This window comes from Massilia cellulosiltytica, from assembly GCF_047325105.1.
Lineage (GTDB): Bacteria > Pseudomonadota > Gammaproteobacteria > Burkholderiales > Burkholderiaceae_D > Telluria > Telluria orientalis.
In genome coordinates this window covers 5,090,593-5,148,263 of the sequence record NZ_CP168562.1, presented here as the reverse complement: position 1 = coordinate 5,148,263, position 57,671 = coordinate 5,090,593, and the positions used below count along the sequence as shown (strand labels likewise).

The following is a 57,671-nucleotide window of genomic DNA, read 5'->3' as shown; positions in this document are numbered from 1 at the left end:
GCGGCGGGACGCCGCTCTTTGCCGCGCTCGACTGCAGGGCGCACTGCGTTTCCAGGCGCGCCAGGCCGTCCCAATCCCCTTCGCGCGCAGCGACAGCCATGCGGCTGCTGAGGGCGGCGATGTTTTCATACATTGCGAGGACTTCGTTGGACGTCATGACTGCGCTCCACCATTGAGGCAAACTCCGGCCGGATTGCCGGTTGTCTGCCTTTTACGGCAGCGTTTTGGAGAACTTTAGGGTTTTCGAAAGATTTTTTGAATTTTTTTTAGGAGAGGCACCATGAACATCAGCTGGACTCCGATCAGGGCCGCCATCGTCGTCGCGATGTGCGGTACCGCGCTCGTTACCACGGGCGCGGCGGCATCCGGGCAGACCCCGCCCGCGGCCAGGGAGGACGTCAACGCGGCCGGGACCGCCCAGGCCACGTTGCGGCCGGGCGACGATTTCTTCGCCTGGGCCAACAAGGACTGGCTTGCCAAAGCGACCATTCCCGAGGACCGCAGCCGCTGGGGCGCGATGGACAACCTGGCGGAAGACACCAACCAGCGCATCGTCAAGCTGATCGAAGGCGTCGACTCCAACAAGAAAGCGGGACCGGAAGCGCGCAAGGTCGCCGGTTACTACAACGCCTACATGGACGAATCCGCGATCGAGGCGCGCGGCATCGCGCCGCTGAAGCCGCTGCTGGCGCAGATCGGCGCCATCAAGGACAAAGCGGGCCTCGTGCGCGCGCTGGGCGCGTCCGTGCGCGCGGACGTCGACCCGCTGAACAATACGCATTTTGCGACCGAGAACATCTTCGGTGTCTGGATCTCGCCCGGCCTGCACGATCCCGCCCACAACTGGCCTTACCTGCTGCAGGGCGGCCTGGGCATGCCGGACCGCGCCTATTATCTGGACAACAACGAACGGATGGCCGGCCTGCGCACGCAGTACCAGAAACACATCGCGGCAATGCTCAAGCTCGCCGGCTACGCCGCTACGGATGAGGACGCCGACGCCCGCGCCGCGAAAATCTTCGCGCTCGAAGTCGACATCGCCAACACCCACGGCACCCGCGCCGACTCGGCCGACGTGCTGAAGGCCGACAACACGTGGACCCGCAAGGACTTCGCCGCCAACGCGCCGGGCCTCGACTGGGATGCGTTCTTCAAGGCCGCGCGGCTGGGCGACCAGGACAAGTTCATCGTCTGGCATCCGTCCGCCGTGAAAGGCGAGGCGGCGCTGGTCGACAAGATCGACCTCGCGACGTGGAAGGATTATCTCGCCTTCCACACCATCAACCGCATGGCCAACGTGCTGCCGAAGGCCTTCGTGGACCAGCGCTTCGCGTTCTACGGCAAGGCGCTGTCCGGCACGCCGCAGCAATCGATGCGCTGGAAGCGGGCGCTGGGCGCGACGAACGAGGCGATGGATGAGGCGGTCGGCAAACTGTACGTCGCGAAATATTTCCCGGCGGAGAACAAGGCGCAGCTGCAGAAAATGGTCGCGAACATCGTGGCGGCTTTCGGCAAGCGCGTCGACAAGCTCGACTGGATGGCGCCCGCCACCCGCGCCCAGGCGAAGGAAAAACTCAAGACCTTGTACGTGGGCGTCGGCTATCCGGACCAGTGGAAATCGTATGCCGGCCTGAAGGTCGATGCCAAGGATGCGTTCGGTAACGCGCTGCGCGCCGAGGCGTTCCACACGGACCAGGAATTCGCGAAGCTGCATGCGAAGCCGGACCGCACGGACTGGTCGATGCCGCCGCAGCTCGTCAATGCCGTCAACCTGCCGCTGCAGAACGCGCTGAACTTCCCGGCCGCGATCCTGCAGCCGCCGTTCTTCGACCCGAAGGCGCCGGATGCCGTCAACTACGGCGCGATCGGCGCCATCATCGGCCACGAGATCAGCCACAGTTTCGACGACCAGGGTTCGCAGTTCGATGCCCAGGGCCGCCTGCGCGACTGGTGGACGAAGGCGGACATGGAGCACTTCAAGGCCGGGTCCCGGAAACTCGTCGAGCAATACAACGCCTATAAACCGTACCCGGACCTCGCCGTCAACGGCCAGCTGACCCTGTCCGAAAACCTCGCCGACCTGGCGGGCCTGGAAGCGTCGTATGATGCCTATCGCGCCGCCGCCGGCAAGAACGCGTCGGCGGAGAGCGACCGCCAGTTCTTCACGGGCTATGCGCAGAGCTGGCGCACGAAGGCGCGCGAGGCGGCCGAGCGGCGCGGTATCCTGACGGACGGCCACGCCCCGCCGCAATACCGCACGGCCACCGTGCGCAACCTGGACGCCTGGTACGAGGCGTTCGACGTGCAGCCGGGACAGGCGCTGTACCTGCCGCCGGAGCAGCGCGTACGCGTCTGGTAAGCAGGGTTTATGTCTGGCGGGTAAGCTGCGCCGGTCGGAAAGAGGCCCGGACTAGAATGGTTCGGACTTCTTTCAGCGTGGTTTTTGCTTATGAAACAGCACTATCTTGATGTCGACCGGCGCATCATCCACCACTTTGCACACATGATCGAAGACGACGACTACGAAGACATCACGCGGCGCACGCTGCACCATTACGACGACAACGCGCGCCGGTTCTTCGCCGGCACGATCGACCACGACGTCAGCCAGAACATCGAGGCGCTGCTGGGTGCGATCGACGCGCCGGCCCCGTACACCATTCTCGACTTCGGCTGCGGCCCGGGGCGCGACCTCAAGACGTTCACGGCGCTGGGCCACCATGCCATCGGCCTGGACGGCAGTGAACAATTCGTCGAGATGGCGCGGGCGTACAGCGGCTGCGAGGTATGGCACCAGAACTTCATCGACCTGCACCTGCCGGCCGCGGCGTTCGACGGCATCTTCGCCAACGCCTCGCTGTTCCACGTGCCGCGCGACCTGCTGCCCAACGTGCTGAGGGCATTGTGCGCGGCGTTGAAGCCGGGCGGCGTGCTGTTCAGCTCGAATCCACGCGGCCATAACGAAGAAGGGTGGAACGGGCCGCGCTACGGCTGCTTCCACGACTACGCCGCCTGGGAGCGCTACGTCGTCGATGCCGGCTTCGTGCCGCTGCGCCACTATTACCGTCCGGAAGGATTGCCGCGCGACCAGCAGCCCTGGCTCGCGAGCGTGTGGCGCAAGGCGAGTTAATGGTTTGTTAGTTTGCGTACAGAATGAAGGGCGCCATCCAATTATCCTGAATGCATCCCGCTTGATTCGCAAGCGGTCTTACTCATCAAGGAGGATTCCGACATGAACGACGACCAAATCAAAGGTAAAGCCAAGGATATCGGCGGCAAGATTCAGGAGGAAGTCGGCAAGGCTGTCGGCAGCAGCGAACAGCAGGCCAAGGGCCTGTCGAAGCAGGTCGAAGGCAAGGTGCAGGAAAAGGCCGGTGATCTGCGCGACGCGATCAACAAGGGCAACCGCTGATACCGGCGATCTGCTTACCTGACGTAGAAGCGGCCGCCTCGTGCGGCCGTTTTTACGTCAGCCCGTCGGCCGGTCGCCGAGGATGTCTTCCACGTACAGCTTGTCTACGAGCACCATCAACATGGCGGTCAACGGCGTCGCCAGCGCGATGCCCGCGAAACCGAACAGCGTGCCGAACACGAGCTGCATGACGATGGTGAGCGCAGGCGGCATCTCGACCGCGCGCGCCTCGACGAGCGGCTGCAGCACATAGCCTTCGACCGTCTGGATGCCGAGGAACAGCAGCACCGTGTACAGCGCCAGGTCGGGACTGATCGACAGGGCGATCAATACGGCCGGCACGCCCGCCATGATCGGGCCGATGTAGGGAATGAAGTCGAGCAGCCCGGCGATGATGCCGAGGATCAGTCCCAGCGGCACGCCCAGCAGCGTGAGCCCGCCGGCCGTTGCCGCGCCGACGATCAGCATCGACAGCGACTTGCCGATCAGCCAGCGCGCCAGCGTGTCGCCGATGTCGTCCATCACTTGCACGGCGCGCTCGCGCTTGCCTTGCGGTACGAGCTTCACGATGCCCTGCTTGTACTGGCGCGGCGACAGCGCGAAATAAATGCCGACGAATACGATGATGACGACGTTGCCGAGCGCGCCGAGCACGCCGCCGAAAAAGATGCCTGCATTCGGCACGAACTGCTGCATCGATCCGATCAGTTGCTTGGCATCCGGCAGGTCGGCGGCGATGCGCGCGAGCAGCGGCTGGTTCTCCACCATCTGGCGCAGGCGCTGCAGCGATTGCGGAATCTGCTGCGCCAGTTCGGTCGACTGCTCCGCGATCTGCGGCGCCATCGCCCACCCGCCGAGCCCGATGATGAGCAGCAGCGCCAGCACGACGACGACGAGCGCGAGCTTGCGGTTCCAGCCGAAGCGCCGGCACAGGATCGCGCTCAGCTCGTACAACAGCACGGCGAACAGGACGCAGGCAAAGAGCAGCAGCAGCGCGTCGATGGCGAGCACGACGGCCGCGACGAGCGCGAGGAACAGCACCGCAATGCCGTCGACGAGGACGAAGCGGCGCATCAGTTTGTGCTGGGCCGGCTTGACGGCGGGGGAGGTGTCATTGTTCATGACAGAATGCTATCAGCGGCGCGACTGGACCGTCGCGCGCATGCAATGTGCGTGCGCTAACTGAGCAATACCGGGGCCGGCGCTACGATGGTGTCGAACTTTGAACGAAAGGAGAACACCATGAATTCGGACCAGATCAACGGCAAACTGCAAGACATCGGCGGCAAGATCCAGGAGGAGGCCGGCAAGATCGTCGGCAGCGCCGAGCAGCAGGTGAAAGGCTTGCAGAACCAGGTCGAAGGCAAGACCCAGGAAAAGCTGGGCGACCTGAAGGAAAAAATCCACGACGCCACCAAATAAGCTGGCGCCGGGAAAAATCGGCCGCACGTTGCGGCCGATTTTTTTATTGGGAAACGAATCTTACTTCGGCTCGGTCCCGCCCAGGTGCTTCTTGAAGAACGCCTCGATCAGGCCATACACGTGCCGCTGTCCCGCGCGCGACGAAATGCCGTGCTTGGCACCCGGATACGTCATCAGCTCGAAGCGCACGTTGCGGTTGACGAGCGCGTCGATCAGGCGCGTCGAGTTCGTGAACAGCACGTTGTCGTCGGCCATGCCGTGCACCAGCAGCAGCGGCGACTTCAGGCCGTCCAGGTGCGCGAACACGCCGCTGCGTTCATAGGCGGCCGGATCCGACTGCGGCGTCGCGCCCACGAACTGCTCCGTGTAGTGCGTGTCGTACAGGGTCCAGTCCGTCACGGGCGCCACCGACACGCCCATCGCGATCTTGTCCGAGCCAGCCGCGAGCAGGCGCAGGGTCATGAAACCGCCATAGCTCCAGCCGAACACGCCCACGCGCTTCGGATCGACGAAGCTCTGTTGCGCCAGCCAGTCGATGCCCGTCAGCTGGTCCTCGACTTCATGCGCGCCGAGGTTGCCGTAGATGACGTCGGTGAACGCGCGCTCGCGGCGCGACGAACCGCGGTTGTCCAGCACGAACACGACGAAGCCCTGCTGCGCCATGTACTGGTTGAACAGATTGCCCCACTGGCGCGTGACGCGCTGCGAATGCGGGCCGCCGTACGTGAACAGGAAGACCGGATAGCGCTTCGCGGCGTCGAAGTTCGCCGGCTTGATCATCGAGTAGTACAGCGTCTGGCCGTCGTGCGCCTTGATGCTGCCGTATTCCGTCGGCAGGTGGTCCTTCGCGTAGTTCGCGTACGGGTGCTGGGCGTTCAACTCGTTGTGTTCGAGCCACTCGACCATGCTGCCGTCCGCGCGGCGGATCGACACTTGCGGCGGCGTGTTCGGATCGGAGAACGTGTCCACGAAAATCTTGCCGTTGCGGGCGAACACGTCCTCGTGCCAGCCGTCCTGCTTCGTCAGCCGGACCGGCTTGTTCGCGTTGCTGCCGTCGAGGTTCAGCACGTACGTCTGCTTGTCGATGACGGCGTCCTTGTTCGACGCGATATAGACCTTGCCGGCCTGCTCGTCGACGGCGAGGATGTTGTCGACGCCCCATTCGCCGCTGGAGATCGGGTGCAGCAGCTTGCCCGACAGGTCGTACAGGTACAGGTGCTTGCGGCCGCTGCGCTCGGAGGCCCAGATGAACGCCTTCTGGCGGCCGAGGAAGCGCAGGTCGTCGTGGATGCTGACCCAGGTTTTCGACGTTTCCGTCAGCAGCGGGCGCTGGGTCAGCGTGGCCGCATCGACGGCGACGAGATCGAGACGCTTCTGGTCGCGCGACTGGCGCTGGTAGACGAGGGTCCTGGCATCCGCGCTCCAGTCCGCGCGCACGAGGTAGATGTCCTTCTCGGGACCGAGGTCGACCTTCTTCTGCGCGCCCGTCGCCGGGTTCACGATCATCAGGTCGATCTCGACGTTCTTCGCACCGGCGGCGGGGTAGCGCTGGTCGATGACTTCCGTGCGGTCCGCGAAGATCTCGAAGCGGCGCGCGACGGGCACCTGCGCCTCGTCGTAGCGGCGGTAGGCGATGGCGGAATCGTCCGGGGCCCAGTAATAGCCCGTGTGCTGGTCCATTTCTTCCTGCGCGACGAATTCCGCTTCGCCGTTGTGCACGGTGTCCTTGCCGTCCGTCGTCAGCTGGCGCTCCTGGCCCGTCGCCAGGTCGATGACGAACAGGTTCTGGTCGCGCACGTACGACACGTAACGGCCCTTCGGCGAAATCTTCGGATCGCCGACATTGCCCGATGCCACCTTGCGCGCGGCTTCAGGCCGGTTCACGTCGACGAGGTACAGGTCGCCCGCGATCGGCACGAGCAGCTGCTTGCCGTCAGGCGACCAGCTGTAGCTCAGGATGCCGGACAGGCTGGCCGTGCGGGCGCGCTCGCGCCTTGCCTTCTCTTCCAGCGACAGGTTCTCGTTCGGGACCAATTGCTTGGAGTCGACCAGGCGGTGCGTGGTCTTGTCCTTCATGTTGAATTCCCACAGGTCCAGCTGGAACTGGTTGTCGGTGCGTCCGCGCAGGAAGGTCACGCGTTCGCCGTCGGGCGAGACGCGCAGGCTGCGGACGCCTGGACCGGCCAACGCCGGGTCGGCGTGGATACGGTCCAGCGTCAGCCGTTCCGCCGATGCGGGAACGGCCGACAATGCGGCTAAAAGGCAGAGAAGAAGGCGCATGGAGGGTTTGGGTAAAGTTTAAAAAATTATTCGTGTGCAACGGCGGAACGATACCAGAGTCGTCCCGTAAAAGCTGTAAAGACGGCGGGCGGGAAGGGGCGCAATGATGGACGAACTGTAATGTTTACATCTGCTGCGATGCACTATGATCATTTCGTCGGCACCCCAATGCCGACAATAGGATGAAACTCTCTCCTAGGGTTACGCCGATGGATTCCCCGTCCATCGGCTTTTTTTTGCTTTAAATTCGGGGTCAGAGCACATTTTCGATCAATGTGTCGCCGGACAAAATCGCCGCGAGGACACCCCGGCGCTTGCAACAGGAAGTGCAAGCGGGCCTGCGCCACCATTAAAGCTTGCTTCAAGGATTGTGCGCAGAAAAGTGCTCTGACCCCGAATTTATGCGTGGTCGCAGATGCGCAGCTTGGAGAGTTGATTCAGCGACCACGCCAGCAGCACGGCGGCCACGGTCAGGCCCAGCACGAGGCCGATCCAGAAGCCGGTGGCGGCCATCGGCTTGTCCGGCGACCACGGGAACCAGTCCGGCGCGAGGCCCAGTATCCAGCCGACGGGCAAGGCCACGCCCCAGAACGCGATCATCTGGATCACCATCGGCGAGCGCGTCACCTTGTAGCCGCGGATGGCGGAGGCGGCCGCGACCTGCGTGGAATCGGACAGCTGGAACAGCGCGGCGAACAGCAGCAGCATCACGCACGTGGCCTGGACGGCCGCGTCGGACGTGTACATGGCCGAGATCTGCCACCGGAAGAGGGCGATGCCGATCGCGGACAGCAGGCCGAACGCGATGCACATGCCCGTACCCACCCACGCGACGAAGCGCGCACGTACCGGATTGCCTTCGCCCATCGCCTGGCCGACGCGGGTGAGCGCGCCGATGCCGAAGCTCAGCGGCACCATGAACACGAGCGACACGAAGTTCAGCGCGATCTGGTGCGCCGACACCTCGATCACGCCGAAGCGCGCCACGAGCAGGCTGATGATGCCGAACGCGCTGACCTCCGCGAAGTGCGTGACGCCGATCGGCAGGCCCAGGCGCAGCATGCTGCCGATCTCTTTCCAGTTCGGACCTTCCCAGTGCGTGAACGGATACGTCTGGCGGTAGGCGCTGGACAACTTGATCCACACGACCATCGCGCCCAGCATCAGCCACATGCCGCTGGCCGTGGACACGGCACAGCCCAGCGCGCCCAGTTTCGGCAGGCCGAATTCGCCGAAGATGAACAGCCAGTTCATGCCGATGTTGTACAGGAGGCCGCAGAGCGCGATGATCATGATCGGCTTGGTCTGGTTGATGCTCGTCGTATAGCCGTACAGCGCGCGGTAGCAGGCGAACGCGGGCATGCCGAGGCTGATGATGTGCAGGAATGCCGACGCGCGGTCCGCGACGGACTGGTCCAGGCCGATGTGGTCGAACACGAGCGTGCACAGGTTCGCCGCGAGACAGCCTGCGACGCCGACGCCGAGACCCATCCACAGCGATTCGCGCACGGAGTGGGAAATGCGGTCGAAGCGGGCGGCGCCCATCTCGTGCGAGACGACCGAGTTCACGGCCATCATGATGCCCATGACGGTGACGAGGATGATCGACCACACGGATGTGCCGAGCGACACGGCGGCGAGCTCTTCGGCGCTGACGTGGCCCGTCATGGCGACGTCCGCCACGCCCATGCCGACGGTCGCGAGCTGGCCCACGAGCATGGGCCACGAAAGCCGCCACAAGGTGGCGATCTCGGCGCGGACGGGATGCGGCGCAAGGGCGCCGGTGCTGGACAGGTTGGACGTCATGGATCGGTTTGCTGGGGAAACCGATCATTTTACTGAGGAATCGACAAGCTTGTGTGACGGAACGACCCGTCCGCCAACCCGTCGTTCCCGCGAAAGCGGGAACCCATACTGGACAACAGAATTGGGTACGTCGGAAGCGACGCCGATGTGATAGTCAACGGATTTCGAAAACTCACCATGGGTTCCCGCGTGCGCGGGAACGACGGCCTCTACCGCTGCGCCAGGGCCGTTCCCGGCGCCGATTTCAGGTAGGCATACAACGCCCGCAGATCCGTCTCGTTCATCTGGTGGAACGACCCGAACGGCATCACGGGACTGATCGCGCTGCCGTCCGGCCGGTGGCCCGTCCGCAGCATGGCCATGAACGCGTCCGCCGTCGGATAGCGATTCATCGCGCTGCCCTTGCCGGGCGCCAGCTGCGCGGCCGGCGGCCAGGACGGCGGGGCGCCGGGGACGCGGCCGCCGGCCAGGTCCGCGCCATGGCAGCCTGTACACGTCGCGGCGACATAGGCGCCATACGCCGGCGTGACGGCGGCCGGCACGGCCTGCGGCGGCGCCAGCGCGTGGTCGATCTTTTCGGACGCATCCTTGATCACGCCGAACGCGTACAACGCCTTCACGGGCACCGGTACGTCGATGACGGCCTTCGCGCCGGACACGGGCCGCATTTGCTCGAGGTACGCGACGAGGGCGGCCATGTCTTCGTCGCTGAGGCGGCTGTAGTCCTCGCTGGGCATGATCATGACGGGATTGCCGTTCGGCTTGACGCCGTGGCGCACGGTACGCACCCAGTCGATCACGCGGTAGCGCGCCGTGGTGCCGTTCGGGCCCGCCGTGATGTTGGGGGCGACGACGAGCATGCCGCCGTCGCTCACGACCGTCCTGCCGGCGCCGTCCGCGCCATGGCACTCGGCGCAGCCGCGCGTGTTGTACAGGTAGCGGCCGTGGTCGACGCGGCCGACGTCGGGCACGATGTCGAGCGGACGCACGTCGAGCGCGATGCTGCGCGCCATCTTGCGTTCTCCCAGCACCTTGCCCACGCCGGCCGTGGCGACTCCCAGCAGGGCGAGTGTCGCCAATGCGATGCTCGTGCGCTTGACCCATTTGCTCACCATGACTCCCTCCTTGTTGGACGAACGGCAACACAAGGAATCTAGCACTGCCGTTTTTGGCCGGATACTGGTTGAAATGCTAATGACGGCCAAAGAGACGTGATGAGGCATGCATCAAGCATGCGTCATTGATTTATTGGGTGGTGAAGCTGGTGAGCCACTGCAGGTTGGCGTCCTTGCTCCAGTTCGCCGTGCCGTTGGTCCCAGGGGCCGTCCAGGCTGTTCCGGCTGCCGCAGGAGCCGCCAGATGCGCGCACACAAATTTTAAATTTGTGACAATGTGATAGGAAACAAGCAGCAAGCGGCGATTAAGATAAATGACTGACGGGGAGGATTTTCAGATCCGAACACTTTGAATTTCGCTCGATGAAAATTATCAGATATATTTTCCCGCTGCTGATTTCTGCATGTGCTATTGATCCGGCTGCAACCAACGATTACACCGGACTCGGTAATAGTGAGGTGGCGACACAACTAAAACACTCGCTTTTTTTGGGTGAGGTGGCCGTAGATCATGCGATTGGCAATCTGGTCAATTCTCCTCGAGTCGTGAATCAAGTCGACCGCCGCAAAGCCTTGGAGGAACTGGGTTTTATTTGCCCGCCCGAGACCGATACACCGTGTTCCTACGACGGAAGTGCAAAATCGATCATCGTGAGCGCGGATCGAAAAGACACGACAAGATTCGTCACTAGAGTGCATATTCAGGCACTGTTGAGCAATCGTGTGGTTAAGGTAGAGAGCCACATTTCAAAAACTGATTTTTAAGGGAGGCATGCCGGATACTGGGCGTCATGTCATGCCGCGGCAAGACGATGAGTAGTTGAAAAGCAAGCCTCCCGCCACAACTTACGGGACATTCAACTATCCAACCGATCCAGGAGCAAGCTCGTGGAATACAAGGACTACTACCAGACGCTTGGTGTCGAGAAGACCGCGACCCAGGACGACATCAAGAAGGCCTACCGCAAGCTGGTGCGGCAGTACCACCCCGACGTCAGCAAGCACAAGGACGCGGACGCGAAGACCAAGGAAATCAACGAGGCCTACGACGTGCTGGGCGACGCCGAGAAGCGTGCCGCCTACGACGAACTGGGCCGCGGACACCATCCCGGCCAGGGCTTCCAGCCGCCGCCGGACTGGGGCACGCAGTTCGATTTCGGCGGTGCCGGCGGGGACGATTTCTTTAACGACCTGTTCGCCCACGTGGGCCGGCGCTCGCGCGCAGGCGGGGGCGCGCATGCGGGCGGCGGGTTCCAGATGCCCGGCGAGGACATCCATGCGGCGATTTCCATCGACCTGCGCGACGCCTACCAGGGCGCCACGCGCACGGTCAGCCTGCGCATCCCCCAGCACGATGCGCAGGGCCGCACGACCATGCAGGACAAGACGCTCAGCGTGAACATTCCGAAAGGCGTCACGCCGGGCCAGCAACTGCGCATGCGGGGACAGGGGCATCCGGGATTCGGCGGCGGGCCGGCCGGCGACCTGTATCTGGAAATCCAGCTGAACCCCGACCCGCGCTATCGCGTCGAAGGGACACACGTGTACCAGGACGTGCCGGTGGCGCCGTGGGAAGCGGCGCTCGGTGCGAGCATCTCGGTGCCTACGCCGTCCGGCACGGTCGAGGTGACGGTGCCGCCGGGGTCGCAGAGCGGACGCAAGCTGCGTTTGAAAGGGCGCGGCATTCCGGCCAGGACGCCGGGCGATCTGTACCTGATGCTGAACGTGGTGCTGCCGCCCGCCACGAGCGACCGTGCGCGCGAGCTGTACGAGGCGATGGCGCGCGACCTTGCCTTCAATCCACGCGAACGCATAGGAGCCTGAACGATGCATGACGATATTCTCACCGGCGTGCTGCTGGACGACGTGGCGCTGACGCTCGACGAACTGGCGCGCGCCTGCAACGTGGAGACTGAGTGGGTCGTGCGCCACGTGCAGGCGGGCGTGCTGGGCGGCGAGACCAGCGTGCAGGTGACGAGCTGGCGTTTCCGTAGCGGCGACCTGGCCCGGGCCCGGCGCCTGCTGCGCGTCGAACGCGACTTCGACGCCAACGAGGACCTCGCCGCGCTCGTGGTCGACATGGCCGACGAGATCCGCCGCCTGCGCGCCCGGATGCACGTGCTCGGCATCGACTGAAGGTCCGGCTGCCTGCGGGCACCGGTCTTATGGCGGGCGCGGCGGGGCACGGTGTGCGCGAGACTCACCGTGCTATCTTGCCCGCTATGCTCAAACTACCGACCAACGCCACCGCGCCGTTCTGCCCATCGGCAGTCTCCGGCACCGTCAACGTGCCGGAGAACGATCCGCTGTGGAAAAAGATCCTGCGCTATGCGGGCCCCGGCCTGCTGGTGTCGGTCGGCTACATGGACCCGGGCAACTGGGCGACCGCCATCCAGGGCGGCTCGCAGTTCGGCTACGACCTGCTGTTCGTCGTCGTTCTGTCCAGCCTGGCGGCCATCGTGCTGCAATGCCTGAGCATGCGGCTCGGCATCGTCACGGGCAAGGATCTCGCCGTACATTGCCGCGAACAATATTCGCCGGTGCACGCGAAAGGTTTGTGGGCGTTCGCCGAGTTGTCGATCATCGCGTGCGACCTGGCCGAAGTGCTCGGCTGCGCGCTCGCGTTCCATCTGCTGCTGGGCGTGTCGCTGCCCGTTGGCGTCGCGCTGACGGCCCTCGATACCATCATCGTGCTCGGCCTGAAAGGGAAGGGCTTCCGGCAACTGGAAGCGATCGTGCTGGGCCTCATCGTGACGATCGCCATCTGCCTGTTCACGGAGCTGTTCCTCGTCGACCCTGACCCGCGCGCCGTCCTGGCGGGTCTCGTGCCGTCGCTGGCCAAGGTGGGCCAGCGCGACGCGCTGTACCTCGCCATCGGCATCCTCGGCGCCACCGTCATGCCGCACAACCTGTACCTGCACTCGTCCGTCGTACAGACGCGCGTCCTGCGCCACGACCTCAACCAGGACGGCGCCCACCTGGCCGAAGCGATCAGGCTGTCGCGCATCGACACCGTCGTGTCGCTGCTGCTGGCGCTATTCATCAACGGTGCCATCCTCGTGCTGGCCGCGGCCGCGTTTTATAAACCGGGCGGCGGCAACGTGATGGACATCGACCAGGCCTATTACCTGCTGGCCCCCGTCGCGGGCACGGCGGCCGCGGCGATCCTGTTCGGCCTGGCGCTGCTGGCGTCCGGCCAGAGCTCGACGTTCACCGGCACCATCGCCGGCCAGGTCATCATGGAAGGCTTCCTGAAACTCAGGATTCCCTGCTGGCAGCGCCGCCTGATCACGCGCGGCCTGGCGTTGGGGCCGGCGATGATCGGCGTGCTCACGTTGGGCGACCACGCCATCGGCAAGATGCTCGTCGGCAGCCAGGTCGTGCTGAGCCTGCAATTGCCGTTCGCCATGTACCCGCTGATCCGCCTGACGGGCCGCCACGACCTGATGGGGCAGTTCGGCAACAAGTGGTGGACGACGGTGCCGTCGTGGTTCCTGTTCGTCGTGATTTCCTCCGCCAACGCATGGATGGTGTGGCAGGCGCTGTTCGGCTGATCCTGCCATTCCTCGTACCTGATTCGGCGCGTGCGACGCGCCCCGCAAGCCCCGCCTAGAATGGGCTGTCGTCCCATACGTTCGACCAAAGGGAGTTTATATGGAACAAGTTGCCAACAAGCCTTTGCAGGGCAAGCGCGTTGCCATGCTCATGACGGATGGCGTGGAACAGATCGAGTACACGAGCCCGCGCTCTTTCCTGGAAGAGCAGGGCGCCACCGTCGTGTTGCTGTCGCCGAAGGCGGCCGGCGACGAAGTGCAGGGTTTTAACCACATGCAGCCGGCCGACCGCTTCAAGGTCGAGATGAACGTGCGCGACGCGAAACCTGCCGACTTCGACGGGCTCGTGCTGCCGGGCGGCGTCGCCAATCCGGATCAACTGCGGTTGAGCAAAGAGGCCATCGATTTCATCCGCGACTTCGATGCCGAGGACAAGATGGTCGCGGCCATCTGCCACGGCCCATGGACGCTGATCGACGCGGGCATCGCTACCGGCAAGCATCTCACCAGCTGGCCCAGCTTGAAGCGCGACCTGATGAATGCGGGCGCCGAGTGGTCGGATGAGGAAGTCGTGCTGGATGCCCGACTGGTTACGAGCCGCAAGCCGGATGATCTGCCCGCCTTCAACGACATGTTGCTGAAGGAATTGCTCGTGGCGCCAGGGACGGACCCTGGGCCGACATCGTAGTCGGTGTGTCCAGTATGCTGGAGAATAGTCCAGGATAGTTGACGTCTTGTCTTTCATGTTGGAGAATATATCCATTATGAAAGATGACTCCACCGTTAACGCACGCATCGCCCAGCAGGTGCGCCTCCTCCGCAGCGAGCGAGGTCTGTCGCTCGATGCCTTGTCGACCCAGTGCGGCGTGAGCCGTTCGATGCTGTCCCTGATCGAGCGGGGCGAGACGAGCCCGACCGCAGTCGTGCTCGACAAGCTGGCCGCGGGCCTCGGCGTGCCGCTCGCATCGCTGTTCGACGACCCGGCGCGCAAGGCCGAGCCTGTCTCACGTCATGCCGATCAGGTCACGTGGCAGGATCCGCATTCCGGCTATCTGCGCCGCAATGTATCGCCCGAAGGATTCCAGTCGCCGACACGCATCGTCGACGTGACGTTTCCGCCGCGGACGCGCGTGACGTACGAGGCCGGCCCTCGCACGCCCGCCGTGCTGCAACAGATCTGGATCCTCGAAGGCCGCATGCAGATCACGTACGGCAGCGAATCCTGGCTGCTGGAGACGGGCGACTGCCTCGTGATACCCCTCGACGCACCGAATTCCTTCCACAACCCCGGGGACGTGCCCGCGCGCTACGCCGTCGTCCTTACCACGCTTAGCAGGAGCTGATCATGAGTTGCCGCGTACGCCGTATCCATTCGCTGACCGATGCCGACATCGAAGGCCTGGCGGCCGTTCTCTTCGACTGTGTCGAGGGAGGCGCGTCCGTCGGGTTCATGCAGCCGTACACGCTGGGCCAGGCGCTCGGCTGGTGGCGTGGGCTCGCGGCCGACGTCGAGTCCGGCCGGCGCGCGCTGCTCGTCGCCGAGGACGAGCACGGCATCGTGGGCACCGTCCACCTCGTGCTGGCGATGCCGGAGAACCAGCCGCATCGGGCGGACCTGTGCAAGATGCTCGTGATGCGGCGGGCGCGCAAGCAGGGCGTCGGCGCGGCGCTGATGGATGCGGCGGAGCGGGAAGCGCGGTCGCTCGGCAAGACGCTGCTGGTACTGGATACGGCCAGCGCCGAAGCGGAGCGCCTGTACGCGCGCATGGGGTGGACGCGGTTGGGCGTCGTGCCCGGCTTTGCGTTGCTGCCGGAAGGCGGGTTGTGCGATACGACGTATTTTTATCGCGAACTCGTCTGATGAAGCGGGTGTCTCCCCAGAGGTTTCATCCTTTGCAAGAATAATATTGAGCATAAATGCGACATTTTTCTTCTTCATGGGAATGCATTTATGTTTCCTTGGGGAATCTATGTAAAATGTAAGCCGTGGTTTTGGCGGGCAATGTGCTGTTGTTGACGATATGACGTGGTCGGGAATGCCATGCAGGGATGTCCGTGACTGGGCTGCGCCGCCGCCGTCCTGGATAGCGCCGGTCCAATCAAAGGCTATCTAACGGTATCGCGTGGTCGTTGCGCCGGCGATGCCCTTCCGGATAAGAAGGTCGCTGAGTGAGCTCCAAATCGATCGGCCTGCCGTTGCAGGTTTTTTCCCGACTTCCGTTGCCGGGGCAACTCGCCCTCATTGCGGCAGTTATCCTGCCTTGCCTGTGGGCCGTCGTGATCGCGTCGTTACACGGCACCTATGAGAAAACCTTGGCCGAGGCCGCCAAGGACAGCAATAACATTGCGCGTCTGTTTGCCGAAGAAGTCAATTCTTCCATCAACATGATCGACCTGGCGGCGATCGACCTGCGCGAACGATGGCTCGACGACCCGGACAGGTTTGGCGACCACGTGCGCAGGCGGCAGGCGATTCTCGAAAGACCTGTGGCATTTCAGGTCAGTATCATCGACGCCACAGGACACCTGGCATATTCGAGCGTGGACCGCTCGGCGCCGCGGCTCGATTTAAGCGACCGCGAGCACTTTCGCACCCATCTCGGCGGGATCGACAAGCTGTTCGTCAGCCGCCCGGTCAAGGGCCGGGTGTCGGGACGGGGAAGTATCCAGTTCACCCGTCCATTGCTGGCCGGCGGGAATCGTTTCGCCGGCGTGATCGTGTTGTCGGTGGCACCGGAGTACTTCACCCGGTTTTCAGGAAAGCTGCAACTTGGCGAGCACGGGACAGTGGCCCTTGTTCGCTCTGACGGTACCATAGTCGCGCGCGAGCCGGCAGTGTCGTCCGAGCCACGCAACGTACTGAAGACCATGCCGGACTTCGCGTCGATGGGCACGGAAACACTGATATATTCGCGTGCCTCGCAGATCGACGGTGTCGTTCGACTCTATGCCTGGCGTGTATTGCCGAAGAAGGCCTTGGCCGTGGCGGTCGGCCGTAGCCGCGATGAAATCCTCGAATCGTATGTCCGGCAGCGGAACCTGGTGGTGGGCGGCGCCTGTGGGCTGTCCATCCTGATTGTGCTGATCGGTTACAGCGTGTTGTCCGGAATGCGCGACCGTGCCCGCGCCCGGGCCGCGCTCGAGGAGAGCGAGTTTCGCTGGAAATATGCGCTCGAAGGCGCGGGCGATGGTGTCTGGGATTGGGATGGCCGGACCGATACGGTGTACTTTTCTCAACGTTGGCGCGACATGCTCGGCTATGGCGACGCCGAGATCCGGACCGGGAAACAATGGGAAAACCTGATCCACCCGGAGGACCGTGGACGGGTACTCGACGCAACGGCGAGGTTGGTGGCCGGGCTGGTGCCGACCTACGCGATGGAATACCGGATGCGGGCGAAGGATGGAAGCTGGCGCTGGATCTTCAGTCGCGGCATGGTCGTCGGTACCGATGCGGGCGGACAGGCGGCGCGGGTGATTGGGACCCATACTGACTTGACCGATCGTAAGCTGCGGGAAGAGGCGCTCCATCAGATGGAGCAGATGCACGCCGCGCATGCCCTGTTGCAAAGCGAACAGCGTTTCCACCAGCTTGCCGATGCGATGCCGCAAATCGTATGGACTGCCGACCCTGATGGTGCGATCGATTACGCCAACAGTTGGGTGCACACGTACACGGGACTGGTCGAGGAGATCAATGCCGACAACTGGGTCACGATACTGCACCCGGATGACGTTGCGCCGACGCTGCGCATCTGGGAGGCGTCGCTAGTCTCGGGCGCCATCTTCGAGACCGAATATCGCGTGTTTCGCAGCGCCGACCAGAGCTATCGATGGCATCAGGCGCGTGCCATACCGATCCGGGACGAACACGGTACGATCGTAAAGTGGTACGGCACCACCACCGACAACCATGACACGCGGTTGGCGAACGACGAAATCCGCAGGCTCGCACACCGTCTCGGTACAACGCTCGAAAGCATCACGGAGGCATTCCTCACAGTCGATCTGGACTGGAGATTTACGTACGTCAATAAGGAAACCGAGCGCCTCCTTCAGCGTGATCGCCAGCAATTGCTTGGGCGAATGTTATGGCAGGAATATCCGGCCCTCGTCGGCGGCATCGCCGATACCGAATTTCAAAGGGCCATGCATGAACATTGCACGGTCGAGTTCGACATTTACTTCCCGCCGCTGAATCGCTGGTTCAAGGTTCGTGCCTATCCTTCATCGGAAGGCCTTGCCGTGTATTGCCGCGACATCAGCGCAAGCCGGCGTCTGCAGAAGTTCAAGAATGAGCAGATGAAATTGCTGGAACGGATGGCACTGGGAGCGCCGCTGCCCGAACTCCTGGAACTCGCCACGCACATTGTCGAGTCGTCCGGACATGCCATGCACTGTGCCGTGATGTTGCTGGGCGCGGACGGCGCCGCCTTCGAACACGTTGTCGCGCCGAGTCTTCCGGCTTCGCTACGAGGCATCCTGAACGAATTCGACGTCGATGAGGTATTGCCGCCGGACCGACGCGCACGGCTGCATGCCGGGCCGGTCTTCGTTGCCGACGTGGGGGACGATCCGAGTTGGATTGGTGCGCACGATGCCGCCGCACTGCATGGGGATCGAGCTTGCTGGTGGTATGGGATTCGCTCCGGGCAAGACCGGCTGCTCGGTACGCTCGCGGTGTTCACGGAAGCCGGACGTGTGCCCGATCAAGGCGAAATGGAGATCCTTGGCCTGTGCGCCCACACGGTCAGCATCGCGGTCGAACGGCTTCACATCGAACGCAAGGCACGCGCAAGCGAGGACCAGCTTGAATATCAGTCGAATTACGACACCCTGACCGGACTTGCCAACCGTAATTTGCTTTGCGATAGGGCAGGTCAGACGATGGCGCGGGCCGTGAGCCGGGGCGAACAGGCGTGGCTGGTCTGTATCGATCTCGACCGCTTCGCCCTGGTCAACGAAACGCTGGGCCACGAAGCCGGCGACCTGGTCCTGCAAGAGACAGCGGCCCGCCTGAGGACGGCACTAGGGCCGAACGATACGGCCGCGCGCACCGGTGGCGATGAATTTGTGCTGGTGCTCGCCGATACACCCGACGAGCACGCCGCGATCAATACCGTCCAGCGCATCATGGCCGCCCTGGGCGATCCGATCAAGGTCGGGGAGCACGAGCATTTCCTGAGCTGCACGTCCGGGTTGTCGGTATTCCCGGCAGACGGCGACACGGCGAACGCCTTGATCAAGAATGCCCACATCGCGATGCAGCGCGCCAAGGAAGCAGGCGGTGGCGAACTGCAGTTTTATACGGCGTCGATGAAAGCGCGCGCGATGGAACGCCTGCGGCTCGAGGGCGACCTGCGGCATGCCGTCCAGCGAGGCGAATTGCTGTTGCATTACCAGCCACAAGTCGATGTGCGCACCGGTCGGATCGTTGGCGTGGAAGCCCTGCTGCGGTGGGCACATCCCGAACTCGGCATGATGTCGCCCGACCGGTTCATCGACCTGGCGGAACAAACCGGGCTCATCGTCCCAATCGGCACGTGGGTATTGCGGACCGCGTGCGCGGACGCCAGGCGTTGGCATGATGCCGGTTGGGAAGGCCTGCGTGTGGGCGTCAATCTGTCGGGCAAGCAGTTCTACCAGCCGGATCTGATCGAGGTCGTGACAGGAGTACTGGCGGAATCGGGGCTCGCGGCACGCTACCTGGACATCGAGCTGACGGAAGGCCTGGTCATGACCGACATCGACCACGCACTCGCGATCATGAATACGCTCAAGGGGCTCGGCGTACAGCTGTCGCTGGACGACTTCGGCACCGGCTACTCCAGCCTGTCGTACCTCAAGCGCTTCCCGATCGATGTGCTGAAGATCGACAAGTCGTTCGTCAGGGACATTACCACCGATCCAGACGCGGCGGCGATCGCGCGGTCCATCATTTCGCTTGCCCAAAGCCTGCAATTGCAGGTCATCGCGGAAGGCGTGGAAACCCAGGAGCAGCTCAGCTATCTGACGACTTATCGTTGCGACCAGATCCAGGGCTATTATTTCAGCCGTCCGATACCGGCCACGGCATTCGAGCAGTTGCTGGGCGAGGAGCGGGCGCTGCCGGTGGCGTGTCCTGACGAACAGGTGCGGACGGTGCTGCTCGTCGACGACGACCCCGGCGTCAGCGCGGCATTGCGCCGGCTTCTGCGCCGCCAGGGCTATCGGGTGCTGTACGCGGCAAGCGGGGATGAAGGTTTGAGCCTGCTTGCCTTGAACGACGTCCAGGTCGTCATTTCCGACCAGCGCATGCCCGGCATGATGGGCATCGAATTCCTGTCGCGCGTCAAGCAGATTCACCCGAAGATTATCCGGATCATGTTGTCGGGCTACACGGCGGTCGACGCGATCATCGAAGCGACCAATAGCGGCGCCGTATTCCGGTTCCACGCGAAGCCTTGGGACGACGCCGCGTTATGTGCGAGTATCGCCGACGCATTCCGTTATCACTGGCTGATGCGCAATGCGGAAATTGCGGAGGCGTGAGGGTCCGGTATCGCATAAAACAAAAGCCCCACCGGCTTGCGCCGGCGGGGCTTTTATTTTGAATACTGGTGGAGGCGGAGGGAATCGAACCCTCGTCCGCAAGCACTCTACAGACAGTTCTACATACTTAGCACTGTCTTTTAATTTAACCTGGCTGACGGGGACGTGCACCCTGCAACCAAGCGAGTTACCTAAAGTTTCGGAAGCAACCAGGTAACCCGGTTGAATCCTAGCCTCTGTAAATGACTCTACTTGCCTTGCGGCACACCCCAGAGGCGAGGTGGTGTAGAGCTAGCAGCGATTAGGCTGCGAGTGCGTACGAGTTATCGTTTGCAGTTATTGATTTCTGGATGTATTTACGAGGTAACCAGTCCTCGGTATGCCCTGTTCTGCTTTGCAACCCACGTCGAAGCCAGGTCGCCCCCAGATAGGAATGCTCATTGTACCGCAATCGGCCAGTGAGCGGAGGGCCTTGAAACGCCCTCACACCCGATATGGGTGCGAGGTGCGGAGAATCAAGGCCTGGGTGATCAACGATCCTGGTTCTGGTTGGCGATCTGGTTGCCCAGCATGCCGCCGCCGATGATGCCGGCGACCGTCGCCAGTTTGCGGCCGTTGCCGCTGCCCACCTGGTTGCCCAGCAGGCCGCCCACGACGGCGCCCGTGCCGATCGCGACGTAGTTCGGTTGCGCCGGCTGCGGAGCCGGACGGGGTGCCGGTTCACGATACGACGGCGCATCGTTCTGGGCGTAGCTCGAGTGGTGAGTCGTGTGGCGCGGGGCCGGTTTCGCCGGAACTTCCTTGATGATCGTTTCCTTGATCACCGTCGGTGCCGGGGCCGGCTGGGCGCTCGCGACGGCCGGCTGTGCATAGGCGCCCTGGACCGGTTGCAGGCCTTGCGGTGCCGTGGCATCCGCAGCCATCGGCAGGGCCGGTGCGGTGGTCGGGGCAGCGGCGTAGGCCGGGTTCACCTGGGTCGGAGCAGCCTCGGGAGCGCTGTGCGAGCTCGGCAGGAGGCCGGTGATCGCGGCCGTGCCGGCGAGGCTCACGACGATGACGGACACTGCGGCAGCTGCAACCAGCGGGTGGATACGGGAGGTGGCGGTTTTGATCGTTTCCATTTTATCTGCTCCTGAGACGTTGTTGTCGTATGGCTGTAGATTACCCAGAGGCATTGTCGAGAGATAGACGTATCCCTGTATCAATCGTAAAGATATGTAAATGACGAGTTGACCGATCGGGATCGCGGTCTTACGAAGACGAAGGCGAGAGCGCAACATCTGCAACTAACCGACGAGCTGCCGTGAGAAAAAAACCGAGCCGCCAAGGCAGGCGGCACGGTCAGGGTTCAACGGTGAAACAAGGATGAAAGCCGGATCAGGCAGTCGTTACCGCAGCGCCCGCCAGCTCGCGCAGCATGTCCAGCAGGTGGCGCGGCGTGTCCAGTTGGTAGTGAGCACCCCACGTCGCCGGATCGATGCAACCGCAATAGCCCCAGTTGCAGGCCACGGTGACCATGCCGGCCGCGCGGCCCGCTTCGATGTCGCGCTGGTCGTCGCCCACGTACCAGCAGTGCGTCGGGTCGATGTCCAGGCGGCGCGCCGCTTCCAGCAGCGGGGCAGGGTGGGGTTTGGCGTGCGGCGTCGTGTCGCCCGAGATCACGCAGCCGGCGTGCGCCAGGCCGATCAGCGGGACGAGCGGGTCCGTGAAACGGGCCGGCTTGTTGGTGACGATGCCCCAGGCCATGCCGGATGCCGTGAGGCCGTCCAGCAGGTCGGGCACGCCGTCGAACAGGGTGCTGTGCACGGCCATGTTGGACTGGTAGCGTTCGAACCATTCGAGACGCATCTCCTCATAGCCCTCGTCCCCCGGCGCCAGGCCGAAGGCGGCGCCGATCATGCCGCGGGCGCCGGCCGATGCGGTCGGGCGGAGGATGGCGTATGGCGTCGGTTCCAGGCCGCGCTCCGTACGCATCCAGTTGACGGCGGCCGCGAGGTCGGGCGCGGTGTCGGCCAGGGTGCCGTCGAGGTCGAACAGGACGGCGCGCGGCGCGGACAGGGAGGAAGAAAAGGTCATGTGTCGATACTTAGAGCGGCTTACTGCAGGCAACCATGTAGTTGACGTCGGTGTCCTGGTTCAGCGAGTAGATCTTGGTCAGCGGGTTGTAGGTCAGGCCCTTCAAGCCGTCGACGATGAGGCCGGCATCGCGCACGAAGTTCGACAACTCGGCCGGCGTGATGAATTTGGCGTAATCGTGGGTGCCGCGCGGCAGCATGCGCAGCACGTATTCCGCGCCGACGACGGCGAACAGATACGATTTGACGTTGCGGTTCAGCGTGGAAAAGAACACGCGGCCGCCCGGTTTGACGAGGGCCGCGGCGGCGCGCACGATGGAAGCGGGGTCCGGGACGTGCTCGAGCATCTCCATGCAGGTGACGACGTCGAATTGGCCCGGCTCTTCCGCGGCCATGTCCTCGGCCGCGATCAGTTTATAGCGCACCTCCACGCCCGATTCCAGGCTGTGCAGGTCGGCCACCTTCAGTGCCTTTTTCGACAGGTCGATGCCCGTGACCTTGGCACCCTTGCGCGCCATGGATTCGGCCAGGATGCCGCCGCCGCAGCCGATGTCGATGACGTTCTTGCCAGCCAGCGGCACGCGCGCGTTGATCCATTCCAGGCGCAACGGGTTGATGTCGTGCAGCGGACGGAATTCGGACGTCGGGTCCCACCAGCGGTGGGCCAGTTCACTGAACTTCTGGATCTCTAAGGGATCGGCATTGGTCGTCGTAGTCATAGGACGGAATGATAGCGGAAATGGGTAGTCGGCACGGATGGGATCGTGAAAAAAAACGGGCCATAAAAAAACCCCGCCGCAGCGGGGTTGTTCAGCCGTTAAGCTGGATTACTGCTTGTTGCCGCGGGTACCGACGACTTCGATTTCCACGCGGCGGTTCTTCGCACGGCCGGCGGCGGTCTTGTTGTCGGCGACCGGCTGCTTCTCGCCTTTGCCTTCGGTGTAGACGCGGTTCGATTCGACGCCCTTGCTCTGCAGATAGGCCTTGACGGCTTCGGCGCGGCGGACGGACAGCTTCTGGTTGTACTCATCGGTGCCGACCGAGTCGGTGTGGCCGACGGCGATGATGACTTCCAGGTTGATGTCTTTCAGCTTCGAGACCAGGTCGTCCAGCGACGCTTTGCCGGCCGGCTTCAGGACGGCCTTGTCGAAGTCGAAGAAGGCGTCAGCCGAGTAGCTCACTTTTTCCGAGGTCGGGACCGGAACCGGTGCCGGGGCCGGAGCCGGGGTGGCAGGTGCCGGAGCGGCGACCGGCGGCGGCGGCGGAGCGACGCACTTGCCGTTTTCCAGGCGCTCGGGTTCCACGCACAGCGGTGCGTCGCAGCCCGGGACCGCGTCGGCCGGGGTCCAGTAGCCCGTGCGCCAGCACAGGCCGAAAGGATTGCGGGCGATGACGCCACGGGCATCCTGCACGTAAGCGCTGTACGGCGTCGGCGCCTTGATATCGGTGGTCAGCGGCGCATACGGAGGCGCACTTTGCGCGGATGCGCTGCCCGCCATCGCGGCCGTAGCTGCGAATACGAGGGTTGCCAATTTGTTCATATTTTTTCTTCCTTTCGGTAAAATCTTCTAGCGGCGAAACTGCCCCAGGGCAATAAGACGTGAGCATAATATTAACACTCGAGACAGCACGTCAGTTCCGCATTGTGAAACAAGCAATTAACGTCTCGGCCATTTTGCCACATACGCCACATCCGCACGACCGACCGGCGACCAATTGCCGTGCATGCTATTTGTCGCGTTGTTTCTGCGCAACAAGGTGTCGGGAGTCGCACGCAAGCTTGACGAATGTTTATGACAGGCATGTGTCAAAGGGCTAATTGTGCCAGTTTGCTATCACGGCCGCTTGCCGCTGAAATAGGTTATTGCTAGGGCTGCCGTGGTAAAATCATGGGCTTGGAATATCACTTATCAGCCTGAAGGCGCCGACCCGCACAATGGATCAATTCGCAAAAGAAACAGTTCCAATTTCCCTGGAAGAAGAGATGCGCAAGAGCTACCTCGATTACGCCATGAGCGTGATCGTGGGCCGTGCTCTGCCGGACGTGCGCGACGGCTTGAAGCCCGTGCACCGCCGCGTGCTCTACGCGATGCACGAGATGAACAACGTGTGGAACCGTCCTTACCTGAAGTGCGCGCGCGTGGTCGGCGACACGATGGGTAAGTACCACCCGCACGGCGACGCGTCGATCTACGACACCCTGGTCCGCATGGCCCAGGACTTCTCGCTGCGCTACACGCTCGTGGACGGGCAGGGCAACTTCGGCTCGATCGACGGCGACTCCGCCGCGGCGATGCGTTACACCGAGTGCCGCCTGGACAAGATCTCGAACGAGCTGCTGGCCGACATCGACAAGGACACCGTCGACTTCCAGCCGAACTATGACGGCAAGGAAAAAGAACCGACCGTCCTCCCGACGAAGATCCCGAACCTGCTGATCAACGGTTCGTCCGGTATCGCGGTCGGCATGGCGACGAACATCCCGCCGCACAACCTGTCCGAAGTGATCAGCGGCGCCATGCACGTGCTGCGGAACCCGGACTGCACGATCGACGAGCTGATCGAGCTGATCCCGGCGCCGGACTTCCCGACGGCCGGCATCATCTACGGCGTCTCGGGCGTGCGCGACGGCTATCGCACGGGCCGCGGCCGCGTCGTGATGCGCGCCAAGACCCACTTCGAGGAATACGGCAAGGACGGCGGCCGCATCGCGATCATCGTCGATGAGCTGCCGTACCAGGTCAACAAGAAGTCGCTGCTGGAGCGCATCGCCGAAAACGTGCGCGACAAGAAGCTGGAAGGCATTTCCGACATCCGCGACGAGTCCGACAAATCCGGCATGCGCGTCGTCATCGAGCTCAAGCGCGGTGAAGTGCCGGAAGTCGTGCTGAACAACCTGTACAAGCAGACCCAGCTGCAAGACACGTTCGGCATGAACATGGTGGCCCTCGTCAACGGCCAGCCGAAGCTGCTGAACCTGAAGCAGATGCTGGAGTGCTTCCTGTCGCACCGCCGCGAAGTGGTCACGCGCCGCACCGTGTTCGAGCTGCGCAAGGCACGCGAACGCGGCCACATGCTGGAAGGCCTCGCGGTCGCGCTGGCGAACATCGACGACTTCATCGCGATCATCAAGGCCGCGCCGACGCCGCCGGTCGCGAAGACGGAACTGATGTCGCGCGCATGGGATTCGTCTCTCGTGCGCGAAATGCTGTCGCGCACCGAACTCGGCGCATCCGGCGGCATCGAGGCGTTCCGTCCCGAGCACCTGCCGAAGCACTACGGCATGCAGCAGGACGGCCTCTATAAACTGTCGGACGAGCAGGCCCAGGAAATCCTGCAGATGCGCCTGCAGCGCCTGACCGGCCTGGAGCAGGACAAGATCGTCAACGAGTACAAGGAAGTGATGCTGCACATCGCCGACCTGCTCGACATCCTGGCCCGCCCGGAGCGCGTCACGAGCATCATCGTCGACGAGATGGCGCAGATCAAATCGGACTACGCGGACAACGGCAAGGACACCCGCCGTTCAGCCATCGAGCACAATGCGTCCGACCTGGAAACGGAAGACCTGATCACGCCGCAGGACATGGTCGTGACCCTGTCGCACACGGGCTACATGAAGTCGCAGCCGATTTCCGAATACCGCGCGCAGAAGCGCGGCGGCCGCGGCAAGCAGGCGATGGCAACGAAGGACGAGGACTGGATCGACCAGCTGTTCATCGCGAACACGCACGACTACATGCTGTGCTTCAGCAACCGCGGCCGGATGTACTGGCTGAAGGTGTGGGAAGTGCCGCAGGGTTCGCGCAACTCGCGCGGCAAGCCGATCGTGAACATGTTCCCGCTGCAGGATGGCGAGAAGATCACCGTGATCCTGCCGCTATCGGGCGAGAACTCGACGTTCCCGGAAGACCACTACGTGTTCATGTCGACGAGCCTCGGCACCGTCAAGAAGACGCCGCTGCGCGACTTCAGCAATCCGCGCAAGGCCGGCATCATCGCGGTCGACCTGGACGATGGCGACTTCCTGATCGGCGCCGCGCTCACGGACGGCAAGCACGACGTGATGCTGTTCTCGGACGCCGGCAAGGCCGTGCGCTTCGACGAGAACGACGTGCGTCCGATGGGCCGCACGGCGCGCGGCGTGCGCGGCATGAACCTGGAAGAGGGCCAGAACGTGATCGCGCTGCTGGTCGCCGAGAACGAGCAGCAGTCCGTGCTGACCGCGACGGAAAACGGCTTCGGCAAGCGCACCCCGATCACGGAGTACACGCGCCACGGCCGCGGCACGAAGGGCATGATCGCGATCCAGACGTCCGAGCGTAACGGCAAGGTGGTCGCCGCGACGCTGGTCGAGGAGACGGACGAGATCATGCTGATCACGACCGGCGGCGTGCTGATCCGGACTCGCGTGGCCGAGATCCGCGAGATGGGCCGCGCCACCCAGGGCGTGACCCTGATCGCGGTGGAAGACGGCACCAAGCTGTCCGGCCTGCAGCGCGTGGTCGAGACCGACCTCGAGGAAACGGAACTGGAGCCGGCGCCGGAATAAGCCGGATAGTCCATCGGAAAGCCGCCCTGACGCTTGCGTCCTGGCGGCTTTTTTACTGGTCGAAACTTTGACTAACCGTCGTTCCCGCGCAGGCGGGAACCCAATTTCGAGCAGCCTGGACGCAAAACTTGGGCCCCGCCTCCGCGGGGGCGACGTGTCATATCAGCCAAAAGCCGCCCTGATGCTCGCGTCTCGGCGGCTTTTTTTGCCCCCGGCATGATGATGACCGTCGTTCCCGCGCAGGCGGGAACCCAATTTCGAGCAGCCTGGATGCAAAACTTGGGCCCCGCCTCCGCGGGGCGACGTGTCATATGCCGTCGAAATGGGGCCTGTTGAGGATTTTTTGCAAGTTTCGTGCGAAAATCGAGGAACCCGCATTGTCATGCCGGGATTGCAAGCCCCCGCACCAGCCATCATCAAGGACATCCGTGAAGAAATCTCTCGTCGCCATCGCCTCCGCCCTCGTCATTTGCTCTCCTGCCGCGTTCGCCGCGACGCCGGTGCCGTCAGCCGATCCGACCGTCGTCGCCGCCACCAAGCAGATGCTGGCGTCGATGAAGATCCGCGACGTGATGCAGGCGTCGTTGAAGCAGGCGGACCAGCAGATGCCGACCCAGATCGCCGCGTCGATGAATGCGATGATCGACAGCGACGCCACGCTCTCCGCGGAGAAGAAGGCCGAGGCGCACAAGAAGCTGCAGGAAGCGCTGCCCACGCTGACCGCGCAGATGCACGGCGTATTCAGCGACCCGACCCTCGTCGACGACATGCTGGCCGAAATGGTGCCGCTGTACGCCGAGACCTATACGCTGGACGAGATTCGCCAGCTGTCCGCGTTCTACGCGTCGCCGCTGGGCCAGAAGATGCTGGCGAACATGCCGACGCTGATGACCCGCAGCATGGAGATCAGCAACCGCGTGATGATGCCGCGCGTGCAGAAAATGATGGCGCAGAGCGCGCAAAGCATCGTCGGCAAGTAAGGAGCGGACGATGACCCAGGTGTACAACTTCTCCGCCGGCCCGGCCGTCCTGCCGAAAGAAGTGCTGCGCCAGGCAGCCGACGAGATGCTCGACTGGCACGGCAGCGGCATGTCCGTGATGGAGATGAGCCATCGCGGCCCGGAGTTCATTTCGATCGCCAAGCAGGCCGAAGCCGATTTCCGCGAACTGCTGGGCGTCCCGGACAACTACAAGGTCCTGTTCCTGCAGGGCGGTGGCCTCGGCCAGAACGCCATCATCCCGATGAACATGGTGGGCCGCAAACCCCAGCCGGCGACCATCGACTTCGTCCACACGGGTTCGTGGTCCGGCAAGTCGATCAAGGAAGCGAAGCGCTATGCGAACGTGAACGTGGCGGCGTCGGGCGAGGCGAGCCGCTTCACGACCGTGCCGCCGCAGGAGACGTGGCAGCTGAGCGCCGACGCGGCTTACCTGCACCTGTGCACGAACGAGACCATCGACGGCGTCGAGATCGGTTACGTGCCGACGGTGCAAGGCGATACGCCGCTCGTCGCGGACATGTCCTCGCACATCCTGTCGCGCCAGGTCGACGTGTCGAAGTACGGCGTGATTTTCGCCGGCGCGCAAAAGAACATCGGCCCGGCGGGCCTGACGATCACGATCGTGCGCGAGGACCTGCTCGACCACGCGCTGCCGATCTGCCCGGGTGTGTTCAACTGGCGCGCGGTGGCGGAGGCGGAGTCGATGCTGAACACGCCGCCGACGTACGGCATCTATATCGCGGGCCTCGTGTTCGCGCATCTGAAAAATCAGGGCGGCGTGGCCGAGATGGAACGCCGCAACATCGAAAAAGCGCGCCTGCTGTACGCGGCGCTGGACGCCGACGACTTCTACCAGAATCGTGTGGCGCCCGAATATCGCTCGCGCATGAACGTACCGTTCTACCTGCGCGATGAATCACTGAACGAACAATTCCTGGCCGGCGCCAAAGCGCGCGGCCTGCTGCAACTGAAGGGCCACAAGTCCGTCGGCGGTATGCGGGCATCGATCTACAACGCGATGCCGATCGAGGGTGTGCAAGCCCTGGTCGATTATTTGAACGAGTTCGCGGGGCGCTGAGTCGCCGCATCCTCGTCGTTCCCGCGCAGGCGGGAACCCATGCTGAGCGTACCCTTGTCGGCAACGTGGCGATGCCCATGCCGCGACTTCGGGTAATCAGCATGGATCCCCGCGTCCGCGGGGATGACGGGCGAACCGAAACCCATGAGCAGACGATGACAGACAAACTCAAACCCCTGCGCGAACAGATCGATGCGATCGACGCGCAAATCCTCGAACTCCTTTCACGCCGCGGCAGGGTCGCGCAGGAAGTCGGCCACGTGAAGGCCGAGACCAACGCCCCCGTGTTCCGCCCCGAACGCGAAGCGCAGGTGCTGCGCGGCGTCGCCGAGCGCAATCCCGGTCCGCTGAAGAACCAGGACGTGCAGACCATCTTCCGCGAGATCATGTCGTCCTGCCGCGCGCTGGAAAAGCGCGTGACGGTCGCCTTCCTCGGCCCCACCGGCACGTTCAGCGAACAGGCCGTGTTCCAGCAGTTCGGCAGCGCCGTCGAAGGCCTGCCGTGCGTGTCGATCGACGAAGTGTTCCGCGCCACCGAGGCCGGCACCGCCGACTATGGCGTCGTCCCGGTCGAGAACTCGTCCGAGGGCGCCATCAACCGCACGCTCGACCTGATGCTCGCGACGACGACGATCATCAGCGGCGAAGTCTCGATCCCCGTGCACCACAGCCTCATGACGAAGACGGGCAGCATGGACGGCGTGAAGGTCGTGTGCGCGCATTCGCAGGCGCTGGCCCAGTGCCAGGTGTGGCTCAACCTGCACCACCCCGGCATCGAGCGCCGCGCCGTCGCGTCGAACGCGGAAGCGGCCGTGCTGGCGAGCCAGGATCCGACCATCGCCGCGATCGCGAGCGAGATGGCGGGCGAACAGTACAAGCTGGGCGTCGTCCAGGCGCACATCCAGGACGACCCGCACAACCGCACGCGCTTCCTGATCATCGGCAGCCAGGCCACGGGCCCGTCCGGCAAGGACCGCACGTCGATCGTGCTGGCCGTGCCGAACAAGGCCGGCGCCGTCTACAGCCTGCTCGCGCCGCTCGCGAAGCACGGCGTGTCGATGACGCGTTTCGAATCGCGTCCCGCGCGCATCGGCACGTGGGAGTACTACTTCTACGTCGACGTCGAAGGCCACATCGCCGATGCCGCCGTCGGCCGCGCGCTCGAAGAGCTCAAGGACAACGCCGCCTTCTTCAAGGTATTGGGATCCTATCCCGTCGGCCTCTGAATCATTCACACTACAGCCAAGAGAATCCCATGTCGCAATTCGGTCCCGATTACGTCCGCGCCATCGCCCCTTACCAGGCCGGCAAACCCATTTCCGAAGTCGCCCGCGAGTTCGGCCTCGATGAAGCCAGTATCGTCAAACTGGCGTCCAACGAAAACCCGTTCGGCATCCCCGAGTCGGCCAAGGCCGCGATGGCCGCCGCCGCCGCGGAACTCGGCCGCTACCCGGACGCCAACGGCTTCGAGCTGAAGGCCGCGCTGGCCAAGCGCTACGACGTGCCGGCCGACTGGATCACGCTCGGCAACGGCTCCAACGACATCCTCGAGATCGCCGCGCACGCGTTCGTGCAAAAGGGCCAGGCCGTCGTCTATGCGCAGTATTCGTTCGCCGTGTACGCGCTGGCCACCCAGGGCGTGGGCGCGCGCGGCATCGTCGTGCCCGCCAGGAACTACGGCCACGACCTCGATGCGATGGCGGCCGCGATCGATGCGGACACCCGTCTCGTCTACATCGCCAACCCGAACAACCCGACCGGCACGTTCATCTCCGCACCCGAGATCGAGGCGTTCCTGGCCAAGGTGCCGGCGTCCGTCGTCGTCGTGCTGGACGAGGCCTATAACGAATACCTCGAGCAGAAGGACCAGTTCGAATCGACGCAGTGGGTCCGCAAATACCCGAACCTGATCGTCTCGCGCACGTTCTCGAAAGCGTATGGCCTCGCGGGCCTGCGCGTCGGTTTCGCCATCGCGCAGCCGGCCGTGACGGACCTGATGAACCGCATCCGCCAGCCGTTCAACGTGAATTCGCTCGCGCAGGCGGCCGCCATCGCGGCGCTGAACGATAAAGAATTCCTGCGCAAGGGTGCCGAGAACAACCGCGCCGGCTACCGGCAGCTGACCGCGGCGTTCGATGAGCTCAAGCTCGAGTACGTCCCGTCCTACGGCAACTTCGTGCTCGTGAAAGTGGGCGACGACGACGACGCCGGCGCGCGCGTGAACCTCGCGCTGCTGAAGCAGGGCGTGATCGTGCGTCCGGTCGGTGCGTACGGCCTGCCGCAATGGCTGCGCATCTCGATCGGCCTGCCGGAAGAGAATGCCCGCTTCGTCGAGGCATTGAAGAAGGCGCTCGGCTGATGTTCGCGAAAGTCGTCATCGTCGGCGTCGGCCTGATCGGCGGCTCGTTCGCGCTGGGCCTGAAGGCGGCCGGCGCCGCGGGCCACATCGTGGGCCTGGGACGCTCCGCGCAGGCGCTGGCGCGTGCGCGCGAACTCGGGATCATCGACGAGGCCGCGACGTCACCGCAAGAAGCCATGCGTGGCGCAGATCTCGTGCTGCTGGCGGCGCCCGTCGCGCAGACGGGACCGATTCTCGCATCGCTGCTGCCGCACCTGGAGCCGCAGACGATCGTCACGGACGCGGGCAGCACCAAGTCCGACGTCGTGGCGGCCGCACGCGCCGCGCTGGGCGATCGCGTCCACCAGTTCGTGCCGGGGCACCCGATCGCGGGCCGTGAATCCAACGGGCCCGATGCGGCGATCCCCGACCTGTACCGCGGCAAGAAGACCGTGCTCGCGCCGCTGCCGGAAAATGCCGCGGAAGCCGTCGAGAAAGTGGCCGCCGCGTGGCGCACGTGCGGCGCCATCATCCACATGCTCACGCCGCAGGAACACGACAAGGTGTTCGCCGCGGTCAGCCACCTGCCGCACCTCCTCGCGTACGCGCTCGTCGACGACATCGCCAACAAGCCGCACGCGGACCTGCTGTTCCAGTACGCCGCCAGCGGCTTCCGCGACTTCACCCGCATCGCGGGCTCGTCGCCGGAAATGTGGCGTGACATCAGCCTCGCGAACCGCGACGCGCTGCTCGGCGAACTGGACGCCTATCTCGCTCAATTGACACACCTTCGCGCGCGGCTCGCCGCCAGTGACGGACCCGCGCTGGAGGCGACCTACGCCAACGCCCAGCGCGCCCGCCGCGCGTGGACCGAAGCGATCGAAGCCGCGGAAAAGCCGCCGGCGCCCGATCAGGAATCTGGAAAATGACACAAGCTAAAATCTATCCCCAGCACATCGACCTCGAACCCGTGATGCGCGTGCAGGGCACCGTACGCCTGCCCGGCTCGAAGAGCATCTCGAACCGCACGTTGCTGCTGGCCGCACTGTCCGAAGGCACGACGACCATCCACGACCTGCTCGCGTCGGACGACACGTCCGTCATGCTGGACGCCCTCAGGAAACTCGGCATCCAGTGGGAACAGATCGACGAGCGCACGCACGTCGTGCATGGCGCTGCCGGCCGCCTGCCGGTCGGCCAGGCCGACCTGTTCATGGGGAATGCGGGCACCGCGATCCGCCCGCTGACGGCGGCGCTGGCCGTGATCGGCGGCGACTACACGCTGCACGGCGTCGAGCGCATGCACGAGCGTCCGATCGGCGACCTGGTCGACGCGCTGAACGCCGTCGGCGCCAACATCGAATACACGGGCAATCCGGGCTATCCGCCGCTGCACATCCGCGCGGGCAAGGTCCAGCCGGACCGCATCGCCGTGCGCGGCAACGTGTCGAGCCAGTTCCTGACCGCGCTGCTGATGGCCGCGCCGCTGATGGCGGTCGACAAGCCGGTCACGATCGAGGTGGTGGGCGAGCTCATTTCGAAGCCGTACATCGAGATCACGCTGAACCTGATGCGCCGCTTCGGCGTGACGGTCGGCCAGGACGGCTGGGCGTCGTTCACCGTGCAGCCGGGCCAGACGTACCAGAGTCCGGGCAGCATCCACGTCGAAGGCGATGCGTCGTCGGCGTCGTACTTCCTGGCCGCGGGCGCCATCGCGGGCGGTCCGGTGCGCGTGGAAGGCGTGGGCAAGGACTCCATCCAGGGCGACGTGCGCTTCGCCGACGCGCTGGAGCAGATGGGCGCGACGATCACGAAGGGCGACAACTGGATCGAGGCGACGTCGAACGGCGTGCTGAAAGCGATCGACGCGGACTTCAACCACATCCCGGACGCCGCGATGACGATCGCCGTCGCCGCGCTGTACGCGGACGGCACGAGCACGCTGCGCAACATCGCCAGCTGGCGCGTGAAGGAAACCGACCGCCTGGCCGCGATGGCGACGGAGCTGCGCAAGGTCGGCGCGACGGTGGAAGAGGGCCCGGACTACATCCGCGTGACGCCGCCCGACACGCTGTCGCATGCGACGATCGACACCTATGACGACCACCGCATGGCGATGTGCTTCTCGCTGGCGTCGCTGGATGGCGCGGCGCGGCGCGGCAACGCGATGCGCATCAACGATCCGAAGTGTGTGGCCAAGACGTTCCCGGACTACTTCGAAACGTTTTCCGGAATCGCGCAAGACACATTATCCTGATGGGATAACTGGTAACCACACACACTACATGCCGAACTCGAATATTCCCGTCATTACGATTGACGGCCCGACCGCCTCGGGCAAGGGCACGGTGGCCCACAAGGTCGCCGACCGCCTGGGCTTCCACCTGCTGGATTCCGGCGCCCTGTATCGCCTGACCGCATTGTCCGCACTGCGCCGCGGCACCGACCTGCGCGACGAGCACGCGCTCGCCAAGGTCGCCGAACACCTGCCCGTCCGCTTCAACGGCGGCCACATCTATCTCGGCACGGAAGAGGTGAGCAACGCGATCCGCCAGGAAGAAGTCGGCAATACCGCGTCGAAGATCGCGGCGCTGCCGGCCGTGCGCCAGGCGTTATACGGCTTGCAACTGAGCTTCCGCGAAACGCCCGGCCTCGTGGCCGACGGCCGCGACATGGGCACCGTGATCTTTCCCGGCGCCCAGCTGAAGGTGTTCCTGACCGCAAGTGTTGAGGCACGTGCGCAACGCCGGTATAAGCAATTGATTGACAAAGGATTTTCTGCTAATATGGACGATCTGCTGGCGGATTTGCAGGCCCGCGACGCGCGCGATACCCAGCGCGCCGTGGCCCCGCTGGTGCCGGCTGAAGGGGCGCACATCCTCGATACCTCGCAGATGACGGCGGACGAAGCCGTCGAACAGGTGCTCGCCTGGTACGCGCACCCCTAAGAATGAACCTCGCAAAACCGTAGCGAGCGGCAGCACCGTTGTCGGAGAAGCGCAGCTGTACGAGAGTACAGTGAGCATCGCAGGGCGACGGGGTAACGCGCAGTAGATTTGGCGAGGTTCTAACAAGAATTTATCCCTGATGTTGTAGGGACTGCCGTGAGAGCGGCGTTTTTTGGTGCCCGGGGTGTCCCGGGTGTGGTTCAACTTGACCCAGTTCAGATCGCATATAGCCGATCTGCTGGCTAACATCTCAAAACTTATGGCTACTGCAGCAAATCAAGATACCGGTATGGAAAGCTTCGCAGCACTCTTCGAAGAGTCGCTGGCGCGTCAAGACATGCGTTCGGGCGAAGTCATCTCCGCCGAAGTCGTGCGTCTGGATCACAACTTCGTGATCGTCAACGCCGGCCTGAAATCGGAAGCTTTCATCCCCATCGAAGAATTCAAGAATGACCAGGGCGAACTGGAAGTCAACGTGGGTGACTTCGTTTCCGTGGCCATCGAATCGCTGGAAAATGGTTTCGGCGATACCATCCTGTCGCGCGACAAGGCCAAGCGCCTGGCTTCGTGGCTGGCTCTGGAAAAAGCAATGGAATCGGGCGAGATCGTCACCGGTACCGTGAACGGCAAAGTCAAGGGCGGCCTGACCGTCCTGACCAACGGCATCCGCGCATTCCTGCCGGGTTCGCTGGTCGACACCCGTCCGGTCAAGGATACGACCCCGTTCGAAGGCAAGACCCTGGAATTCAAGGTCATCAAGCTGGACCGCAAGCGTAACAACGTCGTGCTGTCGCGTCGCGCCGTCATCGAAGCATCGATGGGCGAAGAGCGTGCGAAGCTGATGGAAACGCTGAAGGAAGGCACCGTCGTCACCGGCGTCGTCAAGAACATCACCGACTACGGTGCGTTCGTCGACCTGGGCGGCATCGACGGCCTGCTGCACATCACCGACCTGGCATGGCGTCGTGTGCGTCACCCGTCGGAAGTCCTGTCGGTTGGTCAAGAGATCACCGCTAAGGTCCTCAAGTACGATCAGGAAAAGAACCGCGTCTCGCTGGGCGTCAAGCAACTGGGCGACGATCCGTGGACCGGCCTGTCGCGTCGCTACCCGCAAGGCACCCGCCTGTTCGGCAAGGTCACGAACCTGACCGACTACGGTGCGTTCGTGGAAGTCGAGCAGGGCATCGAAGGCCTGGTGCACGTCTCGGAAATGGACTGGACCAACAAGAACGTGGCGCCGAACAAGGTTGTCCAGCTGGGCGACGAAGTCGAAGTCATGGTCCTGGAAATCGACGAAGAGCGTCGTCGTATTTCGCTGGGCATGAAGCAGTGCAAGGCGAATCCGTGGGACGACTTCGGCATGACCCACAAGAAGGGCGACAAGGTCAAAGGTCTGATCAAGTCGATCACCGACTTCGGCGTGTTCATCGGCCTGCCGGGCAACATCGACGGCCTGGTGCATCTGTCCGACCTGTCGTGGACGGAAGCCGGCGAAGAAGCGGTCCGTCGCTTCAAGAAGGGTGACGAGCTGGAAGCCGTCGTTCTGGCGATCGACGTCGAGCGCGAGCGTGTCTCGCTGGGCGTCAAGCAGCTGGAAGGCGACCCGTTCAACAACTTCGCTTCGCTGAATGACAAGGGCACCCTGGTCACCGGCACCGTGAAGTCGGTCGAGCCGAAAGGCGCCGTGATCGCGCTGAACGAGGAAGTCGAAGGCTACCTGCGCGCTTCGGAAATCGCCCGCGACCGCGTGGAAGATGCCGGCACCCACCTGAAAGTGGGCGACAAGGTCGAAGCCCTGGTCATCAACATCGACCGCAAGGCACGCAGCATCCAGCTGTCGATCAAGGCCAAGGACAACGCCGACACCCAGGAAGCCATGCAGAAGCTGGCTTCGGACAACAGCGCAGCAACCGGCACCACCTCGCTGGGCGCCCTGCTGAAGGCCAAGTTCGATAACAAGAACTAAGCAAAGGTTAATTAACCTTAGAGTGAGCAGATGACCAAGTCCGAGCTGATCAACCGCCTGGCCGAGCGCTATTCTCAGCTGGTGGCAAAAGACGCTGAGTTCGCCGTCAAGACCATCCTCGATGCGATGACCAATGCTCTCGCGAGCGGCCAGCGCATCGAGATCCGGGGTTTCGGCAGCTTTGCCCTGAACAGCCGGCCGCCCCGCATCGGCCGCAACCCGAAGTCCGGCGACAAAGTGATGGTGCCCGAAAAACGGGTGCCCCACTTCAAACCGGGCAAGCAGTTGCGCGAGCGGGTGGATGCGATGGTCGGGCAACCGATCATCGAAGACTGATCCGTCTGCGACAGACTCACGAAACGGCGTCCCTCGGGGCGCCGTTTTTTATTGCTCAAATTCGGGGTCAGAGCACATTTCCGCAAAAATTCGGGGTCAGAGCACTTTTTCGATCAATTTACTGATGAACAATCGCAACGCACGGGCGTCGCGCGCATCAGCAACCACAGACGATAGTTGCTACCGGACTCACGAGAAATTTGCTGCAGAGATAATGACCTGAAAAGTGCTCTGACCCCGAATTTCCCTAAAAATGAGCTCTGACCCCGAATCGTGCAACCCACGTATAATCACGCCGCACGCGAGCAACGGCCGGGCCGGCCGTTCTAGGAATATCGTTTCAAATATGCGACACTGCGCCTTTGCCGTCTTACCTCTCGGGACCTGCTGATGAAACTCGTCTCCACCATCGTCGGATGCCTGCTGTTCGTCCTGTTCTTCAGTTTCGCGCTGAAGAACACGCACCAGGTCGACCTGCATTTCTTCCTGAATTACGAGGTGCGGGGACCGCTGGTGCTGATGCTGCTCGCGTTTTTCATCGCCGGCGCCTTTCTCGGCATCCTGGCCGTGACGCCGACCGTGTTCCGGCACCGGCGTGAAAGCTCGCAGCACAAGCACACGATCCAGGCCCTGCAGAGCGCGGCCGGTACCGCCGCCAATGCGCCGCAGCCGGACAGCGTCGCGCCGCGCGCCTGAACGTCATTCAGTAATCAATAAGAACAACATATGGAATTTGAAATCTGGTGGCTGCTCGGCATCCCCGTCTTTTTTGCCCTCGGCTGGATCGCCGCCCGCGTCGACATCAAGCAGCTCGTCTCCGAATCGCGCAGCCTCCCGCGCGGCTATTTCAAGGGCCTGAATTTCCTCCTCAACGAACAGCCGGACAAGGCCATCGACGCGTTCATCGAGATCGTCAAGCTCGATCCGGAAACCGCCGACATGCATTTCGCGCTGGGTAACCTGTTCCGCCGCCGCGGCGAGACGGAGCGCGCGATCCGCGTCCACCAGAACCTGCTGTCGCGTCCCGACCTGCCGATCGAGCAGCAGGTGCACGCGCAGTACGAACTCGGCATGGACTACCTGAAGGCGGGCCTGCTGGACCGCGCCGAAGAGACGTTCAACCTGCTCGTCGACACGCAGTACGGCGTGCAGGCCCGCCGTGCGCTGCTGGAGATCTTCCAGCGCGAAAAGGAGTGGCGCCGCGCGATCGCCGCCGCCGAGGGCCTGATGGAATCCGGCGCCGGGGCGCACCACAAGGAAATCGCGCAGTTCTATTGCGAGCTTGCGCAGGACGCCCTCGTGCACATGCAGTCCGAGGAAGCGAAGGCGCTGCTGGACAAGGCGCTGCAGGCCGACCGCAAGAACGTGCGCGCGACGATGTTGTGCGGCGATGCGCTCAAGGCCGAAGGCGACATCGAGGGCGCGCTGAAGACGTGGCGCCGCGTGGAGCAGCAAAGCGTGCCGCACGTGGCCCTCGTCGCCGCGCGCCTGATGGATGGCTACCGCGCCGTCGGCCGCCCGCAGGAAGGCGTCAACCTGCTGCGCTCCTACCTGGAAGAAGCGTCGTCGATTGATCTGATCGAGGTCGTCTTCAAGGCCGTCATTGAACTCAACGGCGTGGAGGCTGCCAAACAGCTGGTGGTGGAAGAGCTGCGCCGCAATCCGACCCTGCTCGGTCTCGACAAGCTGCTGGAAGCGCGCCTGATGGATGCGCCGGCGAACGTGTGGGAAGAGCTGTCGATGGTGAAGAACCTGGTGCACGGGTACACGCAGAAGCTGGCGCGCTACCAGTGCAGCCATTGTGGTTTCAAGGCGCGTCAGTATTACTGGCAATGCCCGGGGTGCAGCAAGTGGGAGACCTACCCGCCGCGCCGTACCGAAGAACTGAACGTGATGAACTAAGCTAAAGCGAACCATGAAGATTACGATTATCGGCACCGGCTACGTCGGCCTCGTGACCGGCGCCTGCCTGGCGGAACTCGGCAACGACGTCTTTTGCCTCGACGTCGACCAACGCAAGATCGACCTGCTGAACAACGGCGGCATCCCGATCCACGAACCGGGCCTGGAAGAAGTCGTCGCGCGCAACCGCGCCAGCGGCCGCCTGCAGTTCTCGACCGACGTCGCCGCCAGCGTCGCGCATGGCCAGCTCCAGTTCATCGCCGTCGGCACCCCGCCGGACGAAGACGGTTCCGCCGACCTGCAGTACGTGCTGGCCGCCGCCCGCAACATCGGCCGCCACATGGATGGCTACAAGGTCATCGTCGACAAGTCCACGGTGCCCGTCGGCACGGCCGACCGCGTCGCCGCCGCCGTGCGCGAAGAGCTGCGTGCGCGTGGTGAAGAAAGCATGGAATTCGCCGTCGTCTCGAACCCGGAATTCCTGAAGGAAGGCGCCGCCGTCGACGACTTCATGCGTCCCGACCGCATCGTCATCGGCCACGACGACAGCCCCGCGGGCCAGCGCGCGCGCGACCTCATGAAGCTGCTGTACGCCCCGTTCAACCGCAACCACGAACGCGTCTACTGGATGGACGTGCGCTCGGCCGAATTCACGAAGTACGCGGCCAACGCGATGCTCGCGACCCGCATCTCGTTCATGAACGAACTGGCGAACCTCGCCGACCAGGTGGGCGCCGACATCGAAGCCGTCCGCCACGGCATCGGCTCCGACCCGCGCATCGGCCACAGCTTCCTGTACGCGGGCGCCGGCTACGGCGGCTCGTGCTTCCCGAAGGACGTGCAGGCGCTCGAGCGCACCGCGCGCCAGTACGACCAGGAACTCTTGATCCTGCGCGCCGTGGAAGCCGTCAACGACCGCCAGAAGCAGGTGCTGGGCCGCAAGGTCGTGCAGCGTTTCGGCGACGACCTGACGGGCATGACATTCGCCGTCTGGGGCCTCGCTTTCAAGCCGAACACGGACGACATGCGCGAAGCGCCGTCGCGCGTGCTGCTGAAGGAATTGATCGAGCGGGGCGCCAGCGTCGCCGTGCACGATCCGGTCGCGATGGAAGAAGCGCAGCGCGTGCTGGCGCTGGATCTCTCCGAAGCGCAACTGGCGCGCGTCGACTTCAAGAAGACGCCGATGGAAGCGCTGGACGGCGCCGAAGCCCTGGTGATCGTCACCGAATGGAAGGCGTTCCGCAGCCCGGACTTCGAGCAGATCAAGGCGCGCCTGAAGCACCCGGTGATCATCGATGGCCGCAACCTGTTCGAGCCGCCGCTGATGACGGGCCTGGGCATCGAGTACCACGGCATCGGCCGTTCGGTCCTGACGGGCAAGTGAGGCGCGCATGACCGCAACGATCCCCAGCCGCCTGCTGCCGACCGACAGCTACCGCCAGGCCGAGACGCCGCCACTGGAAAACGTGCGCCTGCTCGTCGTCGGCGACGTCATGCTCGACCGCTACTGGTTCGGCGACGTCTCGCGCATTTCTCCGGAAGCGCCGGTGCCCGTCGTGCGCATCGAGCGCCGCGAAGAGCGCCTGGGCGGCGCCGCCAACGTGGCGCGCAACGCCGCGGCCCTCGGCACGCATTGCGGCCTGCTGGGCGTCGTCGGTGCCGACGAGGCGGGCGACCACGTCGAACGCATCCTGCGCGAATCGAGCATCCACAGCTACCTCAAGCGCGACGAGGCGATCTCCACGATCATCAAGCTGCGCGTGATCGGCCGCCAGCAGCAGATGGTGCGTATCGACTTCGAGGACGCGCCCACCGAAACGATCCTGCGCGACAAGCTCACGCAATTCAAGGCGCTGCTGCCGGACTACGACGTGATCATCCTGTCCGACTACAACAAGGGCAGCCTCGTGGATGTGGCCGAGATGATCCGCGCCGCGCGCGCGGCCGGCAAGACGGTCATGGTCGACCCGAAGGGCGACGATTTCACGCCGTACGCGGGCGCCACGATGCTCACGCCGAACAAGTCGGAACTCAAGCGCATCGTCGGCAGCTGGAAGACGGAAGACCAGTTGACGGAAAAGGCCCAGAAGCTGCGCACGGACCTCGGCCTGGAAGCGCTGCTGCTCACGCGCTCGGAAGAGGGCATGAGCCTGTACACGGCGAACGAGGTCCTGCACGTGCAAGCGGACGCGCGCGAGGTGTTCGACGTCTCCGGCGCCGGCGACACCGTCATCGCGACGATGGCCGCGATGCTGGGTGCAGGCGTATCGCTGCCGGAAGCGCTGGCGACGGCGAACCGCGCGGGCGGCATCGTCGTCGGCAAGCTGGGCACCGCGACCGTCACGCGCGACGAGCTGTTCGCGCAGCGCCGCAAGGACGACGGCCACGCCTGATTGCGTGGTCGCAAACCAGGGCGTCAACCTACCGCCGTATTTATCCGTTAAGGCAACAGGCGGCCATCCCCGGCCGCCAACCAAGCCAACGATAACGGAGAATACGAGATGATCAAGAAGCTGATGCTTGCAGTCGCCACGCTGGTGGCGTCGATGGGCTTTGCATTCGCCCAGGTGGACGTCAACAAGGCCGATGCCGCCGCGCTGGATTCGGTCAAGGGCGTCGGTCCGGCCATGTCGAAGGCAATCATCGACGAGCGCACCAAGGCCGGTCCGTTCAAGGACTGGGCCGATTTCCAGAAGCGCGTGAAAGGTGTGGCCGACAAACGCGCCACCCAGCTGTCGAAGGCCGGCCTGCAGGTCAATGGCCAGGCCAAGGACGGCGCGCCGATGGCTGCCGCGGGGGCTGACAAGGCCGCCAAACCCGCCAAGGCCGGCGCCAAGCCGGCCGACGCGAAGGCCAAGCCGGAAGCCAAACCCGAGGCCGCCAAATCGGCGACCTGATCCGGCTCCTGCCGCATGAGAACCCCGCCCCGCGCGGGGTTTTGTCTTTGTACAAAAGTATTTCGGTTGCCGGTCCCATACGCGCCCCGTCAACTCGGATTAGAATGTCGGTTTCGCGTTCGCAAAAGAGTAGGCAATGGCATACAAGACCATCGAAGACACGATCGGCAATACCCCGCTGGTGCGGCTGATGCGCATCCCCGGGCCGGAAGCGGCGGCCCGCAACAACATCATCCTCGGCAAGCTCGAAGGCAACAACCCGGCGGGTTCCGTAAAGGACCGCGCGGCGATGTCAATGCTGCGCGGGGCCGAGGCGCGCGGCCAGATCAAGCCCGGCGACACGCTGATCGAAGCGACGAGCGGCAACACGGGGATCGCGCTGTCGATGGCGGCCGCGATCCGCGGCTACAAGATGGTGCTGGTCATGCCGGACAACCTGTCCATCGAGCGCCGCCAGAGCATGGCCGCGTACGGCGCCCAGATCATCCTGACGCCGAAGACGGGCGGCATGGAATACGCGCGCGACCTCGCCGAGCAGATGCAGAAAGATGGCCAGGGCATCATTCTCGACCAGTTCGGCAACCAGGACAACCCGCGCGCCCACTACGAGACGACGGGACCGGAAATCTGGCGCGACACGGAAGGCCGCGTCACCCACTTCGTCAGTGCGATGGGCACGACCGGCACCATCATGGGCGTGTCGCACTACCTGAAGGAACAGAACGAAGCGATCCGCATCATCGGCGCGCAGCCGGAGGAAGGATCGTCGATCCCCGGCATCCGCAAATGGCCGGAAGCCTATCTGCCGAAGATCTTCGATAAATCGCGCATCGACCAGGTCGAGAATGTGACCCAGGCCGCGGCGGAACAGATGGCACGCCGCCTGGCGGCCGAAGAGGGTATTTTCTGCGGTATTTCCGCGGCCGGCGCCTGCGAAATCGCCTTGCGTATCTCGCAAACGGTGGAGAATGCGACGATCGTGTTCATCGTCTGCGACCGCGGTGATCGTTATCTGTCGACGGGTGTGTTCCCCGCCTGATTGCTTGTGTGCCCGGCGCGGGTTCTCGGCGCTGGGTCTTCCCCATCCCGCATCCGCTGCGGGGAAATACTATGCCTGACTCGGCAATCCGATCGTTCGGGAGGCCGGCAGAGTCGGGCGGTGCGGCGGCGTCAGTGGCCGCCGTCCGGTCCGGTGCGTGCCATTATTACTCGCTGCCGCCTGCGTTGCCGTCCTTGTCTTTCGGCTTGAACTGCTTGTCGCTGATGCGGAACTTGGCACGGCGGTCGCCCATCAGGTAGCGCAGGTCACGGATCGACAGATCGGAGACTTCGTGCATGCGGATCAGCAGCGAAGCGCCGACCGGCAGACGGTGGTGGCGGATTTTCGAGATCACCGGCGGCGCAACTTCCAGGGCGCGCGACAGTGCAGCGTCGTTCTTCAGGCGCAGGTTCTCGATCAGGGTGTCGAGCAGGCGATTCGGGTTGTATTGCAGCAGTTCGTCGTTTTCCGAATCGCTGTTCATATCGATACCGACTTGGTTCGTCATGATTCACTATTCCTATGAGGGTTTGTCAGAGCTCGCGGCGGAACTTCCACTCCTGTAAGGATATGAAAGTTTCTACTAAATTATACAACTAATTTCCAATTTAGTACTTAAGAGCAATAAGATCAGTGGCTTTCGTTGAGTTCGTTGTCCCATCGCAACAATAGCCGCAATGCAATTCTCTCACAAACTCACTGAGAACATCATTGTATTTTATTTAAACTTAAGTGTAGAGCAATTAACGATGCGCTGCCGCACAATTAGGAATTGAGTAGCGGAATGACAACTTGAGAGGGGGTATCGGGGAGGATGCTATGTTTCTCAAGAGAACTGTCTACGGGAAATAAGCATACCCCCGGGGAGTATGAGGTTGTCACGACAGCATGACTCGGCCGTACTTATGACAATCCTGTTACAAACTGATACAAAGTTGTTGGTTCGAAGACACTAGATCCCGCGTGCCAACCGCACGGCACGGCCTAATTCGACCACGGACATGGCATAGAAATAACTGCGATTGTATTTAGTGATAGCAAAAAAGTTAGCGTTCGCTACCCAATACTCCGTCGGGTCCGCCCCGTTTTGTAAATCGACGAGGCCGTAGAGGCGGCCATCCGGCAGGGCCGTGCGCGTCGCGACGCCGGCACCGTCCAGCTCGCCCGGACGGTAACGCGCTTCCAGGCCGCCGAGCAGCCCTTGCCAGGCGAGACTGGGCGCCACGTTGGCCGGGAACACGGCCGGCCCCGTGTTGTTGCGATCCCAGCCGTGCTCGACGAGGAAGTTGGCCACGCTGCCGATCGCATCGGCGGCCGAGCCGCGCAGGTCGACGATGCCGTCGCCGTCGAAGTCCACGCCATATTTCAAGATATTGCCCGGCATGAATTGCGGCATGCCGACTGCGCCTGCGAACGAGCCCAGAAGCGAGAACGGGTCGATGTTTTCCTTGTGCGCCAGCAGCAGCGTGTTTTCCAACTCGCTGCGGAAGAACGCCATGCGGTCGGCGCGATTCGGCGTTTCCGGATAGGCGAAGGCGAGGGTGGTCAGCACGTCGACGACGCGGAAGCGGCCCGTGTCGCGGCCATAGATCGTTTCCACGCCGAGGATGCCGACGATGATCTCGGCCGGCACGCCATACGTCGCCTCCGCGCGCGCGAGGAGGTCGGCGTTCTCGTTCCAGAAGCGCACACCCGCGTTGATGCGGATCGGCTCGATGAAGCGGTCGCTGTACGCCTGCCAGTTCTTCGGCTTGCCGGGCGGCGCCGGTTTTACGAGCTGGACGGCGGAATCGATGAAGCGTGCCCGTTTGATCACATCCTCGACCTGCGTGCGATCGAAACCGTTGCGGGCGACGATGTCGTCCTCGAAATCGCGCACGGCCTGCCAGTCGCTGAAGTTGACGGCCTCGCCGTCGTAATCGATGGCGGGGCGGGCGGGGGCGGCGGCTTGCGCTTTCTTGCCGGCCTTTTTTGCCGCCTTGGCGGCCTTGGCGGATTTCGCCGTGGCCTTGGTGTGATGGAGCGAGGATGCGGCGAGGGCATCCGCCGCCGGCCCGGCGCCGATGGCCAGGGCAAGCAGCAGGGGAGCGAAGGATTTCATCGAACTCGGGACAGCAAATCTCTCAGGATGGGAACGAGGCCGGTGCCCGGACTCTGCGGTCCGTAGCGGTAAGCGCTGTAGCGGCGCAGGAATTCCGTCGCGGCCGCGCCAGTCTCGGGAGCCAGGTCGGCGGCGGCGAGGCGCTGCGCGTACGCGGTCGGCCCTTCGTCCGGCGCACGCGGCATGCCAAGCTGGCCGAGGCGCTGGCACAGGAGCGAGTATAGCGCATCGACGGGGTCGGCTTTCCGCCTCTGCGAGAATTTTCTTACCAGGAACAACATGGCGCAGAGCATGGCAATGAGCGCCAGGCTTTGCCAATGGGACAATCCTTCTTGTAAGCGTTGCACGAGATGCCGCTGGCGTTGCGGCGTGTAATTCAGCACCCACTGGTTCCAGCCATTGTTGACGGCGCCGAACATGTACCGGATGCGGCCGAGGAGCGAGTCGGGATCGGGCTGCAGCAGCCGGCCCAGGCCTTCGAGGCCGAACGGCGCCGGCGGCGGCAGCGCGCGCGCCAGGCTGCGCTGGACGCGCTCCGGCGCCACGGCGGCCGTCGGGTCGATACGTACCCAGCCGCGCCGCGGCAACCACACCTCGGCCCACGCATGCGCGTCCGATTGGCGCACGGTGAGGTAGCCGTCGATCGGGTTCATCTCGCCGCCCTGGTAGCCCGTGACGACGCGCGCCGGTACGCCCGCCGCGCGCATCAGGAACACGAAGGCGCCCGCGTAATGCTCGCAAAAGCCTGCGCGCGTGCCGTACAGGAAATCGTCGATCGAGTCGCGGCCGGGCAGCAGCGGCGGTTGCAGCGTGTAGACGAAACCGCCGTCCGCAAACAGGCGCAGCACGTCCGCCACCCGGCGCGCCGGATCGGGCTGGGACGCCAGCGCCTGGCCGGCCGCGCGCGTGCGCGGATTCAGGCCGTAGGGCAGCATCAGCCATTGCCCGTCGACGGGCGACGCGTCGGTTTGCAGGCTGTAGTGCACGAAGGAGACGAGGTCGTAGCGCACGCGCTCGCCGATCGGGTCGAGCGACCGGAATTCCAGTTCGCCGGACAGCGTCACGCCGTGTCCCGGCAGTTCGGGAATGGCGCGCGGCATCTCGAGTGCGAACAGCCAGCGCGTGTTCGACGGTTCCAGCGTGACCTGGTAGCCGACCGGTGTGCCGCCCACGGACAGCGACAGTGCCTGCGGGCGCGTGTGGCGGGACGGGCGCACGCGCGTCCAGGTGCGGCCGTCGTAGCTGCCCAGCACGGGGCCGCGCCAGTACAGTTGCGGCTGCGGGGGCACGGGCCCGTCGAATTTCACGCGGAACGCGACGTCTTCCGACTGCGCCAGGTTCGACATCTGGCCGGGCGCCATCGTGTCGGACAGGCCGCTCTGCGCGCCGTGCGACGCGTCCGGCATGCCCCACAGCGGTCCTTCTATACGGGGGAACAGGACGAACGCGGCGCCCGCCAGCGGCAGCGCCAGCCCGAGCAGCTTCGCGCCCATCCATAAACGTGTGCGCAGCGGGGGCACGGCGCCCGTCAGCTGGAACGACAACTGCGTGGCCAGCAGCGCGACGAGCGAAGCCAGCATCAGCAGGGCCGTCGGGATCGTCTGCGAATAAAAGAAATTGGTGAGTACCAGGAAGTAGCACAGGAACACGACGACGAACAGGTCGCGCCGCGCATGCATCTCCAGCATCTTGAAGGCGACGAGGAGGACGAGCATGGCGACGCCCGCGTCGCGTCCCAGCAGGGTGTGATAGCTCTGCAGCACGCCGAACATCGCGGCCGCCGCGATCGGCACGAGGAGCACGTTCGACGGCATGCGCCGGCCCAGCAGGGTGATCGCGGCGCGCGAGGCCAGCGTGGCGCCGCACAGCAGGCTCACCCACACGGGCAGGTGGGCCGCGTGCGGTGCCAGCACGAGCAGGCTGCTGGCGATCAGCAGCAAGGTATCCTGCTTGTCCCGTGACAGGAGCACCTTCACGCCGGCTCCTCCGGCAAGCCGTACAGCGCCAGCGCGCGCAGGCAAGCCGCCTGGTGCGCCGTGCCGAGCGTCACGGGGTAGCGGATGCGGCCGAGGATGAAGCCATAGGGCAGGGCGCGCTGCTCCGCTTCCAGCACCCAGCGGGCCATGCGCGCGAGGCGCAGCTCCACGTCGAGCCGGGCGGGCAGTGTGTTGAAGTCGAGCACGAGTTCGTCGACCGTGCCGCCCTCGAAATGCTTGGTGACGAGCTGGCCGCCCAGCTCCGGATCGAGGCGCGCGATCTGGCGCCATGCGAGGTGGCGCAGCGGATCGCCCGGCTGGTAGCTGCGCACGCCGGCGAAATCATCGCTGCCGGTGCTGCCCGCGCCGTCGGGGCTGGGGCGGCCCAGCATCGGCAGCGGCGGCGCGTCCTGCTCGGGGAACGGGTAGACGAGGGCGCGGCTGTCCGGCTGCCACCAGCTCCACGCGCGGAACAGGCCGAGCGGGAAGTGCGTGGCGAGGCGCACGCGCGGCGGACGCATCCATCCGCGCGCACGCGTGGCCGTGCGCAGCACGAGCGTCGTGCTGCCGCCGGCCGGCACGTCGATGGCCTGCCGCGGCTCGGGCACGTGCTCGAAATCGATCCAGACGGCGTAGCGGGCCAGGCGCGTCGGGTTCTCGACGCGCAGCTCGAACGGCGCGTCCTCGCCCGCATGCACGTCGGGCGCGCGGCCGGGGCTCAATACGAGGCCGGCCAGGTTGCGCGTCGTCTGCACCATGTCGACGATGGCGCAGGCGCCGGCGACGAACGTGAGGCCGAAGCCGAGGCCCAGGTTGTAGTTGATCGAACCGACCAGCAGGACGAGCAGCAGCGCGCAAAACGCGAGGCCCGCGCGCGTGGGCAGGATGTAGACGCGCCGCTGGTTCAGCAGCACGCTGCCCTTGTCGTGGGCCGTCGTCTTCGTGCGCCACTGGACGCGCTTGCGGTTCAGCCAGCCATCGGGTCGTGCCATCGCTGGATCGGCTGCGGGGGGCATCAGACCGGGACCGATTTCTGCAACTGCAGCACGAGGTCGCGGCTGGCCATCGCCACGCCCTGCGCGGAACGCAGCGGCCGCAACCGGTGCGCGCACACGGGCACGAGCAGGGCCTGCACGTCTTCCGGGATCACGTGGTCGCGGCCTTCCAGCGCGGCCCACGCGCGCGCGGCCTGCAGCAGCGCGAGCGTGGCGCGCGGCGACAGGCCTTCCGCGAACAGCTTGCCCGAGCGCGAGGACTGCGCCAAGGCCTGCAGGTAGTCGATGAGCTTGTCGGAGGCGTGGATCGCGCGCAGCGAGCGCTGGGCGTCGAGCAGTTCTTCCGGGCGCATCACGGGCTCGATGGTTTTCAGCATCGCGCGCCGGTTCTCGCCCATCAGCAGGGCACGCTCGGCGGCGGCGTCCGGATAGCCGAGCGACAGGCACATCAGGAAGCGGTCGAGCTGGGATTCCGGCAGGGGGAACGTGCCGACCTGGTGCGCGGGATTCTGCGTCGCGATGACGAAGAAGGGCTCCGGCAGCGCGCGGGTGACGCCGTCGGCCGTGACCTGCCGCTCTTCCATCGCTTCCAGCAGGCCCGACTGCGTCTTGGGCGTGGCGCGGTTGATCTCGTCCGCGAGCAGCACCTGGGTGAAGATCGGGCCGGGGTGGAAGACGAAGCCGCTCTTTTCGCGCTCGTAGACGGAAATGCCGGCGACGTCGGCCGGCAGCAGGTCGCTCGTGAACTGGACGCGGTTGAACTTCAGGCCCAGCGCCAGCGCGAGCGCATGGGCGAGGGTCGTCTTGCCGACGCCGGGCACGTCGTCGATGAGCAGGTGGCCGCCGGCCAGCAGGCAGGTCAGCGCAAGGCGGACTTGCCGGTCCTTGCCGACCACGATCTGGCTGACCTGGCGGGCGGCGGCGTGCAATTGATTGAACATGGATGGCTTCCGATGGTCGTTCCGGGGCGGCGGGGCACCCAGGCGTGGTAGATTAACGCTGTTAGCAATCCTGATATGCCTGCGGTTGCCTTTCGCATCGATTCTATGCGAGAACGGAGGGACTTGCGGTATCGATGAGCATCAACCAGGAATCATGAGTACAGCCATTTACAGCCACCCGGACTGCACCCTGCACCAGATGGGCAGCTGGCATCCCGAAGCCCCCGAGCGCCTGCGTGCCATCGAGGACCAGCTGATCCTCGCGCGCCTGGAGGGTCTCGTCGAGCGGGTGAGCGCGCCGCTGGCCGACGAAGCCGACATCCTGCGCAACCACACGCAGGGTGCGCTCGACCTCGTGCGCGACAACCTGCCGCAGGCGGGCGAACTCTATCCGCTCGACGGCGACACCTTGCTGTGCAAGGACAGCTACCGCGCCGCCCTGCGCGCGGCCGGCGCCGCCGTGGCCGCGACGGATGCCGTCATCGCCGGCACCGTCGACAATGCGTTCTGCGCCGTCCGCCCGCCGGGCCACCACGCGCGGCCGGCGGAGCCCATGGGCTTCTGCCTCTTCAACAACGTGGCCATCGCCGCGCGCCGCGCGCTCGACGTGCACGGGCTGGAGCGCGTCGCCATCGTCGACTTCGACGTCCACCACGGCAATGGCACGGCGGAGTCGTTCAAGGACGACCCGCGCGTACTGATGGCCAGCTTTTTCCAGCATCCGTTCTATCCGTACACGGAACCGGAACCGATCACGCCGACCTGCGTCAACGTACCGGTCCCCGCGTACTCGGGCGGCGACGTCGTGCGCAAGCTCGTCGCCGAACAATGGCTGCCCGCGCTGCACGCCTTCCGCCCGCAGATGATCTTCATCTCGGCCGGCTTCGACGCCCACAAGGAAGACGACATGGGCGGCATGGCCCTCGTCGAGGCGGATTACGCGTGGATCACGCACCAGGTCGCCGACATCGCCCGCCGGTACGCGGGCGGACGCATCGTCAGCTGCCTGGAGGGCGGCTACGCGCTGTCGGCGCTGGGACGCAGTGTCGTGGCCCACGTCAAGGCCCTCGCGGACCTCGACTGAAGCGCCGTCGACAGGAGGGCCGTCGACCGGGACGGCCGCTGCAGCATCGCCCAGGCTGTCGTCGATTTGCGTGGACTAGGGTAAAATACCCGGTTGCACGCAAATTTTTGAAGGTAGAGCATGTCGATTCAATGGTTCCCGGGCCACATGGCCGCCGCCCGCAAGCAGGCCGCGGAGCAGATGGAAAACACCGATGTGGTCATCGAGGTCCTGGACGCCCGCCTGCCGCAGGCGAGCAGCAACCCGATGGTCGAAGAGTTGCGCAAGTTCCGCCAGCGTCCCTGCCTGAAGGTGCTTAACAAGACCGACCTCGCCGACCCCGCCGCCACCGCGGCCTGGGCCGCGTGGTACGACGCCCAGGAAGGCGTGACCGCGTACCCGATGACGACCAAGAAGCCGTCGGACGTGGCGAAGATCCCCGACCTGTGCAAGACGCTGGCCCCGCACCGCGGCGTGCCGACGAAGCCGCTGCGCATCATGATCATGGGCATCCCGAACGTGGGCAAGTCGACCTTGATGAACGCGCTGCTGAAAAAGCGCGTGGCCAAGGTCGGCGACGAACCGGCCGTCACGAAGTCCCAGCAAAAGCTCTATCTGGACAAGTTCACCGTGCTGGTCGACACCCCGGGCATGCTGTGGCCGAAGATTGACATGGAAAGCGACGGCCTGATGCTGGCCGCCAGCCACGCGATCGGCACGAACGCCGTCATCGAGGAAGAAGTGGCGGAATACCTGGGCGGCCTGCTGCTGCAGCGCTATCCGCAACTGCTGACGGCTCGCTACGGCATCAAGACGGAAGGGCTGGACGGCTTCGGCGTGATCGAAGGCGTCGCCCAGCGTCGAGCGTTCCGCGTGCGCGGCGGCGACTACGACTACGAAAAGGCGGCGCACGTGCTGCTGCAGGACTACCGCCAGGGCGCGCTGGGCCGCATCAGCCTGGAAACACCGCAGACCCGCGCCGAGGCGCTGGAGCGCCACCGCATCGAGATGGAAGAAAAGGCCCGCATCGCGGCCGAGAAGGCCGCGCGCAAGGCGGAAGAGGCGGCGCGCGGGAAGCGCGGAACCTGATTCAGGCCGCGGCGTTGCCGAACCTGAAACTCGACACCGTCAACGCCCCAAAGAAACTCTCCTCGTGATACACGCACGCGGCCGCCTCCTGCTCGGCCGCGCCCAGCGCCACCCACAGCGGCACGAGATGATCCTCGCGCGGATGCGCCATGCGCGCATACGGCGCCTCGCTCCAGTGCAGCAGCGCCTGCTCGCGGTCGGCGGGCGATAGCTCCAGCAGCACGTGCTGCAGCCACGTATCGAACGCGTTCGACGCCAGCGCGCCGGCCGGGCCGAACTGGCGCAGGTTGTGGAACGACAGGCCGCTGCCGAGGATCAGCACGCCCTCGTCGCGCAGCGGGGCCAGCGCGCGGCCGGCGGCCAGGTGCACCGCCGGGTCGTAGCCGTGGCGGATCGACAGCTGCACGACCGGCATGTCGGCTTCGGGATAGATCGGCGCCAGCATCGAGAACGTGCCGTGGTCGAAGCCGCGCTCCGCATCCAGGCGGGCAGGCTGGCCGGCATCGTTCAGCAGTTGCGCGACGCGCGCCGCCAGCTGCGGTTCGCCCGGCGCCGGATAGCGGATCTGGTACGTGTGCGGCGGGAAGCCGCCGTAGTCGTAGATCATGCCGGGGGCCGTGCCGGACGATATCGTGAAGTCGTCCGTCTCCCAGTGGCTCGTCACGACGAGCACGGCTTTCGGGCGCACGCCGACCTGCCGCTTGATGTCGACCAGCGACGCTTCCAGCTCGGCATACGTGGGACCGTACTGGTCCTTCATCCACGGCCACGGGCCGCCTCCGTGCGAGACGAAATAGGTGGGCAGGCGGGTCATGGCAGGCTCCTTCGGGCGGCAATCGAAGTGTTCATGGTAGCCGATCCGCGCCGCCCGCGTGGATCAGCGCAGCAGCGCCGTCAGCGCGAACAGGCGCGCCATCCGCATCCACCCGAGCACGAGCACGACGACCTGGGCCAGCACGGCTGCGCCGATCGTGCCGGCCGTCCCCAGCGCAGGCACGTGCACGCGCGCGAACGCCAGCACGGCCGCGAGCGCGAGACCGGCTGAGGTGATGCCCAGATAGGTGCCCAGCAGCGCGAGCGGCCGGCGTGCCAGCTGCCCGCAGCCGCGCCACCACGCGCCGATGGCGGACGTGCGGCGGCGGTCGGCGGCCAGCATGGCGCGGCCGATGTCGACCGTCGCGTGGGCCAGCACGAGCAGCACGACGGTCGCGAGCGTGGCCAGGTGCGCGGCGCGTTCGGCGTCGGTTTCCAGCCGCGCCGTCTCGGCGATCCGGCCGGCCACATGGTGGGCCGAGCTGCCGATCAGTCCCGCCACACCCAGCGGGACGACCGACCACGCGAGCATGCGCGCGAGGCGCGGGTAACACTGCGCGCCTTCGGCCAGCAGCGCGCCCGACGCCAGCCGTTCCGGCGCGCGCGCGGCGGCGAGCGCCATGCCGGCCAGCAGCGGCGACAGCAACAACGTCAGCACGAGCGCGACGAGGCTGCCCGCGCCCAGCGCCGGCGCGTACTGGTCGCGCGCGGCGTGCAGGATGTCGGCGTACGCGATCATGTCGAGGCGTTCCGCCAGACGTCCCGCGTACACCGAGTGATCGAGGCTGGCGGCCAGCAGCTCCCACACCGGCAGCGCGGCGACGATCGTCGGCAGCAGCAGGAGCACGGCCCACCACAGCAGCAAACGCCATTGCAGCGCGGCGCGCGCCGCAGGCAGCACGCCGTGGAGGCCGGCCGCGCGCGGCGCAAGGGAAGGTGGCGCGAGGGTCGTTTCGGTCGTCATAAGGTGGCGATCAGGGCAAGGAGGTAGTTGACGGCGGCGGCGAACTCGAAGCCCCAGCGGTGCGAGGCGCGCGCATCCGGTGCGAGCGTGCGGCTGTCATCGAGCTTGTTCACGTCCAGGTAGTGCAGGCGCTGCGGATCGAGTTCGGCGGAGACGGCCTTCGCCGGCTTCGTCCAGGTGAACGTGTGCCAGCGTTCGTCGGCATCCCAGCGCGCGGTCTCGGTGCTGCCGTCGGCGAATTTCACGACGAGCGTCTGCGGCACGGGCGCGCCGTGGCGGCGGATCGTGACATCGGTGCGGTATGGGTACGGCCCGGTGCCGTCCGGATGCGTCTTGCGCCATGCCGCGCGCGCCGCGGCTATGCGCTTGTCGACGGCGGACTGGCTCTCGTGCGCGCCGGGGAGCGGCATCAGTTCCGTGCTCGCGAGGTCGGCGATGCTGTCGTCGACGCGGGAGACGGCGTAGACCTGGCGCTCGAACATGTCCTCGACGACGGCGCGCTGGCCTGTCACCTCGGCGAGCGTCTCGCGCAGGTCGGCGGTGCTCGGGTGGCGGAACTTCCAGCGCCGGTAGTATTCCTTGAACGCGCGCCCCATCGGCGCGCGGCCGATGTGCGCTTCCAGGTCGCGCATCAGGATCGCCGTGCGCGTGTAGACGGGGCCGATGTCCTGCAGGCGGTGCCACGCGTTGGCGCCGGGCGGGTCGGCCGGGTCGTGGCGCGGCGTCGCGGTGCGCTCGGCGTCGAAGGTCGGATAGCCGGGCGCGAAGCCGAGGCGGGCGAGCAGCGGCGTCGCGATGTACGCGAGCTGGCCCTGGTCGCGCATCATGCGGTTGTCCCAGTATTCGTTGAGGCCTTCGTCCAGCAGCGGTTCCTCGAATTCGTTCGACGCGAGCAGGCCGTAGAAATAACCGTGGCCGAATTCGTGGATGGTGACGAAGGCGAGGGCGAACTGGTTCACGGTGCGCGGTTCGACGGTGCGGTAGGCCTCGGCCGTGAAGAACGTCGGGTATTCCATGCCGCCCGCTTCCTCCGCGTTGTAGGGCGGGATCACGATGGTCAGCGTCCTGTACGGGTACGGGCCCAGCGTGTTCGAGAAGTACGTCAGCGATTCTTTTGCCGCCTTCAGCGCGGGCGCCGCGCTCGCCGCGAATTCGGGCGGGTACAGCACGGTCACCGTCACCGTCGGGCTGCCCGGGCCGGACCACGTGTCGACGAGCGGCCTGGCTGTCTGGTTGTCCGCGGTCCAGGCGAAGTCGTGGACGTCGCCCTGCGCGAAGCGCCACGTGCGCATGCCGTCCTTGTCGACGGGGGCGCCTTGCGGTTCGCCCGTCGCGCCCACGGTGTAGCCGCGCGGGACGGTGAGCTTCACGTCGTAGCTGCCGAAGTCCGCGTAGAACTCGGAATTCAGGTGGTACTCGTGCACGTTCCAGCGCGGCGCCGTCGCCCCCCGTTCGCCCGGCAGTTCCAGCACGCCGATCTTCGGGAACCACTGCACGACGAGGTGGAACGTGCCGAAGTAGCCGGCGCGGGCGACGACGCGCGGCAGTTGCGTGACGAAGTCGATGTCGAGCGTCGTCGATGCGCCCGGCGCGACGGCCTGCGGCAGGTCGAAGCGCACGACCGTATGGTCCGTCGCCGGGCCGTTGTCCGGATGGACGAAGGTCCACGGCACACCGGCGCTTCCTTGCGCGACGCGGCGCAGGGCGATGTGGCCCCACGCATCCTTGATGTCGACGCCGGAGCGGAAGGTGCCGTCGCGCGTGCGCCGCTCGGTGAAATAGGTGCTGCCCGCGTTTTCGAACGCGTTCATGTACAGGTGCAGGTAGACCCTGCTGACGGCGACGTTGCTGCGGTTGCGCCACGTGAGGCGCTCGCGGCCCGTGACCGTGTGCTTTACCGGGTCGAGCGTGGCGGCGATGTCGTAATGGACGACGCGGTCCGACAGCGTGGGTTCGCGGCCCGTGCGCGGGCCGCCCCAGGCATCCGGGCTGCTGGGCACGCGCACGGCGGCGGCATCGGGCGCGGCGAGGGCGATGCCGTCGGATGCAGGTGCGGCGAACACCGCGCCCGCCAGCAGCAGCACCGCGGCGAGGACGAGGCGAAATCGGAAACGAGGAAGCATGCGGGATCCCGGGCGTGGCTGTTATTTTTGTGCCTACACTATACAGGTTATAATCTCGGGGTTCTGGTGCCCGCATGCGCGTCTGCGCGTGCAGTTAAACGGGAAACACGAAGCGGCGTCGCCTCCGGCGGCGTGCCAACGTGTGCTGCCCCCGCAACGGTAAACAAGCGTCGCCGCACGGCGACAGGCCGCCCCGACAGCCACTGTGCTTGCATAGGAAGGTGGGACGGTCCGTCTTGGAGCCCGGAGACCGGCCAGACAGGGGAAGCCGGCGTTACGCCGCGCTTTTGTGTACGCCGGCGTGCGGGGACGCTTGCCGGCGCCAAACGAACACTGAACATCCAATGCATACTGCCGCCTCCACCCGCGGCGCGCCGGCTATCAAGCCGATCGCGCTGGCCTGTGCCATCGTCCTGTCCCTCTCCGCCGGCGCCGTGCGCGCCCAGGACGGCAACCCATCGACCGTCGTCATCACCGGTGCCCGTTTCCCGAGCGTGGAAACCCTGCGTCCGATCGGCGCCACCGTCATCACGCAGGACGACATCCGCCGCGCCGGCGTCAACGACGTGAACAGCGCGATCCGCAAGATCGGCGGCGTGTTCGGCCGCCAGAGCCTGGACTCCTCGCCCGACTTCGCGCTCGACCTGCGCGGCTTCGGCACCAACAGCGCGCAGAACATGGTGATCATGGTCGACGGCGTGCGCCTGAACGAGAACGAACTGGCGAACACCGTGCTGTCGACGATCCCGATCGACACGGTCGAACGCATCGAGATCACCCGCGGCGGCAGCAGCGTGCTGTATGGCGAAGGCGCCACCGGCGGCATCATCCAGATCACGACGCGCCGCAACGTGGCCGGCGGCCTGCACGGTTCCGTGTTTGCCGAAGGCGGCTCGTTCCATGAACACGATCTGCGCGCGCAGCTGTCGCAGACGGCGGGCGACGTCAGCGCCGACATCGCCGTCGCGCGCCAGGGTTCCAACAACTACCGCCGCAACAGCGATTTCGACCAGACGACCGCCTCGCTGAACCTGCAGACCCGCTTCACGGGCGGCCGCGCCGGCATCCACGTCGAGAGCGCGCGCCAGGATTCGCGTCTCCCGGGTTCGCTGTCGCTGACCCAGTTCGACGCCGATCCGCGCCAGGCGTCGACGCCGAACGATTTCGGCTCGCTCAACACGGACCGCGCGAACGTCTTCGCCGAATACCGCCTGGGCGCCGTCGACCTGGCGGCCGACCTGTCGCACCGCGAACGCAACGTGCGTTCGAACTACCTGTCCTTCGGCTCGAACAATGCGTACGACGGCCGCCAGGACCAGTTCTCGCCGCGCGCGCGCTGGCTGTCCGACGTCGGCGGCATGCTCAATGAACTGGTGGGCGGCGTGGACTTCACGCGCTGGAAGCGCAAGACGACGGCCTCGTTCTCGAGCGCCGACGCGAGCCAGTCGTCGAAGGCCGTGTACCTGCGCGACGAGCTGCGCTTCGATCCGGCCCACGACGGCCGCATCGCGCTGGGCGCGCGCCACGAGAACTTCGACAAGAACGTCGTGGACGTCGTGGGCGGCGTCGCGCCGGAAGACCGTTCGCAATCGCAGAACGCGTGGGAAGCGCAGGCCAGCTACCGTGTGCACCCGCTCGTCGAGGTGTACGCCAAGGCGGGGCAGAGCTACCGCGTGGCCAACGTCGACGAGAACGGCTACCGGTCCAGCCTCGATATCCTGAAGGCGCAGACGTCGCACGACCTGGAACTCGGTACGACCCTGCGCCACGCGCCGGGCGACGACAGCCGCACGCTGACGGCGCGCGTATTCCGCCATCGCCTGGACAACGAGATTTTCTATGATCCGACGCTGAATGGCGGCTGGGGCGCGAACACGAACCTCGATCCGACCGAGCGCAAGGGCGTCGAGATCGATGCCGAGGCGGCGCTGGCGGCGGGCTGGCGCGCCAGCGCGCACCTGCAGCACGTGATCGCGCACTTCACGGACGGCCCCAACGCCGGCCGCGAACTGGCGCTCGTGCCCAAGAACGTCGTGACGGCGCGCCTGGCGTGGGTGCCGGGCAATGGCCAGTCGGCCGACGTGGGCGTGCAATGGGTCGACAGCCAGCGTTACGGCGGCGACTTCAGCAACACCTGCGGCGCACGCATCCCGTCTTACACGACGCTCGACGCGCGCTACAGCATCAAGCTGGGCGCATGGGACGTCGCCGCGACGGGGCTGAACCTGGCGGACCGTCGTTACTTCAGCAATGCGTTCTCGTGCAAGGGCGGCATCTACCCGAGCGATGGACGTCAACTGAAATTGTCGGCCCGGTACGACTTCTGACAAACCGGGGTCAGAGCCCTAGATTTGGAAATTGCCCAAAATCGGGCTCTGACCCCGGTGTTGGTTACGACGGTAACCAATTGCAAGAAATAAGCCCTGGCTAAGGCTCGCGACCGAAAAAGTGGTAATCTCGCGTCGTTTGCTTAACCAACCCTAGAAGGAAAACTATGCGTTCCCTGCGTTTTGCCCTGCTCGCCACCGTCCTCGCCGCCAGCACCGCGTTCGCTTCGCCGACCGACCCGAAGAGCGGTGTCGAGTACGTGACGCTCGCTCAGCCGCAACCGGTGCAGGCCACGGGTAAAAAGGTCGAGGTGATCGAGTTCTTCATGTACCACTGCCCGCACTGCAACGCGCTGGAACCGCAGCTCGAACAGTGGGTCAAAAAGCAAGGCGACAACATCGTGTTCAAGCGTGTCCACCTGCCGTCGTCGGGTCCCAACGATCCGGAAGCGCACCTGCGCCTGACGCTGGAAGCGCTGGGCAAGGCCGAAGAGTTCCAGCCCAAGGTCTTCAAGGCCTGGCACGTGGATCGCCTGCGTCTGAACACGGATGCGGCCATCATCGACTGGGCCTCGAAGAATGGTCTCGACCGTAACAAGTTCCTGGACGCGTGGAACTCGTTCGGCGTGACGACCAAGCTGCGCCGCCTGCCGCAGATCACCAGCGACTACAAGGTCGACAGCGTGCCGACCATCGTCATCGACGGCAAGTACCAGACGTCGCCGGCATTGGTCTACAATTCGGTCAAGACCCAGAACGAGCCGGCCCTGTTCGGAGCCACGCTGCAAGTGATGGACGCCCTGGTCGCGAAAGCCGCCAAGTCGAAATAAATAAAAGGTAGAAACAGCGCAATGAGTGACGCCGAAGGCAAGATCCTGAAGATGTACGACAAGTCCAAGCCGGACGAGGAGCATCTGTTCGATTCGAGTAACTGGAACCACGCGGCCTGGGTGCTCGTGATCGTGCTCGCAGGTCTTGCATTCTGGCTCGCCATTGCGCTCGTGAACGCCGAAAACCAGCGCAATGC

Annotated in this window: 50 protein-coding genes, 1 other RNA gene and 1 riboswitch (2 of these 52 only partly in view); of the genes, 33 read left to right on the top strand and 18 right to left on the bottom strand. The window is 64.8% G+C overall.

Annotation, left to right across the window (positions count from 1 at the left end):
- Nucleotides 1-157, bottom strand: the 5' portion of a protein-coding gene (locus ACEN9H_RS22430; RefSeq protein ID WP_056129118.1) for a flagellar protein FliT. It extends 128 nt beyond the left edge of the window; 157 of the gene's 285 nt are visible here — the first part of the coding sequence; it begins with the start codon at nt 155-157; its stop codon lies beyond the left edge, outside the window.
- A gap of 123 nt (nt 158-280) precedes the next feature.
- Here ACEN9H_RS22430 and ACEN9H_RS22425 point away from each other — a divergent pair, with 123 nt between their 5' ends.
- From ACEN9H_RS22425 to ACEN9H_RS22415, 3 genes are all read left to right on the top strand, one after another.
- On the top strand, nt 281-2,359 hold the full coding sequence (locus tag ACEN9H_RS22425; protein ID WP_413672133.1) for a M13 family metallopeptidase: 2,079 nt from the start codon (nt 281-283) through the stop codon (nt 2,357-2,359).
- Nucleotides 2,360-2,503: 144 nt separating this feature from the next.
- On the top strand, nt 2,504-3,130 hold the full coding sequence (locus ACEN9H_RS22420) for a class I SAM-dependent methyltransferase (protein ID WP_413675621.1): 627 nt from the start codon (nt 2,504-2,506) through the stop codon (nt 3,128-3,130).
- A gap of 102 nt (nt 3,131-3,232) precedes the next feature.
- A complete protein-coding gene (locus tag ACEN9H_RS22415; RefSeq protein WP_056129126.1) occupies nt 3,233-3,412 on the top strand; it encodes a CsbD family protein in 180 nt (59 codons plus the stop codon).
- A gap of 57 nt (nt 3,413-3,469) precedes the next feature.
- On the opposite strand, the gene ACEN9H_RS22410 is transcribed toward ACEN9H_RS22415, so the two are convergent.
- On the bottom strand, nt 3,470-4,534 hold the full coding sequence (locus ACEN9H_RS22410; RefSeq protein ID WP_056129128.1) for an AI-2E family transporter: 1,065 nt from the start codon (nt 4,532-4,534) through the stop codon (nt 3,470-3,472).
- Between the two features lie 120 nt (nt 4,535-4,654).
- On the opposite strand from ACEN9H_RS22410, the gene ACEN9H_RS22405 reads away from it, so the two are divergent.
- Nucleotides 4,655-4,834, top strand: coding sequence for a CsbD family protein (locus ACEN9H_RS22405; protein ID WP_056129131.1), 180 nt, complete (start codon nt 4,655-4,657; stop codon nt 4,832-4,834).
- Between the two features lie 60 nt (nt 4,835-4,894).
- Here ACEN9H_RS22405 and ACEN9H_RS22400 read toward each other — a convergent pair whose 3' ends face one another.
- The 3 genes from ACEN9H_RS22400 to ACEN9H_RS22390 form a co-directional block, all read right to left on the bottom strand.
- Nucleotides 4,895-7,114 carry an alpha/beta fold hydrolase gene (locus ACEN9H_RS22400; RefSeq protein ID WP_413672132.1) on the bottom strand — a complete coding sequence of 740 codons (2,220 nt, stop codon included), beginning with the start codon at nt 7,112-7,114 and terminating at the stop codon, nt 4,895-4,897.
- Between the two features lie 399 nt (nt 7,115-7,513).
- Nucleotides 7,514-8,920: an MATE family efflux transporter gene (locus ACEN9H_RS22395; protein ID WP_413672131.1), complete on the bottom strand. Its 1,407-nt coding sequence runs from the start codon at nt 8,918-8,920 to the stop codon at nt 7,514-7,516.
- A 209-nt stretch (nt 8,921-9,129) separates the two neighbouring features.
- The gene (locus tag ACEN9H_RS22390; protein WP_413672130.1) at nt 9,130-10,035 is read right to left on the bottom strand and encodes a c-type cytochrome; all 906 of its coding nucleotides are present in this window, start codon (nt 10,033-10,035) and stop codon (nt 9,130-9,132) included.
- Nucleotides 10,036-10,398: 363 nt separating this feature from the next.
- Between ACEN9H_RS22390 and ACEN9H_RS22385 the strand changes: the two genes are divergently transcribed.
- The 8 genes from ACEN9H_RS22385 (at nt 10,399) to ACEN9H_RS22350 (ending at nt 20,120) form a co-directional block, all read left to right on the top strand.
- Entirely contained in the window at nt 10,399-10,800 is a 402-nt protein-coding gene (locus tag ACEN9H_RS22385; RefSeq protein ID WP_413672129.1) for a hypothetical protein, read from the top strand.
- 123 nt (nt 10,801-10,923) lie between these two features.
- The gene (locus ACEN9H_RS22380) at nt 10,924-11,859 is read left to right on the top strand and encodes a DnaJ C-terminal domain-containing protein (RefSeq protein ID WP_413672128.1); all 936 of its coding nucleotides are present in this window, start codon (nt 10,924-10,926) and stop codon (nt 11,857-11,859) included.
- A 3-nt stretch (nt 11,860-11,862) separates the two neighbouring features.
- Nucleotides 11,863-12,171 (top strand): chaperone modulator CbpM, encoded by a 309-nt coding sequence (locus ACEN9H_RS22375; protein WP_413672127.1) that lies wholly within the window; start codon nt 11,863-11,865, stop codon nt 12,169-12,171.
- An 86-nt stretch (nt 12,172-12,257) separates the two neighbouring features.
- Nucleotides 12,258-13,589 carry an Nramp family divalent metal transporter gene (locus tag ACEN9H_RS22370; RefSeq protein WP_413672126.1) on the top strand — a complete coding sequence of 444 codons (1,332 nt, stop codon included), beginning with the start codon at nt 12,258-12,260 and terminating at the stop codon, nt 13,587-13,589.
- Nucleotides 13,590-13,689: 100 nt separating this feature from the next.
- Entirely contained in the window at nt 13,690-14,277 is a 588-nt protein-coding gene (locus ACEN9H_RS22365; RefSeq protein ID WP_056129148.1) for a type 1 glutamine amidotransferase domain-containing protein, read from the top strand.
- Nucleotides 14,278-14,353: 76 nt separating this feature from the next.
- Complete coding sequence (locus ACEN9H_RS22360) at nt 14,354-14,932, top strand: helix-turn-helix domain-containing protein (RefSeq protein ID WP_413672125.1); 579 nt, start codon at nt 14,354-14,356, stop codon at nt 14,930-14,932.
- A 2-nt stretch (nt 14,933-14,934) separates the two neighbouring features.
- The gene (locus ACEN9H_RS22355; protein WP_413672124.1) at nt 14,935-15,450 is read left to right on the top strand and encodes an N-acetyltransferase family protein; all 516 of its coding nucleotides are present in this window, start codon (nt 14,935-14,937) and stop codon (nt 15,448-15,450) included.
- Nucleotides 15,451-15,758: 308 nt separating this feature from the next.
- Nucleotides 15,759-20,120: an EAL domain-containing protein gene (locus ACEN9H_RS22350; RefSeq protein WP_413672123.1), complete on the top strand. Its 4,362-nt coding sequence runs from the start codon at nt 15,759-15,761 to the stop codon at nt 20,118-20,120.
- A 66-nt stretch (nt 20,121-20,186) separates the two neighbouring features.
- On the opposite strand, the gene ssrA is transcribed toward ACEN9H_RS22350, so the two are convergent.
- The 5 genes from ssrA to ompA form a co-directional block, all read right to left on the bottom strand.
- Nucleotides 20,187-20,545, bottom strand: a transfer-messenger RNA (tmRNA) gene (ssrA, locus tag ACEN9H_RS22345).
- Between the two features lie 105 nt (nt 20,546-20,650).
- Complete coding sequence (locus tag ACEN9H_RS22340) at nt 20,651-21,241, bottom strand: glycine zipper 2TM domain-containing protein (RefSeq protein WP_413672122.1); 591 nt, start codon at nt 21,239-21,241, stop codon at nt 20,651-20,653.
- 256 nt (nt 21,242-21,497) lie between these two features.
- A complete protein-coding gene (locus tag ACEN9H_RS22335; protein ID WP_413672121.1) occupies nt 21,498-22,196 on the bottom strand; it encodes an HAD family hydrolase in 699 nt (232 codons plus the stop codon).
- 10 nt (nt 22,197-22,206) lie between these two features.
- Nucleotides 22,207-22,914 carry a bifunctional 2-polyprenyl-6-hydroxyphenol methylase/3-demethylubiquinol 3-O-methyltransferase UbiG gene (gene ubiG / locus ACEN9H_RS22330; RefSeq protein WP_056129533.1) on the bottom strand — a complete coding sequence of 236 codons (708 nt, stop codon included), beginning with the start codon at nt 22,912-22,914 and terminating at the stop codon, nt 22,207-22,209.
- Between the two features lie 108 nt (nt 22,915-23,022).
- The gene (ompA, locus tag ACEN9H_RS22325; RefSeq protein ID WP_056129543.1) at nt 23,023-23,736 is read right to left on the bottom strand and encodes an outer membrane protein OmpA; all 714 of its coding nucleotides are present in this window, start codon (nt 23,734-23,736) and stop codon (nt 23,023-23,025) included.
- A 395-nt stretch (nt 23,737-24,131) separates the two neighbouring features.
- Between ompA and gyrA the strand changes: the two genes are divergently transcribed.
- The 16 genes from gyrA to cysM all read left to right on the top strand — a co-directional run bounded on the left by gyrA (nt 24,132) and on the right by cysM (nt 42,252).
- A complete protein-coding gene (gene gyrA / locus ACEN9H_RS22320) occupies nt 24,132-26,747 on the top strand; it encodes a DNA gyrase subunit A (RefSeq protein WP_056129545.1) in 2,616 nt (871 codons plus the stop codon).
- A 428-nt stretch (nt 26,748-27,175) separates the two neighbouring features.
- A complete protein-coding gene (locus ACEN9H_RS22315; protein WP_413672120.1) occupies nt 27,176-27,727 on the top strand; it encodes a DUF2059 domain-containing protein in 552 nt (183 codons plus the stop codon).
- Nucleotides 27,728-27,737: 10 nt separating this feature from the next.
- A complete protein-coding gene (gene serC / locus ACEN9H_RS22310) occupies nt 27,738-28,826 on the top strand; it encodes a 3-phosphoserine/phosphohydroxythreonine transaminase (protein ID WP_413672119.1) in 1,089 nt (362 codons plus the stop codon).
- Nucleotides 28,827-28,981: 155 nt separating this feature from the next.
- Complete coding sequence (pheA, locus tag ACEN9H_RS22305; RefSeq protein ID WP_056129552.1) at nt 28,982-30,052, top strand: prephenate dehydratase; 1,071 nt, start codon at nt 28,982-28,984, stop codon at nt 30,050-30,052.
- 29 nt (nt 30,053-30,081) lie between these two features.
- Complete coding sequence (gene hisC, locus ACEN9H_RS22300; protein WP_413672118.1) at nt 30,082-31,185, top strand: histidinol-phosphate transaminase; 1,104 nt, start codon at nt 30,082-30,084, stop codon at nt 31,183-31,185.
- Nucleotides 31,185-32,093, top strand: coding sequence for a prephenate dehydrogenase (locus tag ACEN9H_RS22295; RefSeq protein ID WP_413672117.1), 909 nt, complete (start codon nt 31,185-31,187; stop codon nt 32,091-32,093). Before hisC ends, ACEN9H_RS22295 begins: the two co-directional genes overlap by 1 nt.
- On the top strand, nt 32,090-33,421 hold the full coding sequence (aroA, locus tag ACEN9H_RS22290; protein WP_413672116.1) for a 3-phosphoshikimate 1-carboxyvinyltransferase: 1,332 nt from the start codon (nt 32,090-32,092) through the stop codon (nt 33,419-33,421). The genes ACEN9H_RS22295 and aroA overlap by 4 nt, the downstream gene beginning before the upstream one ends.
- Before the next feature lie 28 nt (nt 33,422-33,449).
- Nucleotides 33,450-34,112 carry a (d)CMP kinase gene (gene cmk / locus ACEN9H_RS22285; RefSeq protein ID WP_036237329.1) on the top strand — a complete coding sequence of 221 codons (663 nt, stop codon included), beginning with the start codon at nt 33,450-33,452 and terminating at the stop codon, nt 34,110-34,112.
- 259 nt (nt 34,113-34,371) lie between these two features.
- On the top strand, nt 34,372-36,078 hold the full coding sequence (gene rpsA / locus ACEN9H_RS22280; protein ID WP_082577547.1) for a 30S ribosomal protein S1: 1,707 nt from the start codon (nt 34,372-34,374) through the stop codon (nt 36,076-36,078).
- A gap of 30 nt (nt 36,079-36,108) precedes the next feature.
- Nucleotides 36,109-36,414: an integration host factor subunit beta gene (locus tag ACEN9H_RS22275; protein ID WP_036237327.1), complete on the top strand. Its 306-nt coding sequence runs from the start codon at nt 36,109-36,111 to the stop codon at nt 36,412-36,414.
- 390 nt (nt 36,415-36,804) lie between these two features.
- Nucleotides 36,805-37,110 (top strand): lipopolysaccharide assembly LapA domain-containing protein, encoded by a 306-nt coding sequence (locus ACEN9H_RS22270; RefSeq protein ID WP_056129565.1) that lies wholly within the window; start codon nt 36,805-36,807, stop codon nt 37,108-37,110.
- Between the two features lie 30 nt (nt 37,111-37,140).
- On the top strand, nt 37,141-38,316 hold the full coding sequence (lapB, locus tag ACEN9H_RS22265; protein ID WP_056129567.1) for a lipopolysaccharide assembly protein LapB: 1,176 nt from the start codon (nt 37,141-37,143) through the stop codon (nt 38,314-38,316).
- Nucleotides 38,317-38,329: 13 nt separating this feature from the next.
- Nucleotides 38,330-39,700: a UDP-glucose dehydrogenase family protein gene (locus tag ACEN9H_RS22260; RefSeq protein ID WP_056129570.1), complete on the top strand. Its 1,371-nt coding sequence runs from the start codon at nt 38,330-38,332 to the stop codon at nt 39,698-39,700.
- 7 nt (nt 39,701-39,707) lie between these two features.
- Nucleotides 39,708-40,709 carry a D-glycero-beta-D-manno-heptose-7-phosphate kinase gene (gene rfaE1 / locus ACEN9H_RS22255; protein WP_413672115.1) on the top strand — a complete coding sequence of 334 codons (1,002 nt, stop codon included), beginning with the start codon at nt 39,708-39,710 and terminating at the stop codon, nt 40,707-40,709.
- 108 nt (nt 40,710-40,817) lie between these two features.
- The gene (locus ACEN9H_RS22250; protein WP_371764787.1) at nt 40,818-41,213 is read left to right on the top strand and encodes a ComEA family DNA-binding protein; all 396 of its coding nucleotides are present in this window, start codon (nt 40,818-40,820) and stop codon (nt 41,211-41,213) included.
- Nucleotides 41,214-41,349: 136 nt separating this feature from the next.
- Entirely contained in the window at nt 41,350-42,252 is a 903-nt protein-coding gene (cysM, locus tag ACEN9H_RS22245; RefSeq protein ID WP_413672114.1) for a cysteine synthase CysM, read from the top strand.
- 166 nt (nt 42,253-42,418) lie between these two features.
- On the opposite strand, the gene ACEN9H_RS22240 is transcribed toward cysM, so the two are convergent.
- The 5 genes from ACEN9H_RS22240 to ACEN9H_RS22220 all read right to left on the bottom strand — a co-directional run bounded on the left by ACEN9H_RS22240 (nt 42,419) and on the right by ACEN9H_RS22220 (nt 48,265).
- A complete protein-coding gene (locus ACEN9H_RS22240; RefSeq protein WP_082577546.1) occupies nt 42,419-42,760 on the bottom strand; it encodes a hypothetical protein in 342 nt (113 codons plus the stop codon).
- A 444-nt stretch (nt 42,761-43,204) separates the two neighbouring features.
- Entirely contained in the window at nt 43,205-44,353 is a 1,149-nt protein-coding gene (mltB, locus tag ACEN9H_RS22235) for a lytic murein transglycosylase B (RefSeq protein WP_413672113.1), read from the bottom strand.
- Nucleotides 44,350-46,329 carry a DUF3488 and DUF4129 domain-containing transglutaminase family protein gene (locus ACEN9H_RS22230; RefSeq protein ID WP_413672112.1) on the bottom strand — a complete coding sequence of 660 codons (1,980 nt, stop codon included), beginning with the start codon at nt 46,327-46,329 and terminating at the stop codon, nt 44,350-44,352. The genes mltB and ACEN9H_RS22230 overlap by 4 nt, the downstream gene beginning before the upstream one ends.
- A complete protein-coding gene (locus tag ACEN9H_RS22225) occupies nt 46,326-47,321 on the bottom strand; it encodes a DUF58 domain-containing protein (RefSeq protein ID WP_413672111.1) in 996 nt (331 codons plus the stop codon). Before ACEN9H_RS22225 ends, ACEN9H_RS22230 begins: the two co-directional genes overlap by 4 nt.
- Nucleotides 47,322-47,344: 23 nt before the next feature.
- Nucleotides 47,345-48,265 carry an AAA family ATPase gene (locus ACEN9H_RS22220; RefSeq protein ID WP_413672110.1) on the bottom strand — a complete coding sequence of 307 codons (921 nt, stop codon included), beginning with the start codon at nt 48,263-48,265 and terminating at the stop codon, nt 47,345-47,347.
- A 154-nt stretch (nt 48,266-48,419) separates the two neighbouring features.
- Between ACEN9H_RS22220 and ACEN9H_RS22215 the strand changes: the two genes are divergently transcribed.
- Entirely contained in the window at nt 48,420-49,349 is a 930-nt protein-coding gene (locus tag ACEN9H_RS22215; RefSeq protein ID WP_413672109.1) for a histone deacetylase family protein, read from the top strand.
- A gap of 120 nt (nt 49,350-49,469) precedes the next feature.
- Nucleotides 49,470-50,417, top strand: a complete 948-nt coding sequence (ylqF, locus tag ACEN9H_RS22210; protein ID WP_082577545.1) for a ribosome biogenesis GTPase YlqF — start codon at nt 49,470-49,472, stop codon at nt 50,415-50,417.
- Nucleotide 50,418: 1 nt separating this feature from the next.
- Here the strand turns inward: ylqF and ACEN9H_RS22205 are convergent, their stop codons facing one another.
- The 3 genes from ACEN9H_RS22205 to ACEN9H_RS22195 form a co-directional block, all read right to left on the bottom strand.
- Complete coding sequence (locus ACEN9H_RS22205) at nt 50,419-51,231, bottom strand: DODA-type extradiol aromatic ring-opening family dioxygenase (RefSeq protein WP_413672108.1); 813 nt, start codon at nt 51,229-51,231, stop codon at nt 50,419-50,421.
- A gap of 63 nt (nt 51,232-51,294) precedes the next feature.
- Complete coding sequence (locus ACEN9H_RS22200; protein ID WP_413672107.1) at nt 51,295-52,194, bottom strand: hypothetical protein; 900 nt, start codon at nt 52,192-52,194, stop codon at nt 51,295-51,297.
- Complete coding sequence (locus ACEN9H_RS22195) at nt 52,191-54,317, bottom strand: M1 family metallopeptidase (protein WP_413672106.1); 2,127 nt, start codon at nt 54,315-54,317, stop codon at nt 52,191-52,193. Before ACEN9H_RS22195 ends, ACEN9H_RS22200 begins: the two co-directional genes overlap by 4 nt.
- Before the next feature lie 47 nt (nt 54,318-54,364).
- Nucleotides 54,365-54,591, top strand: a riboswitch (cobalamin riboswitch).
- Nucleotides 54,592-54,661: 70 nt separating this feature from the next.
- Here ACEN9H_RS22195 and ACEN9H_RS22190 point away from each other — a divergent pair.
- From ACEN9H_RS22190 to ACEN9H_RS22180, 3 genes are all read left to right on the top strand, one after another.
- Complete coding sequence (locus ACEN9H_RS22190) at nt 54,662-56,644, top strand: TonB-dependent receptor (RefSeq protein ID WP_413672105.1); 1,983 nt, start codon at nt 54,662-54,664, stop codon at nt 56,642-56,644.
- 167 nt (nt 56,645-56,811) lie between these two features.
- On the top strand, nt 56,812-57,474 hold the full coding sequence (locus ACEN9H_RS22185; RefSeq protein WP_371764772.1) for a thiol:disulfide interchange protein DsbA/DsbL: 663 nt from the start codon (nt 56,812-56,814) through the stop codon (nt 57,472-57,474).
- 21 nt (nt 57,475-57,495) lie between these two features.
- Nucleotides 57,496-57,671: the 5' portion of a hypothetical protein gene (locus tag ACEN9H_RS22180; RefSeq protein ID WP_056126982.1), read on the top strand. The gene runs 157 nt beyond the window's last position; only the first 176 of its 333 coding nucleotides appear in the window; it begins with the start codon at nt 57,496-57,498; its stop codon lies off the right edge, out of view.

Bases quoted from the DNA above. Each gene is read 5' to 3' on its own strand.
- ACEN9H_RS22425 (WP_413672133.1), top strand. From the start codon at position 281: ATGAACATCAGCTGGACTCCGATCAGGGCCGCCATCGTCGTCGCGATG.
- ACEN9H_RS22420 (WP_413675621.1), top strand. From the start codon at position 2,504: ATGATCGAAGACGACGACTACGAAGACATCACGCGGCGCACGCTGCAC.
- ACEN9H_RS22415 (WP_056129126.1), top strand. From the start codon at position 3,233: ATGAACGACGACCAAATCAAAGGTAAAGCCAAGGATATCGGCGGCAAG.
- ACEN9H_RS22410 (WP_056129128.1), bottom strand. From the start codon at position 4,534: ATGAACAATGACACCTCCCCCGCCGTCAAGCCGGCCCAGCACAAACTG.
- ACEN9H_RS22405 (WP_056129131.1), top strand. From the start codon at position 4,655: ATGAATTCGGACCAGATCAACGGCAAACTGCAAGACATCGGCGGCAAG.
- ACEN9H_RS22400 (WP_413672132.1), bottom strand. From the start codon at position 7,114: ATGCGCCTTCTTCTCTGCCTTTTAGCCGCATTGTCGGCCGTTCCCGCA.
- ACEN9H_RS22395 (WP_413672131.1), bottom strand. From the start codon at position 8,920: ATGACGTCCAACCTGTCCAGCACCGGCGCCCTTGCGCCGCATCCCGTC.
- ACEN9H_RS22390 (WP_413672130.1), bottom strand. From the start codon at position 10,035: ATGGTGAGCAAATGGGTCAAGCGCACGAGCATCGCATTGGCGACACTC.
- ACEN9H_RS22385 (WP_413672129.1), top strand. From the start codon at position 10,399: ATGAAAATTATCAGATATATTTTCCCGCTGCTGATTTCTGCATGTGCT.
- ACEN9H_RS22375 (WP_413672127.1), top strand. From the start codon at position 11,863: ATGCATGACGATATTCTCACCGGCGTGCTGCTGGACGACGTGGCGCTG.
- ACEN9H_RS22370 (WP_413672126.1), top strand. From the start codon at position 12,258: ATGCTCAAACTACCGACCAACGCCACCGCGCCGTTCTGCCCATCGGCA.
- ACEN9H_RS22365 (WP_056129148.1), top strand. From the start codon at position 13,690: ATGGAACAAGTTGCCAACAAGCCTTTGCAGGGCAAGCGCGTTGCCATG.
- ACEN9H_RS22360 (WP_413672125.1), top strand. From the start codon at position 14,354: ATGAAAGATGACTCCACCGTTAACGCACGCATCGCCCAGCAGGTGCGC.
- ACEN9H_RS22355 (WP_413672124.1), top strand. From the start codon at position 14,935: ATGAGTTGCCGCGTACGCCGTATCCATTCGCTGACCGATGCCGACATC.
- ACEN9H_RS22340 (WP_413672122.1), bottom strand. From the start codon at position 21,241: ATGGAAACGATCAAAACCGCCACCTCCCGTATCCACCCGCTGGTTGCA.
- ACEN9H_RS22335 (WP_413672121.1), bottom strand. From the start codon at position 22,196: ATGACCTTTTCTTCCTCCCTGTCCGCGCCGCGCGCCGTCCTGTTCGAC.
- ubiG (WP_056129533.1), bottom strand. From the start codon at position 22,914: ATGACTACGACGACCAATGCCGATCCCTTAGAGATCCAGAAGTTCAGT.
- ompA (WP_056129543.1), bottom strand. From the start codon at position 23,736: ATGAACAAATTGGCAACCCTCGTATTCGCAGCTACGGCCGCGATGGCG.
- gyrA (WP_056129545.1), top strand. From the start codon at position 24,132: ATGGATCAATTCGCAAAAGAAACAGTTCCAATTTCCCTGGAAGAAGAG.
- serC (WP_413672119.1), top strand. From the start codon at position 27,738: ATGACCCAGGTGTACAACTTCTCCGCCGGCCCGGCCGTCCTGCCGAAA.
- pheA (WP_056129552.1), top strand. From the start codon at position 28,982: ATGACAGACAAACTCAAACCCCTGCGCGAACAGATCGATGCGATCGAC.
- hisC (WP_413672118.1), top strand. From the start codon at position 30,082: ATGTCGCAATTCGGTCCCGATTACGTCCGCGCCATCGCCCCTTACCAG.
- ACEN9H_RS22295 (WP_413672117.1), top strand. From the start codon at position 31,185: ATGTTCGCGAAAGTCGTCATCGTCGGCGTCGGCCTGATCGGCGGCTCG.
- aroA (WP_413672116.1), top strand. From the start codon at position 32,090: ATGACACAAGCTAAAATCTATCCCCAGCACATCGACCTCGAACCCGTG.
- cmk (WP_036237329.1), top strand. From the start codon at position 33,450: ATGCCGAACTCGAATATTCCCGTCATTACGATTGACGGCCCGACCGCC.
- rpsA (WP_082577547.1), top strand. From the start codon at position 34,372: ATGGCTACTGCAGCAAATCAAGATACCGGTATGGAAAGCTTCGCAGCA.
- ACEN9H_RS22275 (WP_036237327.1), top strand. From the start codon at position 36,109: ATGACCAAGTCCGAGCTGATCAACCGCCTGGCCGAGCGCTATTCTCAG.
- ACEN9H_RS22270 (WP_056129565.1), top strand. From the start codon at position 36,805: ATGAAACTCGTCTCCACCATCGTCGGATGCCTGCTGTTCGTCCTGTTC.
- lapB (WP_056129567.1), top strand. From the start codon at position 37,141: ATGGAATTTGAAATCTGGTGGCTGCTCGGCATCCCCGTCTTTTTTGCC.
- ACEN9H_RS22260 (WP_056129570.1), top strand. From the start codon at position 38,330: ATGAAGATTACGATTATCGGCACCGGCTACGTCGGCCTCGTGACCGGC.
- rfaE1 (WP_413672115.1), top strand. From the start codon at position 39,708: ATGACCGCAACGATCCCCAGCCGCCTGCTGCCGACCGACAGCTACCGC.
- ACEN9H_RS22250 (WP_371764787.1), top strand. From the start codon at position 40,818: ATGATCAAGAAGCTGATGCTTGCAGTCGCCACGCTGGTGGCGTCGATG.
- cysM (WP_413672114.1), top strand. From the start codon at position 41,350: ATGGCATACAAGACCATCGAAGACACGATCGGCAATACCCCGCTGGTG.
- ACEN9H_RS22240 (WP_082577546.1), bottom strand. From the start codon at position 42,760: ATGACGAACCAAGTCGGTATCGATATGAACAGCGATTCGGAAAACGAC.
- mltB (WP_413672113.1), bottom strand. From the start codon at position 44,353: ATGAAATCCTTCGCTCCCCTGCTGCTTGCCCTGGCCATCGGCGCCGGG.
- ACEN9H_RS22225 (WP_413672111.1), bottom strand. From the start codon at position 47,321: ATGGCACGACCCGATGGCTGGCTGAACCGCAAGCGCGTCCAGTGGCGC.
- ACEN9H_RS22220 (WP_413672110.1), bottom strand. From the start codon at position 48,265: ATGTTCAATCAATTGCACGCCGCCGCCCGCCAGGTCAGCCAGATCGTG.
- ACEN9H_RS22215 (WP_413672109.1), top strand. From the start codon at position 48,420: ATGAGTACAGCCATTTACAGCCACCCGGACTGCACCCTGCACCAGATG.
- ylqF (WP_082577545.1), top strand. From the start codon at position 49,470: ATGTCGATTCAATGGTTCCCGGGCCACATGGCCGCCGCCCGCAAGCAG.
- ACEN9H_RS22205 (WP_413672108.1), bottom strand. From the start codon at position 51,231: ATGACCCGCCTGCCCACCTATTTCGTCTCGCACGGAGGCGGCCCGTGG.
- ACEN9H_RS22200 (WP_413672107.1), bottom strand. From the start codon at position 52,194: ATGACGACCGAAACGACCCTCGCGCCACCTTCCCTTGCGCCGCGCGCG.
- ACEN9H_RS22195 (WP_413672106.1), bottom strand. From the start codon at position 54,317: ATGCTTCCTCGTTTCCGATTTCGCCTCGTCCTCGCCGCGGTGCTGCTG.
- ACEN9H_RS22190 (WP_413672105.1), top strand. From the start codon at position 54,662: ATGCATACTGCCGCCTCCACCCGCGGCGCGCCGGCTATCAAGCCGATC.
- ACEN9H_RS22185 (WP_371764772.1), top strand. From the start codon at position 56,812: ATGCGTTCCCTGCGTTTTGCCCTGCTCGCCACCGTCCTCGCCGCCAGC.